45 protein-coding genes (2 of these 45 running past the window's edge) are annotated in these 57,671 nt (G+C 54.6%); 21 read left to right on the top strand and 24 right to left on the bottom strand.

Going from position 1 to position 57,671, the window contains the following annotated elements:
* The 4 genes from ACMHXI_RS13880 to ACMHXI_RS13865 form a co-directional block, all read left to right on the top strand.
* The coding region annotated (locus ACMHXI_RS13880; RefSeq protein ID WP_413735223.1) for a capsule assembly Wzi family protein crosses the window boundary (this coding region is incomplete at its 5' end): on the top strand, window positions 1-1,027 show 1,027 of its 1,182 nt. 155 nt of the annotated region lie to the left of the window's left edge.
* Window positions 1,028-1,283: 256 nt separating this feature from the next.
* On the top strand, window positions 1,284-2,015 hold the full coding sequence (locus tag ACMHXI_RS13875; protein WP_028780379.1) for a glycosyltransferase family 2 protein: 732 nt from the start codon (window positions 1,284-1,286) through the stop codon (window positions 2,013-2,015).
* Between the two features lies 1 nt (window position 2,016).
* Entirely contained in the window at window positions 2,017-2,691 is a 675-nt protein-coding gene (locus ACMHXI_RS13870; RefSeq protein WP_107111588.1) for a TVP38/TMEM64 family protein, read from the top strand.
* Window positions 2,691-4,412: an ArnT family glycosyltransferase gene (locus ACMHXI_RS13865; protein ID WP_218996772.1), complete on the top strand. Its 1,722-nt coding sequence runs from the start codon at window positions 2,691-2,693 to the stop codon at window positions 4,410-4,412. The genes ACMHXI_RS13870 and ACMHXI_RS13865 overlap by 1 nt, the downstream gene beginning before the upstream one ends.
* Before the next feature lie 7 nt (window positions 4,413-4,419).
* Here ACMHXI_RS13865 and mutM read toward each other — a convergent pair whose 3' ends face one another.
* The 8 genes from mutM to ACMHXI_RS13825 are packed head-to-tail and all read right to left on the bottom strand — an operon-like array spanning window position 4,420 to window position 11,383.
* Window positions 4,420-5,235, bottom strand: a complete 816-nt coding sequence (gene mutM / locus ACMHXI_RS13860) for a bifunctional DNA-formamidopyrimidine glycosylase/DNA-(apurinic or apyrimidinic site) lyase (RefSeq protein WP_044735569.1) — start codon at window positions 5,233-5,235, stop codon at window positions 4,420-4,422.
* Between the two features lie 16 nt (window positions 5,236-5,251).
* Window positions 5,252-5,710 (bottom strand): hypothetical protein, encoded by a 459-nt coding sequence (locus tag ACMHXI_RS13855; protein ID WP_025009083.1) that lies wholly within the window; start codon window positions 5,708-5,710, stop codon window positions 5,252-5,254.
* Window positions 5,711-5,763: 53 nt separating this feature from the next.
* A complete protein-coding gene (moaA, locus tag ACMHXI_RS13850; RefSeq protein ID WP_045283806.1) occupies window positions 5,764-6,750 on the bottom strand; it encodes a GTP 3',8-cyclase MoaA in 987 nt (328 codons plus the stop codon).
* 8 nt (window positions 6,751-6,758) lie between these two features.
* Window positions 6,759-8,564 carry a bifunctional molybdopterin-guanine dinucleotide biosynthesis adaptor protein MobB/molybdopterin molybdotransferase MoeA gene (locus tag ACMHXI_RS13845; protein ID WP_413735219.1) on the bottom strand — a complete coding sequence of 602 codons (1,806 nt, stop codon included), beginning with the start codon at window positions 8,562-8,564 and terminating at the stop codon, window positions 6,759-6,761.
* A gap of 9 nt (window positions 8,565-8,573) precedes the next feature.
* A complete protein-coding gene (gene mobA, locus ACMHXI_RS13840; protein ID WP_221051659.1) occupies window positions 8,574-9,167 on the bottom strand; it encodes a molybdenum cofactor guanylyltransferase MobA in 594 nt (197 codons plus the stop codon).
* On the bottom strand, window positions 9,151-9,858 hold the full coding sequence (locus tag ACMHXI_RS13835; protein ID WP_117200147.1) for an ATP-binding cassette domain-containing protein: 708 nt from the start codon (window positions 9,856-9,858) through the stop codon (window positions 9,151-9,153). The genes mobA and ACMHXI_RS13835 overlap by 17 nt, the downstream gene beginning before the upstream one ends.
* Before the next feature lie 8 nt (window positions 9,859-9,866).
* Complete coding sequence (locus ACMHXI_RS13830; protein ID WP_101053233.1) at window positions 9,867-10,574, bottom strand: ABC transporter permease; 708 nt, start codon at window positions 10,572-10,574, stop codon at window positions 9,867-9,869.
* Window positions 10,571-11,383, bottom strand: coding sequence for a substrate-binding domain-containing protein (locus ACMHXI_RS13825; RefSeq protein WP_045283803.1), 813 nt, complete (start codon window positions 11,381-11,383; stop codon window positions 10,571-10,573). Before ACMHXI_RS13825 ends, ACMHXI_RS13830 begins: the two co-directional genes overlap by 4 nt.
* Window positions 11,384-11,664: 281 nt before the next feature.
* On the opposite strand from ACMHXI_RS13825, the gene ACMHXI_RS13820 reads away from it, so the two are divergent.
* Together ACMHXI_RS13820 and ACMHXI_RS13815 are read left to right on the top strand one after the other, a co-directional pair.
* Window positions 11,665-13,047: a sigma-54-dependent transcriptional regulator gene (locus tag ACMHXI_RS13820; protein ID WP_025009087.1), complete on the top strand. Its 1,383-nt coding sequence runs from the start codon at window positions 11,665-11,667 to the stop codon at window positions 13,045-13,047.
* A gap of 2 nt (window positions 13,048-13,049) precedes the next feature.
* On the top strand, window positions 13,050-15,158 hold the full coding sequence (locus tag ACMHXI_RS13815) for an ATP-binding protein (protein ID WP_117200148.1): 2,109 nt from the start codon (window positions 13,050-13,052) through the stop codon (window positions 15,156-15,158).
* Between the two features lie 700 nt (window positions 15,159-15,858).
* Here ACMHXI_RS13815 and ACMHXI_RS13810 read toward each other — a convergent pair.
* A complete protein-coding gene (locus tag ACMHXI_RS13810) occupies window positions 15,859-16,548 on the bottom strand; it encodes a DNA-3-methyladenine glycosylase I (protein WP_025889011.1) in 690 nt (229 codons plus the stop codon).
* Between the two features lie 140 nt (window positions 16,549-16,688).
* Window positions 16,689-17,558: an NAD(P)H-binding protein gene (locus ACMHXI_RS13805; protein ID WP_109247434.1), complete on the bottom strand. Its 870-nt coding sequence runs from the start codon at window positions 17,556-17,558 to the stop codon at window positions 16,689-16,691.
* Between the two features lie 119 nt (window positions 17,559-17,677).
* On the opposite strand from ACMHXI_RS13805, the gene ACMHXI_RS13800 reads away from it, so the two are divergent.
* Entirely contained in the window at window positions 17,678-18,583 is a 906-nt protein-coding gene (locus ACMHXI_RS13800; protein WP_109247435.1) for a LysR family transcriptional regulator, read from the top strand.
* A 92-nt stretch (window positions 18,584-18,675) separates the two neighbouring features.
* The gene (locus ACMHXI_RS13795; RefSeq protein ID WP_025009091.1) at window positions 18,676-19,329 is read left to right on the top strand and encodes a glutathione S-transferase family protein; all 654 of its coding nucleotides are present in this window, start codon (window positions 18,676-18,678) and stop codon (window positions 19,327-19,329) included.
* An 8-nt stretch (window positions 19,330-19,337) separates the two neighbouring features.
* Here ACMHXI_RS13795 and ACMHXI_RS13790 read toward each other — a convergent pair whose 3' ends face one another.
* Both ACMHXI_RS13790 and prlC read right to left on the bottom strand, forming a co-directional pair.
* Complete coding sequence (locus ACMHXI_RS13790; RefSeq protein ID WP_071237359.1) at window positions 19,338-19,868, bottom strand: thioesterase family protein; 531 nt, start codon at window positions 19,866-19,868, stop codon at window positions 19,338-19,340.
* A 114-nt stretch (window positions 19,869-19,982) separates the two neighbouring features.
* Window positions 19,983-22,022, bottom strand: coding sequence for an oligopeptidase A (gene prlC / locus ACMHXI_RS13785; protein ID WP_413735212.1), 2,040 nt, complete (start codon window positions 22,020-22,022; stop codon window positions 19,983-19,985).
* Window positions 22,023-22,373: 351 nt separating this feature from the next.
* On the opposite strand from prlC, the gene ACMHXI_RS13780 reads away from it, so the two are divergent.
* From ACMHXI_RS13780 to gorA, 3 genes are all read left to right on the top strand, one after another.
* Window positions 22,374-23,081: a hypothetical protein gene (locus ACMHXI_RS13780; RefSeq protein ID WP_219031529.1), complete on the top strand. Its 708-nt coding sequence runs from the start codon at window positions 22,374-22,376 to the stop codon at window positions 23,079-23,081.
* Between the two features lie 80 nt (window positions 23,082-23,161).
* A complete protein-coding gene (locus tag ACMHXI_RS13775; RefSeq protein ID WP_145839494.1) occupies window positions 23,162-23,686 on the top strand; it encodes a hypothetical protein in 525 nt (174 codons plus the stop codon).
* A gap of 128 nt (window positions 23,687-23,814) precedes the next feature.
* Window positions 23,815-25,170: a glutathione-disulfide reductase gene (gene gorA / locus ACMHXI_RS13770; RefSeq protein ID WP_187575089.1), complete on the top strand. Its 1,356-nt coding sequence runs from the start codon at window positions 23,815-23,817 to the stop codon at window positions 25,168-25,170.
* 103 nt (window positions 25,171-25,273) lie between these two features.
* Here the strand turns inward: gorA and ACMHXI_RS13765 are convergent, their stop codons facing one another.
* Window positions 25,274-26,041, bottom strand: coding sequence for a hypothetical protein (locus ACMHXI_RS13765; RefSeq protein WP_187575090.1), 768 nt, complete (start codon window positions 26,039-26,041; stop codon window positions 25,274-25,276).
* Between the two features lie 262 nt (window positions 26,042-26,303).
* Here ACMHXI_RS13765 and ACMHXI_RS13760 point away from each other — a divergent pair, with 262 nt between their 5' ends.
* A complete protein-coding gene (locus ACMHXI_RS13760; protein ID WP_208143347.1) occupies window positions 26,304-28,400 on the top strand; it encodes a M13 family metallopeptidase in 2,097 nt (698 codons plus the stop codon).
* Between the two features lie 71 nt (window positions 28,401-28,471).
* Here ACMHXI_RS13760 and ACMHXI_RS13755 read toward each other — a convergent pair whose 3' ends face one another.
* From ACMHXI_RS13755 to ACMHXI_RS13740, 4 genes are all read right to left on the bottom strand, one after another.
* A complete protein-coding gene (locus ACMHXI_RS13755) occupies window positions 28,472-35,947 on the bottom strand; it encodes a fibronectin type III domain-containing protein (protein ID WP_413735208.1) in 7,476 nt (2,491 codons plus the stop codon).
* A gap of 91 nt (window positions 35,948-36,038) precedes the next feature.
* Window positions 36,039-36,620: a phage tail protein gene (locus ACMHXI_RS13750; RefSeq protein WP_345851607.1), complete on the bottom strand. Its 582-nt coding sequence runs from the start codon at window positions 36,618-36,620 to the stop codon at window positions 36,039-36,041.
* 221 nt (window positions 36,621-36,841) lie between these two features.
* Window positions 36,842-37,333: a GNAT family N-acetyltransferase gene (locus tag ACMHXI_RS13745; protein ID WP_345851605.1), complete on the bottom strand. Its 492-nt coding sequence runs from the start codon at window positions 37,331-37,333 to the stop codon at window positions 36,842-36,844.
* A gap of 30 nt (window positions 37,334-37,363) precedes the next feature.
* Window positions 37,364-38,290 carry a pirin family protein gene (locus ACMHXI_RS13740; RefSeq protein ID WP_413735206.1) on the bottom strand — a complete coding sequence of 309 codons (927 nt, stop codon included), beginning with the start codon at window positions 38,288-38,290 and terminating at the stop codon, window positions 37,364-37,366.
* A 118-nt stretch (window positions 38,291-38,408) separates the two neighbouring features.
* On the opposite strand from ACMHXI_RS13740, the gene ACMHXI_RS13735 reads away from it, so the two are divergent.
* The 3 genes from ACMHXI_RS13735 (at window position 38,409) to mog (ending at window position 40,387) form a co-directional block, all read left to right on the top strand.
* Window positions 38,409-38,924 carry an NlpC/P60 family protein gene (locus ACMHXI_RS13735; RefSeq protein ID WP_107005872.1) on the top strand — a complete coding sequence of 172 codons (516 nt, stop codon included), beginning with the start codon at window positions 38,409-38,411 and terminating at the stop codon, window positions 38,922-38,924.
* A gap of 16 nt (window positions 38,925-38,940) precedes the next feature.
* On the top strand, window positions 38,941-39,780 hold the full coding sequence (locus ACMHXI_RS13730) for a hypothetical protein (protein WP_413735204.1): 840 nt from the start codon (window positions 38,941-38,943) through the stop codon (window positions 39,778-39,780).
* Window positions 39,781-39,853: 73 nt separating this feature from the next.
* Window positions 39,854-40,387 (top strand): molybdopterin adenylyltransferase, encoded by a 534-nt coding sequence (gene mog / locus ACMHXI_RS13725; RefSeq protein WP_208143344.1) that lies wholly within the window; start codon window positions 39,854-39,856, stop codon window positions 40,385-40,387.
* Between the two features lie 146 nt (window positions 40,388-40,533).
* Here the strand turns inward: mog and ACMHXI_RS13720 are convergent, their stop codons facing one another.
* From ACMHXI_RS13720 to ACMHXI_RS13710, 3 genes are read right to left on the bottom strand one after another with little or no spacing between them, the layout of a single operon-like run.
* Window positions 40,534-41,670, bottom strand: a complete 1,137-nt coding sequence (locus ACMHXI_RS13720; RefSeq protein WP_370628948.1) for an ABC transporter permease — start codon at window positions 41,668-41,670, stop codon at window positions 40,534-40,536.
* Complete coding sequence (locus ACMHXI_RS13715) at window positions 41,667-42,401, bottom strand: ATP-binding cassette domain-containing protein (RefSeq protein WP_028780402.1); 735 nt, start codon at window positions 42,399-42,401, stop codon at window positions 41,667-41,669. The genes ACMHXI_RS13720 and ACMHXI_RS13715 overlap by 4 nt, the downstream gene beginning before the upstream one ends.
* Entirely contained in the window at window positions 42,398-43,888 is a 1,491-nt protein-coding gene (locus ACMHXI_RS13710; protein WP_413735201.1) for an alpha/beta hydrolase, read from the bottom strand. Before ACMHXI_RS13710 ends, ACMHXI_RS13715 begins: the two co-directional genes overlap by 4 nt.
* Before the next feature lie 83 nt (window positions 43,889-43,971).
* Between ACMHXI_RS13710 and ACMHXI_RS13705 the strand changes: the two genes are divergently transcribed.
* The 4 genes from ACMHXI_RS13705 to ACMHXI_RS13690 all read left to right on the top strand — a co-directional run bounded on the left by ACMHXI_RS13705 (window position 43,972) and on the right by ACMHXI_RS13690 (window position 49,206).
* Window positions 43,972-44,355, top strand: coding sequence for a GntR family transcriptional regulator (locus tag ACMHXI_RS13705; RefSeq protein ID WP_413735199.1), 384 nt, complete (start codon window positions 43,972-43,974; stop codon window positions 44,353-44,355).
* A 299-nt stretch (window positions 44,356-44,654) separates the two neighbouring features.
* The gene (locus ACMHXI_RS13700; protein WP_044735542.1) at window positions 44,655-46,448 is read left to right on the top strand and encodes an AMP-dependent synthetase/ligase; all 1,794 of its coding nucleotides are present in this window, start codon (window positions 44,655-44,657) and stop codon (window positions 46,446-46,448) included.
* A gap of 127 nt (window positions 46,449-46,575) precedes the next feature.
* Window positions 46,576-48,780 carry a toxin-antitoxin system YwqK family antitoxin gene (locus ACMHXI_RS13695; protein WP_413735197.1) on the top strand — a complete coding sequence of 735 codons (2,205 nt, stop codon included), beginning with the start codon at window positions 46,576-46,578 and terminating at the stop codon, window positions 48,778-48,780.
* A gap of 27 nt (window positions 48,781-48,807) precedes the next feature.
* Complete coding sequence (locus ACMHXI_RS13690) at window positions 48,808-49,206, top strand: acyl-CoA thioesterase (protein ID WP_025888469.1); 399 nt, start codon at window positions 48,808-48,810, stop codon at window positions 49,204-49,206.
* A 37-nt stretch (window positions 49,207-49,243) separates the two neighbouring features.
* Here ACMHXI_RS13690 and ACMHXI_RS13685 read toward each other — a convergent pair whose 3' ends face one another.
* On the bottom strand, window positions 49,244-50,071 hold the full coding sequence (locus ACMHXI_RS13685) for an AraC family transcriptional regulator (RefSeq protein ID WP_232786054.1): 828 nt from the start codon (window positions 50,069-50,071) through the stop codon (window positions 49,244-49,246).
* A gap of 86 nt (window positions 50,072-50,157) precedes the next feature.
* Here ACMHXI_RS13685 and ACMHXI_RS13680 point away from each other — a divergent pair, with 86 nt between their 5' ends.
* Window positions 50,158-50,856 carry a glutamine amidotransferase-related protein gene (locus ACMHXI_RS13680; protein ID WP_109247450.1) on the top strand — a complete coding sequence of 233 codons (699 nt, stop codon included), beginning with the start codon at window positions 50,158-50,160 and terminating at the stop codon, window positions 50,854-50,856.
* A gap of 96 nt (window positions 50,857-50,952) precedes the next feature.
* Here the strand turns inward: ACMHXI_RS13680 and ACMHXI_RS13675 are convergent, their stop codons facing one another.
* The 3 genes from ACMHXI_RS13675 to ACMHXI_RS13665 all read right to left on the bottom strand — a co-directional run bounded on the left by ACMHXI_RS13675 (window position 50,953) and on the right by ACMHXI_RS13665 (window position 57,444).
* Window positions 50,953-54,447, bottom strand: coding sequence for a hypothetical protein (locus ACMHXI_RS13675; RefSeq protein ID WP_413735194.1), 3,495 nt, complete (start codon window positions 54,445-54,447; stop codon window positions 50,953-50,955).
* 125 nt (window positions 54,448-54,572) lie between these two features.
* Window positions 54,573-55,478, bottom strand: a complete 906-nt coding sequence (gene pbpG / locus ACMHXI_RS13670; RefSeq protein WP_082050271.1) for a D-alanyl-D-alanine endopeptidase — start codon at window positions 55,476-55,478, stop codon at window positions 54,573-54,575.
* Window positions 55,479-55,569: 91 nt separating this feature from the next.
* The gene (locus ACMHXI_RS13665; protein WP_309076554.1) at window positions 55,570-57,444 is read right to left on the bottom strand and encodes a flagellar biosynthesis protein FlhA; all 1,875 of its coding nucleotides are present in this window, start codon (window positions 57,442-57,444) and stop codon (window positions 55,570-55,572) included.
* 7 nt (window positions 57,445-57,451) lie between these two features.
* On the opposite strand from ACMHXI_RS13665, the gene ACMHXI_RS13660 reads away from it, so the two are divergent.
* A protein-coding gene (locus tag ACMHXI_RS13660) for a hypothetical protein (protein WP_109247453.1) crosses the window boundary here: on the top strand, window positions 57,452-57,671 show its 5' portion. The gene runs 20 nt beyond the window's last position; the window shows 220 of its 240 coding nt (coding positions 1-220); the start codon lies at window positions 57,452-57,454; its stop codon lies off the right edge, out of view.

Raw genomic sequence — 57,671 nt, 5'->3', positions numbered from 1 at the left:
TGACTCCTACATGGCTCTGATGCTGGGCAACTGGATAGTGACTGCGGGTGCCGTGCAGCAGTGGTGGGGGCCGGGGTTTGATTCGGCTTTGCACAAGTCAAACAATGCCCGCCCCATGCCATCTGTCATGCTCAGTCGCAACAATGCTGCGGGTTTTGAAACTCCCTGGTTATCTTGGATTGGCCCCTGGACTCTGACTACGGGGTTCAGTTGGATGAATGACGACAGAGCCGTTGAAGACACCCTGCTGTGGAACATGCGCGGCAGTGTCAGGCCCTTCAAACAGTTGGAAATAGGCCTTTCCTGGACCACACAATTCTGTGGAGAGGGGCAGGATTGCGGCTTTGGTTCATTCTGGGATGCTATTTCCGGTGGAACCGAGTGTGCTGATGGTGACCCGAACTGCGACCCTTCAATGAATACCAAGATAGGTAACCAGATGGCAGGTTTCGACGTTCGTTATGCCGATACCCTGTTTAATGTGCCTTTTGGTCTCTATCTGGAGCGCACCTGTGAAGACTCCAGCGGTTCGGCGCCATGGCAGATTGCCGACTGCGCCGTGCTGGTGGGGGCTGATACCCGCTTCAACCTGGCGCAGCAGCAATATAAGCTGTTCTTTGAGTATACGGATACTCTGGTTGCCTGTGGTGGTGATCCCAATGTGTTCAACTGTTTCTATGAGCATACTACTTATTTGAGTGGTTCCCGTTATTACAAACGTTCCTTGGGTTCTACCTATGACAGCGATGCCAAGGTCTACGTTCTGGGCTTGGTAGGGCAATTTGCCGACAGCCATGGTATTAACGCCTACCTGCGCTATGCTCAGCTCAACAAAGACGGTAAAAACCGAAATAATGGTTGGGCCCCAAAACCCGCCAAGGAAGATTTGCTGATGTTGGAACTCAGCTATCGTATGCCCTTGCTGAAGGGGATGATGACTTTTGGTGGCACAGCTTCCCGTTCAGAGTTTGCAACTTATAACGATAACGATGCCAGTTTGTTTGGTAGTTATGAGTACAGGTTCTGAGTGACAACTGCTTAACTAAGCCTGTATAGCCGGCTTTTTTAATCCCAGCCACAAGAATGTTACCAAGTTTAGCCGGCCTAGCCGGCTTTTTTATGCTCATAAAGAAAATGTTACCAAGTTTAAACGGAATGATTGCGTAAAAAACGGCATTAACGTAATTTGGCCTTAAGAAACTACAGCTATATTGCATCCAGACCTACTTCCTGTTTAGGTTGTTTTTTAATCAGTTCCAAGTTTGGAACCCGGGAGCTTATTTTTGATTTCAGTCGTAATACCCGCCAAAGACGAAGCCGGAAATATAGGCCCTCTCATTAATGAGATCTGTCAGGCCTTAGCAACGACAACCCCTTTTGAAATTCTGGTTGTAGATGATGGCAGCAGCGATAATACTGCCGACGAAGTGTTGCAAACTGCAAAGCAAAACAGCTGTGATGCCAGAGTTATTCGCCATAAACGCAGTACAGGCCAGAGCACGGCTATCTGCACAGGTGTGCGCGAGGCCAAAGGGGAATATATAGTGACCCTGGATGCCGATGGTCAAAATGATCCTGCCGACATTCCCGCCATGATCCGGCTGATCCCGGAAATGAACAGTGCTGATTTTTGCATCGCTGGTTATCGAAAGCACCGTAAAGATACGGCTTGGAAACGCTTTCAATCCCGTTTTGCCAACAGGGTACGCGATGCCTTATTGCACGATGGCGTCCCGGATACCGGCTGCGGTCTTAAGCTCTTTCCGCGAGCCAGTTTTCTGAAACTCCCCTATTTCAACCATATGCATAGGTATATTCCGGCGCTTATCCGACGTATGGGCGGTGATGTGCGGATTTCTGTGGTTAATCACAGAGACAGACAAGCCGGTATTTCCAAATATACCGCCTGGAATCGACTCTGGGTGGGAATCGTCGATATCCTCGGGGTGATGTGGTTGATTCGCCGGGCCAAAATTGCCGAGATAGACAGCATTGAATACAGCCGCCGGGACTAAACTGAAGCGCCTGCTAAAGACGCTGTTGTTGATATCCGTCTTGCTTGGGCTGATGTTGGCCGTTCAGGCCGGCTGGTTTGAGCATCTCACCGACAGTAACTGGGTCGCTAACTTTATTCACCGCCAAGGGCCTGCCGGAGTGGCGTTACTGTTTGCTGTCGGCGCTCTGTTTACCGCAGTGGGCGGCCCGAGGCAGATCATCGCATTTGTTTTCGGCTTCGCGCTTGGTGGTGCTGTGGGCGCCCTGTTTTCCACTTTTGCCGCCTTGGCGGGTTGTCTCCTCAGCTTTTATTGTGCCCGTTTGACGGTGCGCGAGTTTCTACAGAAGCGCTTTGGGTCGCGGCTGCAACGTTTTGAACGGCTGATCATTCATCGCACCTGGCTTAAAGTTTTAATGATCAGGCTGTTACCTGTTGGCAGTAACCTATTGACCAATCTCTTCGCCGGGGCAACCCGGGTGCCTGCCAGCGGTTTCTTAATCGGCAGTTTCATCGGCTACCTGCCGCAGATGCTGATCTTTGCCTATGCGGGAGCCGGCTTGGGCTTGTCTGATCAGTATCAACTCGGTATCAGCCTGGTGTTATTGCTGCTTTCCAGCGCCATAGGAACTTACCTTTACCGTAATCGTCTGAGCCGTCAGGTGGATGATTTGGTTACAGATAAACAGGGGCTTTGATGAATTGGCTGCGTAGCTACTTTGACAGTGATGATTACACAAAAGTGTTTTGGGCACTGTTCTGGCTGACTCTGTTTATTATGTTGTTGGGAATAGGATTCCGCTCTCCCTGGCCTGCCGACGAGCCTAGATTTGTCGAAGTCGCCAGAGAAATGGTCAGCAGCGGTCAGTGGTTGTTTCCCAGCCGTGGTGGCGAATTCTATCCGGACAAACCGCCGGTTTTCATGTGGGCCATAGCACTTTGTTACGCCTTGATTGGAGACCTCAAGCTGGCTTTCTTACTGCCCAATGCCCTGTGTGGTTTGCTGACCGTGATGCTGGTCTACGATTTGGGCGCAAGGCTGTGGAATGTTCGCACCGGGCGCAACGCCGCTCTGCTACTGATGTTGGTGCCGCAGTTTTTGATGCAGGCCAAGAATGCCCAGATAGATGCCATGGTGATGTGCTGGATAACTTTAGGGTGCTATGGCTTGCTGCGCCATTTCCTCAAGGGACCCAGTTGGGGCTGGTATTTTGCCGCCTGGGGCTTTATGGGGCTGGGAGTTATCACCAAGGGAGTTGGTTTTCTGCCCTTGCTGCTGTTGTTGCCGTTGGGGGTGTACAGTTGGCAAAAGGGCTTGTGGCGAGAGAGTTGGCGCTGGCGAATAGTATTGGGGCCGGTTGTTATGCTGGCCGTAATTGCGCTCTGGTTGGTTCCCATGGTGCTGACGGTTCAAGCATCGGCAAGCCCGGAACACCTGGCATATATGAACAATATTCTGTTTAAGCAGACGGGTGAGCGTTACGTCAACGCCTGGCATCATATCAAGCCCTGGTATTTCTTTGTTTTCAGTGTCATTCCCTGGCTCTGGTTTCCGCTGCCCCTATTGGCATTGGCTTACGGAAAGCGACTCTGGGCGGCTATCAAGGCCGACCCTGGCATTGCCGTTTTGCTGTTATGGGTCTTGCTGGTGGTGGTGTTTTTCAGCATCAGCCCAGGTAAGCGTAATGTCTATATTTTGCCGGCACTGCCGCTGGCCGCGCTGGCCATTGCAGCAGCACTGCAGGGAGCACAGTTGTGTCTATGGTTTGAGCGCCTGGTTTCCGCCTTGCTGTGGTTGTTGGGGGGCTTGCTGCTGACTCTGGGCGTGCTGGCATTGCTGCACCATCCCAAATTGCTTGAGAGACTGGCTGATTATACCGATGATCTCACAGGTATCGGTTATCTGTTTATGGTGCTCGGTTCCTCCTGGCTTATTTTGCTCTGGTGGTTAAGGAAACAACCTTCGCTGCTCCGCTCCGGCGTGGTGACTATTCTTGGTTGGGCCTTGGTCAGTAGCTGGGGCTATCTGTTGCTCGATGGGATACGTACTCCCAAAGCCTTGATGCAGCACACGGCCGAGGTAATAGGTGAAGATGCCGAGCTTGGGCTGATCCGCTTTAAGGAGCAGTTTATTCTGTTTTCTCCCATGAGTATTACCCACTTCAGTTATCTGGCTTCCACTGCCGAGCAGGAACGCAGGGCCTGGCAGTGGCTGCAACAAGGTAAACAGCGTTATCTCCTGGTTCCCGGTGGGATAACGCTTGATTGCTTTAATATGAGCAAGGGCCAGAACATGGGCACAGCCCACAGAGAGGAGTGGTATTTACTTGGGGCTTCGGCGAGTTTGCCCGAGTGTCAGGCCCCCAAGACCATGGTCAGTTACCACACGCCGCACCCGGGACAGTGGATGCGGGAGTGATTGTGCTTCAGCGCGTTTGGCACAGGCTGCAAAACACTGTAGTGCGCTGTCCCAGGCGTATTTCGGATAACATATGGCCACATTGGGTACAGGTTTCCCCACCGCGGCCATAGACATGCAGCTTCTGGGCAAAGTAACCCGGTTTACCTTCGGCATTGGTAAAGTCTTTCAGTGTGGTGCCCCCCTGCTTGATTGCCTGGGCCAGGATCAGCTTTATCTCGGCGACCAGCACTGTCAGCCGCTCTTTATCCACTTTACCGGCCTCGGCCTGCGGGTGGACCCCGGCGGCAAACAGGGCTTCGTTGGCATAGATATTACCGACACCCACCACAATGGCATTGTCCATCAGACAGAGTTTTATCGCCTTCTTCTTGCCTTTGAGCGCCGCGTGTAGTTGCTCGACATTGAAGGCATCCGTTAAAGGTTCGGGCCCCAGTTTGGCCAGCAGCGGATGAGCCGTTTCCGGCAACTCGCACCAGAGCCAGGCACCGAATCTGCGCGGATCGTTGAACCTCAGCACCCGGCCGTTTTCCAATTCCAAATCTATATGATCGTGCTTCTCAGCCGGTGTGCTACGGGGCAAAATCCGCAGGCTGCCGGACATCCCTAGATGCACTATGCAGGTACCGGCATCTGTATCCAGCAGCAGGTATTTGGCGCGGCGGCGCACGGCTCTGATGGTCTGTCCTATGATATTGCGGGCCGTTTCGGGTACCGGCCAACGCAGCGAAGGATTACGAACGATAAGGTTACTGACGGTCTGATCAACAAGATACGGCGCAACCCCGAGGCGGGTCACTTCCACTTCCGGCAATTCTGGCATAAGGCTCTCTGCTCTATCAGCTTGTGGATACACTCAGCAGAGGTACAACACCACTTCTGAGGCTGGGGGGAATAAGATACCAGTTCCCGGCGGCAGATTTAAGCAGTCCCTGATGGGGATAGAACAGCCAAAGTTGTGGCTCGGCAGCGCCGCTGACTTTCAGCAGCAACTCTCGTGGCCGCTCATCTTGGGTGAGTTCTGGTTTACTTGCCAATGGTGATACCCGAATACTGAGCCAGGCTTGACTCCAGTCGGCGCAATTGAGCACCTTGGGATCACACTGCCATTGGCCATTGGCGGCCTGTGCCAACCAGATCCCGCCCAGTTGCAGCTGCTGCAGTTCAGTATTGCTGTCAAACAGCTCGCGGGTATCGGGCACTGAGTTCATGCGTTTATCCAGCAAGGTCAGTACCGACACCATCAGAATGGAGGCCAGAATAATGATGTTATTCCACTGTTTGCGGGTCAGTGCCATGGGCAAGAATGTTTGGTTGAGGTCGAATCGCCAGTGTAGCACGGTGGCAAGTATCAGCCACCTGTGCTGTTCATAAACCTCAAGATCTGCACCTGATTGGGATCATCGAAGTGATGCTCTTTGGGCTTGCGCTGAATAGCCTCGAAGATAGCCTGCTTCAATACGTCTATATCACCAGGATGGCTGCGGATGATCTGCTTCAGATCCAGTGAGTGTTCATTTCCCAGGCAAAGCAGCAAGCGGCCTTCGGCCGTGACTCTGACCCGGTTGCACTCATGGCAAAAGTTATGGCTGTGGGGTGAAATAAAACCTATATGGATAGGGCTGTCGGCCATGCTGTAGTAACGTGCCGGGCCGCCGGTACGCTTGGATGACAGGCTCAAGGGCCAGCGTTGATTGATAATTTCCCTGACATCACTGCTGCTCATGTGTCTTGGCAGAGAACGCTCTTCCATAACACCCAGAGGCATCTCTTCGATAAAGGCGATATCCAGCTGCTTTTGACGGCAATATTCCAGCAGATCGATAATTTCGTTTTCGTTGCGGCCCTTGAGGATCACGGCGTTGATCTTGATCCTGTCAAAGCCGGCCGCCTTGGCAGCATCTATGCCCTTGAGCACCCGCTCCAGCTTGCCGTTACGGGTCAGGGTGGTGAAAAGATCACTCTTTAGGGTATCCAGGCTGATATTAAGGCGGTTCAAGCCGGCGGCTTTCAGCGCCGGAGCCAGCTTGGCCAGCCTGGAGCCGTTGCTGGTCATGGAAAGATCCTTGAGCCCGGGTAGTGCCGCCAGCTGCGCCACCAAGCGGTCACAGTCGCTGCGAACCAAGGGTTCGCCGCCGGTGAGGCGTATCTTGCTGACGCCAAGCTCGGTAAAGGCGCGGCCGATAAAGGCCAGCTCCTCCAGGCTCAATACCTGTTCCCGCTCCAGAAAACAGGGGTCTTCACTCATGCAATAGATGCAGCGAAAATCACACCTGTCGGTAATGGAGAGGCGCAGATACTCTATTTTGCGGCCAAAGCCGTCACTCAGGCTGTTCAAGGGCAGGCTCAGAGCAGGTCTGCAAACGGGTGTACATAGACGGTTTCACCCGCCTCTATGCGTTCATCTGCCTCGCCGATAATCACCAAACAGTTGGCCTTGACCATGGAGCTGAGCATGCCTGAGCCCTGGGCACCGGTCGTGCGTACGTGCAATTGGCCGTCATCTCCCAGGGTCATGATGCCGCGGCTGAATTCGGTGCGGCCGCTGCGGCTGCGCATGGTTTCATCGGCAATCGCCGGCAAAAGTCTTGGCTGCCAGCTTGGTTCACCGGCCAGTTTACGCAATGCCGGTTGAACAAACATCAGGAAAGAGACCATCACGGCCACAGGATTGCCGGGCAAGCCGAAGAACAATGTTTGGTCTATCTTACCGAACGCCAATGGGCGTCCCGGGCGCATATTGATACGCCAGAAGTTGATTTCCCCCAGCTGGGCCAGCACTGTCTTGATATAATCGGCATTGCCGACAGACACCCCGCCCGAGCTGATAATCACATCGGCCTGATTCGCCGCCTGGCTCAATGTTTGGCTCAGAACGGCTTCCGAGTCTTCGATGATCCCCAAGTCCAGCACTTCACAGCCAAGGCGTTTGGCCATCGCCTTGATGGTATAGCGGTTGGAGTCGTAGATGCAGTTGGCCCTGAGCTCAGTGCCGGGTTGGCTGACTTCATCGCCGGTGGAAAATACGGCAATTCTGGGGCGGCGTTTGAGGGGCATCTCAAACAGTCCCAGTGAAGCCAGCAGGCCTTGTTCGGCAGCGCCTAAACGTGTGCCACTGCCAAGGGCCACGGCACCTTGGGCGATATCTTCACCCGCCAGACGCACGTGCTGGCCGCGATAGATTTTGCCACTGAAGCTGACCTTGCCATCGGTTTCGGTGGCAAGCTCTCTGGGTTGAATGGTATCTGCGCCAAGAGGAACCGGCGCACCTGTCATAATTCGTACCGCTTCACCCGGCTGCAACTGGCCAGAATATTGATGACCGGCCAGCACTTCTCCTTTCAGTTCAAAGGATTGTGACATATTGTCTTGAAACGCGAAGGCGTAACCATCCATTGCCGAGTTGGTCTGCTGCGGTACGTTCACCGGTGATATGGCGTCCTGGGCCAGAATACGATTGTCGGCCTCATCGAGCGTCAACAGCTCTGTCTCTGTGACGGGTTTGACTTGCTCCAGGATATGGTCGATGCCCTGACGTACCGACAGATTTTGTTCGCTGCCGAGCTCACAGGCACTTAAGGGCAGGGCTCTTGCTGAAGAGGACTTGAATTCGGGGCGATACTCGCGAACATACTGCTGCACAAAATCAGCAATTTGCGCCACATTGTTGAGATCCAGGCGGCGGATCTCCCCCGGCAGCTTGGTTTCATCACAGCAGGCGATTGCGAGGATATTGGGATCCTCGGTATGGATAAAGGGTTTGCCATGGGCGGCTCTGTGTAATTCAATCTTGGGCAGCGCCAGTTTCTTGAAGCCTTCCACCAACACCAGGTCGGCCTTGTCCTGTTCCAACTGGCCGAGTAGATGCAGCAGGTCCGGATCTCTGTCCAGCGGATCTTCAGTCATCAAGGCCCAACGCACATGGGAGGCCACCAACATCTGTCTGGCGCCGGCCTTGCGCATCTCATAGCTGTCTTTACCCGGCTCATCAATATCAAAGTTGTGATGGGCGTGCTTGATCACTGCCAGTCTTAAACCACGACGATTCAGCTCAGGGATCAACTGCTTCAGCAGCGTGGTCTTGCCTGTGCCGCTGTAGGCGCAGAAGCCCAACACGGGAATGGACAGGGGATTGGTAAAGACAGTGCTCATAAAAACCTCTTAAGCTTGGGATATTTCCGCCGCGAGTTGTTGTTTTTGTTCGTTGGTGTTGACGTTAATAAAGGCGCTGGGTTGATCGGCGAATGATTCAACCACTACCGGGTGTTCACTGTACCAGAGATCGACACGGCGCCTGCCAGAATCGAGAAACGCCTGCATCGAATCCCTCACCGTCGGTTTGAGCAGCATAACCACTGGTTGCTCACGCTCGCCATCGGATGCCACGGCGAGATCCGCTTCTGACGCCTGCAGCTTTTGCGCCATACGCTCGACCAGGTCTTTGGGCAGCAAAGGGCAGTCGCAGGGCACCACCAACAGCAGATCGGCATCTGTCTTATCCAGGGCGCTGATCATTCCCGCCAACGGCCCGGGATAACCCTGTTCCAGGTCGGCAATGACAGGAAAACCGAACTCAGCATAACGTGTTTGATTGCGGTTGGCGTTGATCAGGATCTGATTCACTTGAGGTTTTACCCTGTCGATAACGTAGGCAATCATGGGGCGCCCCAGCAGATCTACCAGGCCTTTGTCTTCTCCGCCCATACGCCTGGCCATGCCTCCGGCGAGTATCACCGCATCAATGCGCTGCGACATAGTTCTCCTCCTGCAGTTCTTCCGTGGCCAGGGTCAAATTGGCTGAGGTTGTCAGTTGTTGTGATTCTATATGCCAATGTTGGTGACAAAGTGCTGTCAGTTCTGAATGCTGGTGGCTACTGATCAGCAGCCCTGTGCCTTGTTGCTTCAATTCGGCAATCATAGCAAAAACGGTTTGTTGCGATGCTCTGTCCATATTGGATATGGGTTCATCCAGCATAAGTAACTTGGGTTTCAACAGCCAGGCTCTGGCCAGTGCCAGCCGTTGCCGTTCACCGCCGGACAGCGTTGAGGCGTTGGTCTTGAGCAGTTGCCCCAACTGGGCATGTTCTATCGCGCTTTGCATCCTAGTGCGCTGCTCGGCTTTATTCAAGCCGCTGTATTTTTGCGCCAGTTGCAGATTGTAGCTGACACTGCCTTCAAACAAGTATGGGTGCTGATGCAGGTAAATAGCCTTACCGAGCAAGGTATCACCTCGCCACCAGGGCGTCGCTGGAAATCCTTGGGTATAGATGGTACCGGCGCTGGGTTTGAGTAAACCGGCCAGCAGTTTCATCAGAGTGGTTTTACCGCAGCCATTGTCACCTTGCAGATAGATGACTTCACCCTGACAAAACTCCAGTTGCCGGGCGCGAAATAACAGGCGTTCACCAAAACGCATCTCAAGATCTTGGGCTATCAGCTTTATCATCAAGCGTCCTAATGACTTCTGGGACTGGCCCTGCCGCGCAGAGTACCCAGAGCAAAATTCAGTATCAGTGCCAGCACCAGCAGTACCAAGCCAAGGGCTATGGCCTGGGCGAAGTCCCCTTTACTGGTTTCCAGCGAAATCGCGGTGGGTATGTTACGGGTAACATGGGCTATATTGCCACCAACCATCATGGAGCAGCCGACTTCGGTAATGATACGGGAAAACGCGGCGATAATCGCCAGTAACAGCGGTACTCTTAGTTCGCGGCAAACCACCCAGATAGCCGAGCTCCAGCTGGCACCCAGGGTGCGGCTGGTTTCCCAGGCGCGGCGGTCGACACTGGTGAAGGCGGCATGGCTCATGGCTATCAGTACCGGGGCGCAGATCATCATCTGTCCGAGGATCATCCCCTTTTGGGTAAAGAGCCAGCGCAGGTCGCCCAGGGCGCCGTTACGGGTCAGCAGTAGGTAAGCCAACAGGCCCACCACCACAGTGGGAATGGATTGCAGGGTTTGCACCAGATTAGTCACCAGCCAGCGGCCGGGAAACTGAACAAACGCCAAGGCGAACCCCAGTATCATGGACGGCAGCAAGGTGATCAGCAGTGCCGCGAAAGATACCGAGAAAGAGACGGAGATAATAGACCAGACTTCAGGGTCTCTGGAAAACAGCAGGCCTAGGGCCTGCTGTATAAGGGCTAACCAGCCTTCACTCATTTGCCGTAAGTTGCCTTGAACAGTTGTTCGCCTTGAACTTTATAGCTGTTGATCATGCTTTGTGCTTCTTTGCTAATCAACCAATCACTGAAGGCACGTGCACCTTTGTGATTCAGATCAGGGTATTTGGCAGGGTTGATCAGGATAACCTGGTAAGGGTTGGCCAAAGTGGCACCGCCGTCGAAGTCGATGCCCAGGTCCAGTTTGGCTTTGTAAGCCACGAAAGTACCACGGTCAGACAGGGTGTAACCTTGCAGTTCGTTGGCCATCAGCAGGGTTTTGCCCATACCTTGACCTACAGAAGTGTAGCCTTTGAAGTCTGGAGTCACGTTGGCGGCTTTCCAGATGATCAGCTCTTTCTTGTGAGTACCTGAGTCATCACCACGGGATACGAAAGGTACACCTGACTTGGCGATTTTGGCGAAGGCTTCTTCGGCATTTTTGCTGTCACGGGCCTTGGCTGGGTCGTTCTTGGGGCCAAGGATAACAAAGTCGTTTTCCATGATGCCGCGAGGCTCAACACCGAAACCGTCGGCGACGAACTTGGCTTCTGCGCCAGGAGCGTGAGTCATTACCAGATCCACATCACCCTGAGAACCCAGTTTCAGAGCCTTACCTGTACCAGTGGCAATCACTTGTACCTTATAGCCTGATTCAGATTCAAATTTTGGCAGCAGGTAACCCAGCAGACCTGAGTTTTCAGTACTGGTGGTAGTGGCCAGCTTGATGGTTTCCTGAGCGGAAGCCGGGGCAGAGATCATCAGGCCTGCCGCAATGGCAAGACCCAGCAGTTGTTTCAAGTTCAACATTATTGCTCCTTGGCGTGATTTTAATAAGTGGGCCTAACCCATAAGCCTGCGGGCCACGGCCTTGTACTCGCACCCATTAAAGCAATTTGGGTGCCAAAAACGAATGTTTGCTATAAACCGATATTGAGGGATCCAATATGTGAACTGGATCCCAAGCTTGGTAAATAAGTATCAGACAAATTGTCCCAACCGGCTTTTTCTCTGGTTCATAGTGACCAATTTTTACCGTATCAATGATAGAATCTATTTCAATTGAGTCAAAATGTCCTGAAGCCGACAATATGAGCCAGATAGAAAAGCCACTAAAGTCTAAGCCAATGCCTTCTGCCGTGTCCGTGTTGATCGTCGACGACGAGCCCGGTATGCGCAGTTTCCTCAACAAAGCGCTGGCAAAGAAATTTGCCCTGGTAGAAACCGCTGCCAGCATAGAAGAAGCCGAACAACTGCGCAGCCGTTGTCACTTCGATCTGCTGATTGTGGATATACGTCTGCCCGGCCGCTCAGGTATTGAGTGGCGTGAGGCGCTGGATGATCAGGAGCGGCGCTCCGACATCATCTTTATGACTGGCTATGCCGATATGGAAGTGGCGATTCAGGCACTCAGGGCCGGCGCTTCCGACTTCATCATGAAGCCTTTCCATCTGGAGCAGATGATGAAGGCGGTCGACCGCTGCATCGAGCGGCGCTTGCTGAAGCGGGAAAACCTGATGCTGCGCCGGGAAGTGTCCAGTGGCTATTCCTCCACCATCATAGGCAACAGTGATGCCATGATGGAGGTCAAGCGGGTGATAGAGCGGGTGGCACCGACCAATGCCGTAGTGCTTATCGAAGGTGAGTCCGGCACGGGTAAGGAGCTGGTGGCCAGGCAACTTCACCTGCTCAGTGGTCGTCAGGGCCCGTTTGTGCCTGTTAACTGCGGCGCCATCGCTCCCGAGTTGCTGGAGAGTGAACTCTTTGGTCATACCGCTGGCTCTTTTACCGGTGCCAAAGGCAATCGCGAAGGTCTATTCAGCTTTGCCTCCGGAGGCACCATCTTCCTCGATGAGATCGGGGAGATGCCGCTGAAAATGCAGACGGCCTTGCTGCGGGTGTTGGAGCAAAAGGCGATTCGTCCGGTTGGCAGTGAAAAAGAAGTTAATATTGATGTTCGGGTGATAGCGGCAACCAACCGTAAGCTGGCCGATGAAGTGGAAGCCGGGCATTTCCGCCGCGATCTCTTCTACCGTCTCAATGTGCTCGACATAGTGATCCCGCCATTACGGGAAAGGCCGGATGATGTGGTGGAATTGACCCATCACTTTACCCGCCAGTTGGCCGCAGAGCTCGGGGTGAAAGAGGTGGTCTGGAGCCATGAAGACCTGCTCAAACTGCAGCAACATCAGTGGCCTGGGAATATTCGCGAATTGCGTAACATGATAGAGCGCTGCATTCTGCTGGGTAAGCCACCGGCGGAATACTGGAAAGAACAGCCCAAGGCCGAACTGAATGCCCAGCCTGGCTATCCCCACGACTGGGCGCTCAAGGATGTGGAAAAAGACCATGTCACGGCCGTGGTTGACTCCCACGGCGGCAATAAGTCGGCGGCAGCCCGGGTGCTGGGAGTGTCTCGCAAAACACTGGATCGTAAATACAAAGAGTGGTTTGACTGCGAGTCGGAGGTCTGAGCTTGTCACTGTTTAAACGGCTCTTTGGCCTGAGCTGGCAGCAGCTGCAGGCAAAGGTGCGTTATCGCATTCTGATCCTGACTCTGTTGCCTATCTTGCTGATGCTGGTGAGCCTGGTGTTTATCACCATTTACTGGAATATCAGCTATACAGGCAAACAGCTGTTTATGAAGGTCAAGGCCGACCTGACAGTGGCCAACAACACGCTGGCCGCGGTGCAGGAGCGTCAGGAAAAGCAGCTCGAACATGTGATGCAGTCCTTCGATTTCCAGACCCATTTTCGTTCGATACTCGAAGGTGAACAGCAGAAGCAGAAAGATCTCAATGCTTTCCTGGATCAACAGCGCAAGGTGTTGGATCTCGATTTTCTGCGTCTGGTCAGAATTGCCGATGCTGCGGCCGATCCGGACTTGCGGCAGATGCTGCCCTTGGTTCAGGGGCAAAGGGCCTATTCAGGGCTGATGGTGCTCTCCTCCTCGCGGCTGGCACGAATCGATCCCGAGTTGGCCGAGCGTGCCAAGATCCCGGTGAAAATGACCTTAAGGGCACAAAATCCCGACAGAGAAGTGGAAGAGCGGGGCATGCTCAGCCGCAGCCTGCTGCCGGTAGCCGATGAAAACGGCAAGGTTGGCTGGTATCTGGATGGAGGGATTCTGTTTAATCGCAATACTCGCATCGTCGACCATATTCGCGATCTGGTCTATGACAAGGGCACACTGCCTGAGCGTTCCATAGGCACTGTGACTATCTTCCTCGACAATATCCGCATCAGCACCAATGTGCCTCTGCATTTCTTCCCCAAAGAGGATGAAAATCGCGGCCGGGCATTGGGCACCCTGGTGTCCGAGGAGGTGCGTCAGCAGGTGTTGGTCAAGGGCCAACTCTGGGTCGATAGAGCCTTTGTTTACAACGACTGGTTTATCTCGGCCTATGCGCCGCTGACCGATATTCGTGGCCAGCGGATAGGCATGATCTATTCCGGGTTTTCCGAGTCGCCTTTTATCCATAACTATCTGCTTAATATCATAGAGTTGGGCACCATTTTGATGTTGGTGTTGCTGGTTTCCGGGCTCTTGGTTTATCGCGGCGCCTACAGTTTGTTGCAGCCGATAGAGCGTATTCACCAAGTGGTTAAGGCGGTGCAGTCCGGGCGCAATCTGCGTATCGGCGAGCTGGGACTGGACAGAGACAATGAGCTGGCCAACTTGGCCGAGCAGTTCGACCGCATGCTCGATTTATTGCAGCGCCGCAATGCGCAAATTCAAGCGGCGGCCGAGCAACTGGAGATGAAGGTCGAGGAACGTACCCGTAGCCTGCAGGAAAAAACCGAAGAGCTGCAGCGCAACGTGCAATTACTGAACGAAACCCGTCAGCAGTTGGTGACCAATGAAAAGCTGACAGCCCTTGGGGAGTTGACCGCTGGGATTGCCCACGAGATCAACAATCCTACCGCCGTAATCCTCGGCAATATGGAACTGCTGCGGGTGGAGCTTGGGGATAACGCCGAGCTGGTCGAAGAGGAGATAGATCTCATCATCCAGCAGGTGGGGCGTATCAGCACTATTATCCGCAGCTTGCTGCAGTACAGCCGTCCCGGCGAGTTCAATGCGCCGCTGGAGATGCATCAAATCACACCTATTATCGAAGAGATGCAGCTGTTGGTACGTCACTCACTGGGTAAGCAGGAAGTGGTGTTGTTGCCTGAGCTGAACGCCAGTTATCCGGTGCAGGTAAATCGTCCGCAACTGCTGCAGGTGCTGATCAATCTGGTGGTCAACGCTGCTCATGCTATGGATGGCAAGGGGCGGATCTGGATCCGTACCTATGACTGGGTGGAACAGGACGAACCTGTGGGGATCAAGATAGAGATTGAAGATGAAGGTTCTGGGATCCCGCAAGAGCAGTTGAGTCGGATATTCGATCCCTTCTATACCACCCGTAAGGATGGTACCGGGCTGGGCTTGTCGCTGAGCTACGGTATTATCAAACGCATAGGTGGCACCATAGAGGTCAGTTCGACAGTAGGTAAGGGGACGCTGTTTACTGTCAGTATTTACCATATGGCCAAAGAGGATCAGTCAGGCCCCTATGATGGTTTGCTGTTCGGGTAGGCTCTTGGCTTGGCGTGAAAAAACAAAAAAAGAGCCGGGTAATTAACCCGGCCACAAAGAGTGTGTGAGCAATGTCGTGCTTTGCAAACTCAGGAACACCATAACTCTCAGCGGGTACTGCGGGCCTAAAGCTAAGGATGAGTTTTGGAACGCAAGTTAACGATAATCGTTCTCATTTATGTTTGCAACTATTTTTTGACCTTTGGCGATAAAGTTTTCCAGTGCTATTCCTCCTTTCTTGGATGTCCGACCCAAAAATCTACCTAACTTATTAATTTTAAATTAGTTTAAATCTAAGGTGCAGGCCGGTAGTCATTGGTAGTTTTGGGGCTAAATCCAGATGGCTGCACCTTCCTTAGCGCCTGACTCCCTCTATATTGGTTTGTTAGAGAGGGGCATCAAAATTTAAAAACAGCGGCGAGGGATGAAAATAGTTGGCGGAGAGGAGGAGCATAAAGCTCTGACAATAAGAATCAGCCAAAAAAAGGGCCGGGTAATTAACCCGGCCTAAAAGAGTGTGTGAGCAATGTCGTGCTTTGCAAACTCAGGAACACCATAACTTCAAGCAAATCTCAGTCGACTAGCGGTTAACTGACTCTCAGTTAAGGATGAGTTTTGGAACGCAGAACAAATGATAATGGTTCTCATTTTCGATTGCAACTGTTTTTTGTCTGTATTCAAGACAAATTTATCTCAGGCCTCAGATACGATTGTCCCCGGTGCTACAAGCCAGGATGCGGCTGATGGCGGCCATGCTCCTGCCGCTGCTCTGCTGCCAATGATTGAATACAGCTTGTACCTGGGCCAAGCCGCTCTTTGAGCTGAAGCCTGCGTCCACCAGTTTGTGACTCTTGAGATAGTTTTGAACATCAGCGGTCAACAGGAAGCTGTCTTTACCTATGCCACGAAGAAAATAGGGGCCGGTATTGCCACCCAAGCGTGCACCACGGCGTTTGAGTTCCTGCCACAGTGAGGTGATCTCCTCCACCGGCCAGAGGGCGATATATCGGGCCAGGCTGCCGTGTTCTCTGGCAATATCCTGCACCATGAGCGCGTTATCATAAATGGCCTGGGTCTTTTTCTGGTGGCGAATGAGGCGACTGTCCTCACCTCTGGCCTGCAACTGCTCGGGGGAGAGCATCAACACTTTCATGGGTTCAAAGCCAAAGAAGGCCTCTTCATAGGCCGGCCATTTGTGTTCCACTACTTTCCAGACAAAGCCGCTCTGAAATACCTGTTTGCTGAGAGCTGAAAGCAACTCGGCATCTGTATATTCCAGCAATTCTTCCGTGGAACAGACTCTGGGTAACAGGCTCTCCAGTCGCTCGGCGCCGCCTTTGCGCTCGCACGCTCTGGCATAGATGGTGGCAAAATCTTCCGGCTTGCTCATGTGCTTTCCCTTTTGATTGGCTCAATTACTGCCGCACCAGTGTAATACCAATCGGGATAAAGATGGGAGTGATCAATGATGATTAACAATCACAGTCCCTCCCAGGCAAAGGGAGGAACTGTGGCACGCGATATCGGGTATCAGGATTGAATGAGGCTCTGTTCAAACAGGGCCTTAAGTGAATGCCCTGGGCGCCCCAGCAGACGTTCCAGATCTGCGCTTTGCTGCTGATATTCACCATCGGCTATCGCCTTGGAGTTGTTGGCAAACGCCTTGGCCATAAAACCGGGGAGGCCGATCCCGAGGAAAATCTGCTCCAGCTCTGCGACTGAAATGTTTTGCAGCCGAATGTTTTTGCCACTCACCTGCGACAGGTATTGTGCCACCTGGGCCTGGTTCAACAGTTCCGGGCCTGTCAGGGTATAGGTTTGCCCAAGATGGCTGCTTACAGGCGATTCCGATGAGAGAATGCCGGCGATGGCCTCTGCCAGATCGGCCTTCCACACAGGGGCAAACAAACCATTTTCACCGGCATTGAGCATGGTTTCTGTTGCCAGAGTGTGCTCCAACCCGGCCAACTGCAATTCGGCATAGGGACCGTTACGTACCAAGGTGTAAGGCACACCAGAGTGAACTATTGCAGCTTCTGTTGCCGCATGGGTGCGGGCAAAGTCGAATGCCGAGTCCAGGGTCGCCAATTGGAAACTGGTATAAACTAATTGTTCGACAGCGGCGGCCTTGGCGGCGCTGAGCACATTCATGTGCTGCTGCAGTCTCTGATCATTGGGTGCATCACCCGAGATCAATAACAGGCGTTTGACGCCCTGCATGGCTTTCGAGAGTGAAGCCGGGTCACTGTAATCGGCAAAGACCTTCTCTACATCAGCAAACTCGTTCAATTGTTCAGGGTGGCGACTTGCCAATCTCAACTGTTTGGCAGGAACCTTTGCCAATAAGGCTTGGCTGACCAGACGGCCCAATTGGCCGGATGCACCTAAGATAAGGATCATGTTTTTTACTCCGTTTTTTACTCCAGTAGGTTTATGGCATCAGTGTATCCCCGTGGCAAAAATTGATAATGAGTGCTTTACTTATCACTTTGGTTATTGAAATTAAACAAAGGTGAGAGATGGATGCGGCACAACTCTATCGTATGTTGGTATTCGCCACTGTAGTGGAACAGGGATCGTTAACGGCGGCCGCAGAAGTGCTGGGGATCAGCCGCTCCATGGTGAGTCAACATTTGAAGAAACTGGAACAGCGTCTTGGCTGCCGTTTATTGCACAGAACCACGCGCAAGATAGGCTTGAGTGAAGATGGTCAGAGTTTCTATCACTATTGTGCCGAGTTGTTGCAGCTGGCCAAGCAAGCCGAAGCCGTGACTCGTCCCAGTGATCAACAGCTACATGGCAGCTTGAGGATCACGGCACCTGTGGGGGTAGGTGAACTGTCACTGCTGCCCTTGATGGGGGCGTTTCACCAGCGTTTCCCCCATATCCGGCTGACACTGTTGCTGGAGGACAATAAGCTCAATCTGCTGGAGCATAAGATAGATATCGCCATTCAGGCCGGCTGGCCGGAAGACTCTGAATTCAAGGCGATAAAATTGGGCGACTTCGAAGAGTATCTGGTGGCTTCGCCCGAGTATCTCAGTCGCCACGGCAAGCCGCTGCATCCGGATAACCTGCATCATCACCAATGGCTGATGCATGCATCGAGTCATTTGCCTCGCAGCTGTACTTTGCACAATAGTCAGGGCGAACAGTTTCGTATTCGGGTTACCCCCTTTATCAGCTGCAACAGTACCAATGCCATCGCGGCTCTGGCTGCTCAGGGGCTTGGCATAGCCACCTTGCCGGATCATCTGTTGCAAAGGCAATTGGACTCGGGAGCGCTGGAACGTCTGTTACCGGATTATCATCTGCGTGAGGGCGGTATCTATGCCATTCACCCTTACCGTGAGGGGATGCCACCCAGAGTCCGGGTCATGTTGGACTTTCTCAAACAGAAGTTGGGTCAAACAGAGGGTGGATAATTCCTCGCAGCACTCATGGTAACTGTTCACGCCTTCCCTAAGCGGTAGCCAGCAACTAAAGTTAAAGTTGGTAACCATGGGGATCCCTGTCTATGGAGCTTTACTACCATCCATTGTCGCGTTATTCGCAAAAGGTGCTGCTGGCACTTTATGAAAAGCAGGCAAACTTCTTTCCCCGGGTAACGGATCTGCAGGATCCATTGGAGCGCCAACACTATCTGCATTTCTATCCATCCGGTAAGCTGCCACTCTTGGTGTGTCAGGACGGCAGCCTGTTGCCTGAATCCAGCATTATCATAGAGTATCTGGACAATAAAATGGACGCCGGCACCCGGCTGTTGCCCAAGGAGCCCGAGCTCAATCTGCAAGTGCGTCTCTATGACAGAATTGCCGATAACGACCTCAACAACAGTCTCTATCAGCTGGAGCAGCAATATAGCTTACCGGAAGAACAGCAACTTCCTCTGGTGCAACGTCAAATTGAAAACCGTCTCAGACTTTGCCTGCGGGCGTTGGACTTACGCCTGGTTGAGCATCATTGGCTTTGCGGAGATGGGTTCACTTTGGCCGATTGTGCCTTAATCCCTTGTCTTGGTTACCTGCAGCGCAGTTTCAACTTACTGGACTACCAGCATTTGGGGCGCTACTGGCTGCAGGCGCAATTGCGGGGTTCCTGGATGTTGGTGCAAGATGAAGTGACTCTGGCTCAGGAGGAGGCCAGCAGTGGGCTCAGGCCCATCCCCTGAACAAGAATTCAGCTGTTACGGGCCTTTTTGAGATCCAGGAACGACTTCCACTTGATGATCTCTGCCGGTAACTCGGGCGTGATCTCATCGAAACCGGCTTCCGTCAACAGGTTTTCCGTGGGTACCGGCTTGCGTTTGCAGACGAACAAACCTCTGACATGCACTATGGCATGCAGGCCTCTGTCCGACAGGAAACGCTGCTCTATGTAGAAATACTTTTCATCCCAGCCAACCACGCGAGAGGCAATTTCAAACTGCTGTAATGGCCTGATATCCCTTACATAGGTGAACTCGGCAGCATTGACTATCGGCATCCATTTCAGTTTTAGAAAGCGCTTCAGCAAGCCCATTTCGGCCATCATATAAGTGCGGGCCAGATCCATAAATGCCGGGTAGCGGGAGTTGGTCAGGTGTAGGTTGATGTCACAGTCACTCGGTAAAGCCCGATAACGGATGCGGCTGGTGCCGAGAAAACCGATATCGTTTGCCCGGCGCACTCGCCAGAGCAGCAGCCAAAACAGGCGAAAGTAGAGGTTCATCAAAGGGTCCAAGAGTTGAGAGGAATTAAAGGCTATCAAAGGTCATACCAGACGGCAAGCGAGAACTGGCTCACAAAAAAGGCGCCCGCAGGCGCCTAATCAATTGCTTCTGCCTCAGGCTTGGATCCCTGAGTGACGCAGCAGTGCGTCTATGCTGGGCTCGCGGCCACGGAAGCGGGTAAATAGCACCATAGGCTCTTCACTGCCGCCCATCTCAAGTATGTTGTGCAGGAAGTCGCGTCCTGTGCTCTCGTTGAAAATACCTTCCTCCTCGAAGCGTGAGAAGGCATCGGCAGACAACACTTCGGCCCACTTGTAGCTGTAGTAGCCGGCGGCATAACCTCCGGCAAAGATATGGGCGAAGCCATTCTGGAAGCGGTTGAATTCTGGCGGTGTGACCACTGCCACCTGGCGTCGAACCTCATCCAACATCTGCTGAATATGGGCGCCCTTGGCCGGATCAAACTCCTGATGCAGGCGGAAGTCGAACAGAGAAAACTCCAGTTGCCGCAGCATCATCATGCCGGACTGGAAGTTCTTGGCGGCCAGCATCTTGTCCAGCATCGCCTTGGGCAGTGGCTCCCCGGTCTGATAATGGCCGGAGATCTCCGCCAGCGCCTCTTCGGCCCAACACCAGTTCTCCATAAACTGGCTTGGCAGCTCCACGGCATCCCAAGGTACGCCATTGATGCCGGAAACCCCACCGACATCAATACGGGTCAGCATATGGTGAATACCATGACCAAATTCGTGGAACAGGGTAGTGACTTCGTCATGGGTAAACAGCGCAGGCTTGTCACCCACGGGGCGATTGAAGTTACAGGTGAGGTAGGCTACCGGCTTTTGCAGGCCTGTGGCCGTCATCCGCCGGGTTCGGCAATCATTCATCCAGGCGCCGCCACGCTTGCCTTCACGGGCATAGAGGTCCAGATAGAAGCTGCCTCTGTGTTCGCCCTCGGCATCCAGGATGTGGAAAAAGCGCACATCTTTATGCCACTTGTCGAAATCCTGCTGCTCTTTGACATCCATGCCGAACAAGCGCTTGATGGTGTAGAACAGGCCGTTGAGCACCTTGTCTTCGGGGAAGAAGGGACGTAGCTCTTCCTGAGATATCTCATACTTGTGCTGCTTGAGCTTTTCGCCGTAGTAACTCAGATCCCAGGCCGCCAACTCGGTTACACCATAATGCTCCTTGGCAAACTCCTTGAGTTCGGCCAACTCGGCCTTGGCTTGAGACTTGGAGCGCAGTGCCAGCTCATTGAGGAAGGCGATAACCTGCTCGGGCGATTGCGCCATCTTGGTGGCCAGGGACTTATCGGCATAGGTATCAAAGCCCAGTAACTGTGCCAATTCATGGCGCAGGCTCAGGATCTCGTCCATCAGCGGGCCATTGTCGAACTCACCGGCATTAGGGCCTTGATCCGAAGCGCGGGTAACAAAGGCGCGGTAACACTCTTCACGCAGACTGCGGTTGTCGCTGTAGGTCATGACTGGCAGATAGGATGGAAAATCCAGGGTGAATAGCCAACCTTGCTGCTCTTTGGCCTCGGCCATCGCCTTGGCGGCGGCAATGGCAGACTCTGGCAGACCGGCCAATTCGGCTTCATCGGTAACCAGCTTGCTCCAGGCATGTGTGGCATCCAGCAGTTGGTTGGAATAGGTGCTGCTGAGTTCGGACAGGCGCTTTACAATCTCTCCATAGCGGGCTTTTTGTTCATCATTGAGGCCTATTCCCGACAGTTCGAAGTCTCTCAGGCTATGTTCTATCACAGTCTGTTGTGCCTGGCTGAGCAGGGCAAATTCCGCTGATGCCTTGAGCTCTTTATAGGCCTGATACAGGCCCTGATGTTGGCCGACAAAGGTGCTGTACTCAGACAACAATGGCAGACAGGCATCGTGCGCGGCGCGCCACTCTTCATTGCTGAGTACAGAATTCATATGGGAAATCGGCGACCAGATCTGGCTCAACTCATCGTCCACCTGCTCCAGAGGGGCCACCAGGTTTTCCCAAGTGTAGGGGCCTCCGGCGGCCAGCACGGCTTCTATCTTATCGCGGCATTTGGCTATGGCCTGTTCGACCGCCGGTTGAATGTGCTCGGCCTTGATACTGGAAAAGGGCGGCAGCTCCTGTGCTGTCAGCAGCGGATTGGTCATTGTCTGTCCTCTCTTTGGGCGTGGGCCATAGGGCCTGCATTGGATGCCTGGTCTTGCCGCCATGGCGGCGAATATTCAGGGGCGTGGCTAATAGATAAGGGTTCTGCTGTGATTTATCAAGGTGATAAAAGCGATTGGTGCCATAGCTGTGGCACAGATGTGAAACATAGCCGCCAAACTCGGCAGTGAAATACCCGTGGGTCACGAGTCACTGCTGCCGAGGAAGAGAGCCTACCGTCAATGCACAAAAAAATCATAAATGATAACTGGATCTAAAACACGATTCGTTATCATTTACATAATGGGGTGGTGGAATAAAATAAACTTTACTTTGTAAGTTTGGTACGTTTTATGCGCTATCCGCTCTTGTTGCTGACACTCCTGTGCTGCAATCCATTATTGGCCGATGAGGCCACTGAAACCCAACTCATGCTGGGGTGGGACAGCCGCTATATTTCCGAGGGGCGTGACAACTTGTCTGCGGGCGGGATTGCCTGGAGTGGCATTCACCATAGCCGTGATGGCCTGGGGGCCTTCGTGTTGTTTGGCCGAGCCGACAGTGTGAACTACGCCGAGCTCAATGCCGGGGTGGAATACTGTTTCAACCCACTCGAATCAGTGGAAGCCGGTGTCGGCATGCAGCGACTGGAGTTTTACGGTGATGAGCGCGCCCATGACAATGAGGCGTACGCCTATCTCGCCTATCAGGGGCTGAGCTGGCTGACACCATCGATTAACTATACCTATGCTACTGAAGCCTCTGGTTATTTTGTTGAGTTGAGCCTGCACAGCCATTGGCAAGTGAACGAGCAACTGACTCTTACCCCCTATGTGACCCAGGGATTCGACTTTGGCTATGCCAGCCAGACCCATGATGGCCCCAATCATCTGCAGCTTGGTGTAGAGGCATGCTACTCATTAACCCCTTCTTTGGTGGCTTCCTTGCATTTGAGTCACAGCATAGCGGAGGATGATATCAAGCAGCAGGCGCAAGAGGAGGATTGGCATGGCGACCTGGATCAGTCTTATGCCGGCTTGCATCTGGAGTGGCAGTTTTAAACTGGCTAACATTCACCGCAGCTTCTAGACTCTGATGTGAAGACAAACAGCGTCGAAGGATCGATGCGGGAGTACAGGGAATGTTAACCTACAGAATCGGCGGGCTTTGCTGCCTGCTCCTTTGGTTGGGAGTCGCCCCATTGGCTGAATCCCAGGCCGAATCAAGCTCAGACCTGAATCTAGTGTCGAGTTCAGAGCCCTCAATAGATAAGCAACTCAGCAACCCGGACAAAGAGCCTGGTTCGCTCCCTCTGGGGTTGGTGCTCGACAGCGAGGGCAATCCTATCGCCATTCCACAGCAGTTTGAAGCCGCACTTGAATATGAGTCTGCTCCCTTGCCCAAGGCCTCGCGCGACAGTAAACCAACGAAATCCCGAAAAAAGAAGGCATCCAAGCCTCGCCGCCAAGTCGCCGATGATCCCAGTTGTCGCTGGTTGGATAAGCGAATGACAGAGCTGGAGCGGCGCCTCAGGCAGAAAGATTCCCACACTGCCAGATTTTTGCAGGCTGAACTCGGCGAGCATCAACAGCAGTTTCGTTGCCTCAAGTGCTCGGGTTCAGGGCCTGAGACCCAGGATTATTCGCGCTGCACCTTGTATCACTGAAATTTTTACCGGCAGACTCTGGTCTGGTCACTTGATCTGAATCCCCCTACAATGGCTCACAAGAATCCCGCCAGACGGGAGGTCGCCCTGTTGGGCGAAAGAATCTGTATCAATCGACGGAGATAAACATGGCACAACATTTTGACTATATCTGCCTGGGTGCGGGCAGCGGTGGTATTGCGTCAGCCAACAGGGCCGCCATGCGTGGCGCCAAGGTGTTGCTGATTGAAGCCAAACACCTGGGTGGTACCTGCGTCAACGTCGGCTGTGTGCCCAAGAAGGTCATGTGGTATGGCGCCCAAGTGGCCGAAGCCATGCATCTCTATGCCAAAGATTATGGTTTTGATGTCAGCGTCAACCAGTTTGACTGGAACACTTTGGTGGCCAGTCGTGAAGCCTATATCGAACGGATCCATGGCTCCTATGAACGCGGTCTGGCCAACAACAAGGTCACTGTGGTTAACGGCTATGGCCGCTTTGTTGATAACCACACCATTGAGGTCGACGGTGAACACTACAGTGCCGAGCATATTCTGATCGCGACCGGTGGCGCGCCCAGCATCCCCGACATTCCCGGGGCAGAACATGGCATAGACTCGGACGGTTTCTTTGCCCTGCGTGAACAGCCCAAGCGGGTAGCCGTAGTGGGTGCCGGTTATATCGCGGTGGAAATTGCCGGTGTATTGCATGCCTTGGGCAGTGAAACCCATCTGTTTGTACGCAAACATGCGCCGCTGCGTAACTTCGACCCCATGCTCTATGAAACACTGATGGAGTCCATGGCCAGCGAAGGGCCTTCGCTGCATACCCAGAGTATTCCCAAGGAAGTGCGTAAAAATGCCGACGGCAGCCTGACTCTGGTGCTGGAAAACGCTGAAGAGTACACAGTGGACTGCCTGATCTGGGCCATAGGTCGGGCACCGGCCACAGGCAATATCGGCCTTGAAAATACCGATGTGCAGTTGGATCCCAAGGGATATGTGATAACTGATGCCCAGCAAAACACCAGCGCCAAAGGGGTTTACTGTGTCGGTGACATCATGGCGGGCGGAGTAGAGCTGACACCGGTTGCCGTCAAGGCGGGTCGCTTGCTGTCAGAGCGTCTCTTTGGCGCCATGCCGGATGCCAAGATGGACTATGACTGCATCCCGACTGTGGTCTTCAGCCACCCGCCAATTGGCACCATGGGGCTGACAGAGCCCGAGGCCAAAGAGCGCTTCGGTGAGGATCAGGTGAAGGTCTACACTTCTTCCTTTACCTCCATGTACACTGCGGTTACTGCGCACCGTCAGGCTTGTAAGATGAAGCTGGTTTGTGCTGGCGCCGATGAAAAAGTCGTCGGGATCCATGGTATCGGCTTTGGCATGGATGAAATCCTTCAGGGCTTTGGCGTTGCCATCAAGATGGGCGCCACCAAGGCTGACTTCGATGCCGTAGTCGCTATCCATCCAACGGGCGCAGAAGAGTTTGTTACTATGCGTTAAGCTGTGACTCGTTGAGTCAAGCTTGTAAAAAAGCGCCCAAGGGCGCTTTTTTGTTGTCTGCGGCGGCTGTAATGTCATTGCCGAGGCGCCATTTTACTCAAGGCTAAAGGCTTTCCGCTTGTGTCGGTGCTTTCGAGTCCTGAGGTTCCAGGCAAGCCAGTAATTGCTGTTGGGCTTCATCGCGCTGCGATTTATCTATCATGCCATAAAGAATTCTCAGTTCATGACTGACCCCTTGCTCGTCTCTAACCTTGAGCGTCAACTTGCTGCTATCCTGATAACCCAGAGTGATTTTATCTAAGGGTAACAAGTAAAACTGTTTGCCACTGGAGTCAGGTGAGAAGGAGATCCCTTCATTGACGATGGCAAACAGGTAGCCGGATTTTTTGATCTGGTATTTGATCATGGCGAATAAAGCGGCGAAAGCCATAAAGCCCCCTACCGCCGACCCGAAGCCCATCATGAGTACGCCTATAGCCATCATGATTGCTGTGCCCCCGGTAATATCGGCATATTTAAACACTGTATGATGCTGCTTCACCTTCTCAGGGTCGCTCTTTTGCAGGTTACGGAAGCGATAACGCTTCATATCGTTCCCCAGGCCATCGAGGAAAAATATACTCCAGGGAATAAAGGGAAGGCTGGCAATGATTGCCATGGTCAGCGTCAGTTTTTGATAACGACGGAAAGTAAACAAACAGAGGCACAGTACGATAAAGGCACTCAGGAAGAGTAGCTGCAGCTTTTCAGCGCCGCTTTGGCTCATTCCCATTTCTCGAATAAGCACTTCATCTATTATCACGGGAGTTAGGCAGAGAAAGAGTAGCGTGACAGCTAACCCGATCCAGGTTGTGGTTGAAATCCATTTCATGGTTATTTCCTTTGTTAAGCCATCTTGGCTTGAGGTTTCTGCAATAGGTTGAACAGCTTCTCCACAATAAGCCAGAAATCCGCCTTTGCCTATCGCCTTTTGGGTGGGAATTACCTCAGACACTTTTGAAGTTAAGGGATGCGCAGGGGGCAATCTGCCTCATATCTTGTGACAGTTTTCTGCTTGGCCGCCAAGCGGTGAAATGAGATAGACTCGAAGATTAAACGCCTGAAACCCCATAAATAAGATCAAGGAAATTTGCATGTTCAAGCCCAATGCAATCGCGCTGTTTACCGCTGCGGCCCTGCTCGGCGGCCTAGCCGCTTGCCAGTCTCAAGAGACAGCTTCAACCAAGGTGCCGTCTGTGGCTTCCCGTCAGGGAGAGGCCAATATAGGCATCAGTCTGGCGGCCATGGATACCAGTATTAAGCCTGGAGATGACTTCTACAATTACGCCAATGGTCAATGGATGCGGGATACCAAGATACCTGCCGACCGAGCCTCCACTGGGTCTTTTCTGGTGGCTTTTGAATCGACCGAGCAGCACAAGGCCGAATTGATTGCTGAGCTGGTGGCCAAGCCCCATGCTGTCGGTAGTGATGAAGCGCGAATTGCCGATTTTTATCTGGCCTATACCAATACTGATGCCATCGAAAAAGCCGGCCTGCAGCCATTGGCGAATTACCAAAAGCAGATAGCAGCCCTGAAAACCAAACAGGCGCTATCGGCGGCCTTGGGAGCCAGTTTACGGGCCGATGTTGACCCGCTCAATGCCACCGACTATCACACTGAGAATCTGCTGGGGGTATTTGTCACCCAAGGGCTGGCGACTCCGGGAGAGGTATTGCCCTATTTGTTGCAGGGCGGGCTGGGATTGCCAGAGCGGGAATATTATCTGTCGAGCGATCCCAAGATGCAGCAACTGCGGCAGGCTTATCGCCACTATGTCGAGACCTTGTTGCAAACCGCCGGCATAGACAATGCCGGTGAACGGGCCGAGCGAATATTCGCGCTGGAGCTGAAAATAGCTGCCGCCCACGTCAGCCGTGAAGACAGTGAAGACTTTGCCAAATCATCCGCAGTTTGGAGCCGGGCTGACTTTGACACCAAGGCCCCGGGTATCGACTGGCAGGCATTCTTTGAGGCCGCGCAACTTGGCCAGCAGCCACGCTTTGCCGCTTATCATGGCCCCGCCATCCGCGCACTCTCGGCCTTGGTAGCTTCCGAGCCGCTGGCGAGTTGGCAAGATTGGTTGCTGTTCCACCAGATCAATAGCCACACAGATGTCTTGCCTTCGGCGCTGGATCAGGCGCACTTTGCCTTCTATGGCACGACCTTGTCAGGCACGCCTATGCAACGCAGCCGCGATAAGCGCGCCTTGGAGGCGTTGGATAATTATCTGGGAGATGCTGTTGGCCGCGCCTATGTGAGCCGTTATTTCCCTGCGTCGGCCAAGGCCAAGGTCAGCGAGTTGGTGGATAACATAGTCGATGCCTTCCATGGCCGGGTTGAGGCGATTGATTGGCTGGCACCGGCCACCAAACAGGAAGCTCTGGCCAAGGTTGATACTCTGGTGGTGAGTGTGGGCTATCCGGATAATTGGCGTGATTACAGCCATTATCAGGTGGGGCAGAGTGCTTATGCCAATGCCGTGGCCGGTGAACAGGCCGAATACGCTCATCAATTGGCCAAAATAGGCAAGCCCCAAGATAAAGGGGAATGGTGGATGAACGCCCAGATAGTCAATGCGGTAAACCTGCCGGTGCAAAATGCGCTCAACTTCCCGGCCGGGATACTGCAACCGCCGTTTTTTGATGCCACGGCCGACGATGCCTATAACTATGGTGCCATAGGGGCGGTCATCGGCCATGAGATCAGCCACAGCTTTGATAATAATGGTGCGGCTTTCGATTCCAGCGGCGCTATGCGCAATTGGTGGACTCAGGCGGACTTTGAGCATTTCGCCGCCCAAGGGGATGCCCTGGCCAAGCAGTTCGACAAATATGCGCCTTTCCCCGACTTGCATGTCAACGGCAAACTGACTCTGGGGGAGAATATCGCTGATGTAGCCGGATTGGCTGCCGCTTACGATGCTTACCGGGCGTCACTCAAGGGCAAAGAAGCACCTGTTATTGCCGGTTTTAGCGGTGATCAACGTTTCTTTATCGGTTATGCCCAAACTTGGGCAACCAAGATGCGAGATCAGGCCATGCGCCAACGTATTGCCACCGATGGTCATGCTCCCGGCAACTACCGGGCCCTGACTGTGCGCAATCTGGATGCCTGGTACCGCGCCTTCGATGTCAAACCCACAGATGCTCTCTATCTGGCGCCAGAGGACAGAGTCAAGATCTGGTAAGCCTACCGATAAGAAGACCACCATCAGGCGGTCTTCTTACATCCTGGCGGATCGCTTAAGCTAATCCAAGCTCAGAAAAAGAACTCCAGACCGATAAAGACACCGTCTACCTGATTTCTGTCCAGCATATAACGGCGGTAATCGGCTCTGATCGCCCACTGTTCTGAGAGTTGATATTGGCTACCCAGGCCCCAGTAAAAGTCGACGCCGGAGTCGTCATAACGCAACTCTTGCTGTAGCCACTGGCTGCTGAAGTCGCTCTCCCAGATAAATATCCCGCCGTTGAGGCTGAAAGACCAGTCGTGATATCGCCAAAAGCGGTATTCGGCTCCGGCAGTTACCCCGGAGGCCAGTTGCGGCCCAAGGTTGGCAAGTGATTGCTGCAAGGCCTGTGGGTCGAGTGTGCTATCGGCCAGCATGAGTGAGGTTTCGCCCAAATCAAGATAGCCAAACTGCAGCGCCCAGGCATCACTAGCCTGGTAGTTCAGCGCCACAGACCAGGCGAAATCATCTTTGTCCAACTCCGTCAGTTTGACCTCTGCCGGTAGGGCTTTGTTGATATCCGACTCCGAGAGGCGGGCATGGCTGTAACCCAAGTTGAGGTTCACAGACCAGCGTGCCTGGGCATTGAAACTGACCCCAATTGCCAGTAGTAGCAACAGCGGCAGGCTTGCCAAACGCAGGCTTAAGCGCCTGAATCCCGCCATCACCAGCATTAGTGCCAAGGCCCAGGGGGCGACGGCCCCGCCGGAAGAGCGGTTTTCCACCACAACCTCTTGATAGGCCGTGACCGTCACCACTACCTGAGCGGTTGCCGAGGCGCCGTTGCCATCACTGACACTAAAGCTGATGATATCTGTGCCCGCAAAGCCGGTCTTAGGTTGATAGCTCAGCGTCTGTGATGTGGTGATGCTGACGCTACCGGATTGAGCCACAGCGCTTTCCAGCGTCAGGCTGTCGCCATCCGGGTCACTGGCAGTGCTCAATACATCCAGCTCTATCGCCGTCCTGTCGTCCGTGCCGGCGCTGCTGTCATTCACCACGGGTGCCCTGTTGTAAAAGACAACCAGCTCTGCATGGCTCATTGCCGTACCGCCCATGCCATCGCTGACGGTATAACTCAGCTGCGCGTTGCCGATAAAGTCTTCCGGCGGCGTGTACATCAGGCTGAGCTTGTCTTCACTGACACTGATCTCACCGATAGAGACACTGGCCTGCACCAGATAGAGGCTGTCGTTATCGGCATCATTATCGTTGGCCAGTACGTCCAGCAGATGTTGCTGATTCCATGGCAAACTAAAGCTGTCAGCCTGGGCTATAGGGGCTTGGTTGGCTAACAGCTTCACGGCAACGCCGCCCGGGTCGACTATGGTGCCATTAGCTTGGCCGTCACCGTCGTTGGGGCCACCATCCTGAATAAGCAGTTGCACACACCAATGACCTTCAGTAAGGCCACTCTGCCAGCTGGCATCACCCATTGGTGGACAATATCCGGGTTCTCCCGCGCTGCTAAATATCTGGTTGTTGGCATCTGTTACAAACTCCTGCCAGCCGGAAGCGACGTATTTACGGTATTGAGCTTGTGCCGGTATCGCCTGAACTTGCGGGATCACTATGCTGACACTGCCGCCATACTCACTGCCCTCGAGTTCGAAGTCGAATAAACCTCCGACAATTTTCCCTTCACTGTCATCTGGCAACATTGAGCCATCTTCCAGCTCAATACCGTTATCCAGCCGCTGTAGACTTAGCAGTCCCTTTCGGGAGCAGATGCCGGGTTGCGCCTCGGCCAGGTAGCTATTGGGGCGGCTGAGCTGTTCGGGGATTACATTACAAGGGTGATCGCCCTGCAGATAGGCCGGAATACCGTTGCCGTCCGGATCGCCATAGCCTTCGGCACTATCCGGTAAACGGTTGTTGTTGGCGTCTGTTTCCCCAAGAGCCGGTAGCTGTGCCAGCAGCAATAGCTTGAGACTCTTGCTGCTTCCCAGTTGGGGGGAACCATCGTCCATGGCGTTCAATGTCAGAGTCACAATCCCTGGAGCCAGCGTTGCGGGGTCAAAGGTGAACTCGTTTGCTGAGGTCGAGAGGTTTGTCATAGCAGGCTCGCTGGACCAACTGAGGCTGATGTTGTCTGCCGGGTTGGGGTCAGCGACTTCTGCCGTTACCGTCACCAAGCCATCCGAGCTGCTGACACTGGAGCGCATTTCACCCTGTTGACTGGCGCTCAAGCTGAGGTTGGGCGCCAGATTATTGTTACTGATGCGTATTTCAGTAGCGGCGTTGTGTCCGGGGTTTTGGCTGTCCTCCAGAGTGATTGTCAGCGATTTTTGTTGCCCGGCGGTCAAGTCGGCAAAAACATTGAACTCCAGGCTGGTGGACATTCCCTGACTCAAGAGCAGGCTTCCGCTTGCGAGATCATGGTCTTGACCTGCAATCGCATCGCCGCTGACACTGTAGCGGATTTCCATCGGATACTCGGGGGCCGAGCCGTTGAGTAAAACCGGCACCTGCACTTGAGTGAAGTTGGCGACAGTTTTCGAGGCTCCCAGGTTAATCCTGGGGTACACGGTAACCAACTGCGACGCTGTGGCACTTACCCCCTTACCATCTGTGGTTTTCCAGTAAGCCAAATGTTGGCCGGGAGCAAAAAACGGGAAGCCGTTCAACAAGGATACCGGAATGGGGTTGTCATCGCTGTCGATGGCGCCGACCCGACCCAAGTTTACCCGGGTAAACAGACCTGTGGCGTTGGCTGTGACATCGGCCGGGATATTGATGACGGGGGCTTCTGGATTACTGCCTTCTATGCTGAAGCTCACCTTGGCACTGTCATAAAACTCTCCGTCCGTGATGCTGTAGCTGAGTCGCACCTGACCATTGAAGTTTTCCGGCACTGTCAGTTGCAGCTTATCTCCCAGTACAGTAGCAGTGCCCAGGCTGGTGCTGATATCCACAATCGTCAGTGGATCGTCATCTGGGTCACTGTCGTTGGCCAGTACATCGAGCAAATAACTATTTTCTTGGCTGAAGGCCTGGGTTATCCGGTCGTGGTTGGCCTGTGGCGCTTGATTGACAGCCTTGACTTCCACACTAAAGGGCGCCAAATCTGTACTGAGCGCACCATCCGAGACTCGAATAATGATGTTGTCACTAACGCCTACATGTTCTCGCAGTGGAGTACCGCTGAGCTCGCCGCTTGCCGTGTTGAAACTGGCCCAGGCCGGTTTGTTGCTGATGCTGAACGTCAGAGGATCCTGATCCGGATCTGTGGCCGTGGGGATAAAGCTGTAATAGCTATCCTGATCTACGCTGCCGGCTGGAGTACCTGAAATACTGGGGGCCTTGTTATCCGGCTCCGGGGTTACAGTATTGGAGGGGCTTGAGGCCGGGCCTGTGCCTGCGATGTTGCTGGCGCTGACGATAAAGCTGTAGTCGGTGCCGTTGCTCAGGCCGCTAACTGTCAGCGGCGATCCGGTGCCGCTGGCGGTGAAACCACCCGGGCTTGAGGTGACTGTGTAACTGCTGATCGCCGCGCCGCCGGTACTTGCCGGGGCGCTGAAACTGACTGTGGCGCTGGCGTCAGAGGCAACGGCGCTGACGGACGTGGGCGCTCCGGGCACCACGGCATTGACCGTAAAGCTCTGGGTCACGGTTGGCGCCGCATTGTAGCTGCTATCCCCGGCTTGGTCGGCGTTAATGCTGCAACTGCCCGCGCTGATAAAGTTGAGAGTGCCGGTAGTTGTGATGGTACAGACTCCAGTGCTGTTGGAGCTGAACACAGGCGCCAGCCCTGAACTGGCGGTGGCCGTAAGGGTTGGCGTGGTACCAAAACTCTGCGCCCCCGGGTTGTTGAAGCTAATGCTCTGGCTTGCCTTGGGGGTCACAGTATTGGAGGGGCTTGAAGTCGGGCCCGTGCCTGCTGTGTTGCTGGCGCTAACCGTAAAGCTATAGTCGGTGCCATTGCTCAGACCGCTAACTGTCAGTGGCGAACCAGTGCCGCTAGCGGTGAAACCACCCGGGCTTGAGGTGACTGTGTAACTGCTGATAGCCGCGCCGCCGGTACTTGCCGGGGCGCTGAAGCTGACCGTGGCGCTGGCGTCGGCAGCGACAGCGCTGACAGACATCGGCGCGCCGGGCACCACAGCATTAACTGTAAAGCTCTGGGTCACGGTTGGCGCCGCATTGTAGCTGCTATCCCCGGCTTGGTCGGCGTTAATGCTGCAACTGCCGGCGCTGATAAAGTTGAGAGTGCCGGTAGTTGTGATGGTACAGACGCCAGTGCTGTTGGAGCTGAACACTGGCGTTAGCCCTGAGCTGGCGGTGGCCGTAAGGGTTGGCGTGGTGCCAAAGCTCTGCGCCCCTGGGTTGCTGAAGCTGATGCTCTGGCTTGCCTTGGGGGTCACAGTATTGGAGGGGCTTGAGGCCGGGCCCGTACCCGCTGTGTTGTTGGCGCTGACGATAAAGCTATAGTCGGTGCCGTTGCTCAGGCCGCTAACTGTCAGTGGCGAACCGGCGCCGCTGGCGGTGAGGCCGCCCGGGCTTGAGGTGACTGTGTAACTGCTGATCGCCGCGCCGCCGGTACTTGCCGGGGCGCTGAAACTGACCGTGGCGCTGGCGTCAGAGGCAACGGCGTTGACGGACGTGGGCGCTCCGGGCACCACGGCATTGACCGTAAAGCTCTGGGTCACTGTGGGCGCCGCATTGTAGCTGCTGTCTCCGGGCTGATCAGCATCGATACTGCAATTACCCGTGGTGACAAAGGTTAAGGTGCCGGAGGCCGTGATGGTACAGACACCAGTGGTACTGGAGCTGAACACAGGCGTTAGCCCTGAGCTGGCGGTGGCGGTAAGGGTTGGCGTGGTGCCAAAACTCTGCGCCCCCGGGTTGCTGAAGCTGATGGTCTGGTTTGCCTTGGGGGTCACAGTATTGGAGGGGCTCGAGGCCGGGCCCGTACCCGCTGTGTTGTTGGCGCTGACAGTAAAGCTATAGTCGGTACCATTGCTCAGGCCGCTAACTGTCAGTGGCGAACCGGCGCCGCTGGCGGTAAGGCCACCCGGGCTTGAGGTGACGGTATAGCCGCTGATCGCCGCGCCGCCGGTACTTGCCGGGGCACTGAAACTGACTGTGGCGCTGGCATCAGAGGCAACGGCGTTGACGGACGTGGGTGCTCCGGGCACCACGGCATTAACTGTAAAGCTCTGGGTCACGGTTGGCGCCGCATTGTAGCTGCTGTCTCCTGGCTGATCGGCATCGATACTGCAATTACCCGTGGTGACAAAGGTTAAGGTGCCGGAGGCCGTGATGGTACAGACCCCAGTGGTACTGGAGCTGAACACAGGCGTCAGCCCTGAGCTGGCGGTGGCCGCAAGGGTTGGTGTGGTACCAAAGTCCTGCGCCCCCGGGTTGTTGAAGCTGATGGTCTGGTTTGCCTTTGGGACTACCGAGTTGGATGGTGCGGATGGCGAGCTTGTACCCACGGCATTGATGGCCTGCACAGTAAAGGTATAACTCGTGCCGTTGGTCAGGCCTGCAACCCCTATCGGCGAGTTGGCTCCACTGGCGGTGATCCCGCCTGGAGATGAAGTCACTTGGTATGAGGTAATCGCAGAACCACCATCACTTGCCGGCGCCGAGAAGTTGACCACGGCTTGGCCATCCAAGGCAGATGCCGTGCCTATGATGGGGGCGTCGGGAACAGTAGGGACGGCAACAGTATGAACATCGCCAGAGGTGTAGGCTGCCGGCCCACTGTTGGCCTGAGCATCGCTGATGTTGGTTGCTGCTTTCAGATCCAGGCGCAGCGAACCGTTACCGCTGATATTGTTGATAGTTACAGTAACGCTGGTGCCTGAGCTGGCGGATACCGACGCAATATTGCCTGCGGCAGAACCCGCGTTGGTCAGGTTAAAGTCGTCGGTCGAGATATTATTGGCCAATTCATTGAAACTAACTGTGTAACTGATGCTGGTTGCGGTATCTGCGGGTGAGCCATCGATAGTCATGCTGGTCACTTCCGGAGCAAGGTCATCCACCACTGTGATGCTAAAGGCTTTTTCAAATGTGGCATTGCCTGAATCTGTCGTCTGCACCCGGATGCTATAACTACCGCCAACCAAGGTGGAGGCATTGTTGGCTCTGAGGGAATCACCACTGAGATTGAAGCTGCCATTGTTGGTGTCACCACTACCGGCAATCAAGGCATAACTGAAACTGTCACCAACATCGGCATCCGTGGTTGTCAGGGTGCCCACCACAGCATTACTGCCGCCGCTTTGGCTGACGGAGTTGTTGGAAAGCGAGATATCTGTTGGGCTTTGATTACCGCTGAAGGCGCCAGTGACACCCAACGTAACACCACTGCTGCTTCCCTGGAGTATGGAACCATTGGTTTGGCTGTCATTGACAACTGTGCCGCTGGTTTCGTTGAGTTTCCAGTAGCCAATCAAGCCGGTTTCATTGCCCGCCAGCTCGAGCTGGCGGTTATTTTGAATTTCGGTTTGAGTCCGCGCCGTGCTCCAAAGGCGGATGTCATCTATTTTGCCGGTAAAGTTGTTTACCGAACCATGATTTTGAAGACCGGCGACCAGGTTGTTGACGTTTGCCGCTTGATAATCCGGCACTGTGTTGTTGCCACCCATGTCGGCAACACCAATACCTGTGGCTTGGCCATCCAGATAAAAATCCCACTGGCCGTTGTTGAAGACAAAAGCAAAGTGATACCAGACATTGGTTGAAATAGTGATTGGATTACTTTGGGTCAAAGAGCTGAAGTCGCCGCTCAGATCAACCGTCATTGTATTGTTATATATGATAAAACCACCGGCATCGAGTGAGCCGGTAATATCCATCAGATTGATGATGCCTGAGGTGCTGGAAAAATTGGCCCACATTTCCAGGGTAAAGGTGCTGTCATTGGCGAGTGCTGAGGCGGCATTGGTGAGGGTAACCGCATCACCGTCGGAGAATTCGTAAGCTGTGTTGGACAATAGCGTATTAAACCCTCTCACTTCATCGGAAAACAATGTCTTGGCAGCCATGGTCGAGGAGGTGGAGTATTCGAGTTGCCAATCACCGCCAAGACGCTGGTTGCCTGTGGCGTTGGTCGATGCCAATACGGGCCGGGCTAAAATCGATGCCAGATTATCGACAAAGGCTTTACCCTTTGCGTCTTGGGCCAAGTTACAGGCGTACAGATAGAGGGGGGCACCCGGTAGTAGCAGTTGATCCAGTTGATTTGCCAGTTCCCGTGGCGCCAGCTTGTGGCCTGCCAACAGTATTTCGCTGCTTTGGCCGTGAGTGATCAAGTGTAAACCCGAGTACTTCTTGTCTTGGGCCATCAAGGCGTTGAGTTCGGTCAGTTCGGTAATGGGTCTAGAGGTGAGGGCCGTGGTAGATGCCTGTTCCAGCAAGGTTTGATATTGAGAGATTGTGGCATCGACCAAGATGAGCTCAGCCTTTGTCCCTGGTTCTGTGACACTCTTTGCTTGTACAAATGGCAACAGCAACAATGTCACCAGGCTTAATATCCGTATTAAAGAGTTCATGGTTTTGGCAGCCCTGAATAGTCCGGTGTTAGCTTGAGCAATTCAACGGCAGCAGGAAAGCACACTTCCAACTGCCGTTGATTGTGATGTTTTATGTTCTGGGAGGGTAAATGCCTTGTAAGGCAATGATGAAGTTCACCACGGTTAACGGCTGGCGCAAGTCGACAGTGTCACTGTTGCCCGTTGTGTTTGTGTTGCCATCCAAGCTGACTGGTGACGGTTGCATACTGGTGTTCGCCGTGGTGCTGTATGCTTCCAGCGCATTGAGACCGCTGGCAATCTTTGCCGGTACCGTATTGGGACCAGGCTCATCAGTGGTGCCGCTGCCGGTGGATGCCAGTGGGCTGACACTGGCATTGATCTGGTTTGAGTCAATGGCGTGGTTATGGGCGGGCAACTGGGCTGTTGTCAGATTGGTCCCCTCAGTTCCAAGCATCTGCCCTTGGTTGTATAAACTGGTGCCTGGACTCTGGCCAAAGCTGACGGGTACCCGGCCGCGAAGATCCGGCAGCTTAAAGGTGCTTACTCCATCACCGCCATACATAGTGCCTAATAAAGAGAATAAAGCCGTATTACTGGCAATGCTCATTGTCTGTCCGTCGCACAGTGCCCAACCTGGCGGAGCATAGTTGAAGCCCACCATACGAATTTCGCCGATAAAGTTGTCTGCCATGATATTCACTCCTTGAAAATGAAGGCTTGGCTTGAGCAAGCCCTCTTGATGATGTCCATTTACCTAGAGGTGTCGCTGCGAGGCAGTGACAGGTCTCCATAAACACTGGTACACAAGTCTGGAAATAACAAGTTGGTTACTGGATTTTAACTTTGATTGGGTGGTTGGCAGAGAATTGCGGAGGGAGGTAAGTTGTATCTTTGCAGGCCAGCAGCTGGTACTTAGTGGCAGTGCCAGTACATCAATTCGTGAGTCTCGGTAACATCCTGGGTAACAAAGCCTTTGTTCAAGTACAGTTTTTTCGCTTGCGGATTGTCCCTGGCGACCATCAGGGATACCGCCAGTTGTTTTAGCTGGGCCAGAGATTGAATGGCGTTCAGCAATTCGCTGCCCAGGCCTTGTCCCCGATACTCAGGTAACAAAGCCATATCCAGAATATGCAGTGCTTCAGTACCTGTGTTTAGGGTGAGTATTCCTGCCGCTTGCTCTTGCACCCGGAGTATTTGGGTAATGGCATTGGGATAGTGATTCTGGAACCAGGCTTGTTGCAGCTGAAACTGTTGTAACAACAGCACCTGAGCCATCTCCTCGGGTAGGCCCAGATGCAGAAAATAACTGCGGCAGGAGTTGAAGACTTTTTGGATAAAAGCTGTGTCTGCGGCCGTAGCCATTGAGGCCGACAATTGGGACTGAGATGTGAATTCAAGCTTCATAGTGTGCCCATCCTTGAGTCAAAAGATTGATTACCAGAGGATCGCCGGGGGTAACAGGCGTTTACCCCGGTAGCCTGGCACGGCTGCGAAGCGGGGATCTTCGGCCAGCCATTGCGCTTGAGCTGCGGTAATTTCAGCCTTGCAGTGACCAACAAAATTCCACCAGATGGTGATGGCTTCTCCCAGCGGCGTACCGCCAAGCAGCAAAATCCGACTTTCGGGCGCCAATTCCAGACTAACCTCGGTGCGATTCAATCCAAGATAGGCCAAAGAGTCTTGGGCAAAGGGCTCACCATCAACTTGCATGCAGCCTTCGAGTGGCATCAGGCCATACTCGAAATTGGGATCCAAAGGCAGATTCAATAAGGCGGAATCATGGCTCAAGAGATCCAAACCTATGATGGGAGAGAAATGTACTGCCGGAGACTTGCGCTGTAACCACTGACCTATCAGCAGGGTGAAGTCGACCCCGGCTTCGGTCCAACGAGGCAAGTCGGCATAGTGATCGAATCTGGGCTGGGTATCTTTGTGGGCTTCGGGAAGGGCAATCCAGAGCTGGGCCGCATGTAACTCAGCATGCCCCGGCTGCGCTTCTTCGGTATGGGCAATGCCGTGGCCAGCGGTCATCAGGTTGACTTGTCCAGGGCGGATAAGGTGCTGACTTCCCAAGCTGTCGCGGTGCAGTATTTCGCCGGCCAGCATCCAGGTGAAGGTTTGTAAACCTATGTGCGGATGGGGACCTACATCCATCAAGGGGCCTGAAGATGCCGGGCCAATATGGTCGAGAAAGCACCAAGGGCCTATCAGGCGCCTGGCTTTCTGGGGAATGGCCCTGGCAACCGGAATACCGCCGACATCATCGAAACGCGGTTCCAGCTTCTGGATCTGTTGTCGGCCATCCTTACTGGAATATTCCCTCGAGCCGGCGTAAAACGGCGGTATTTGCCTGTCACCCATATAGCCTCCTTTGCGATAACCCGCTTCAGTTAGACTCGGGCATTTACCCGATTTTTGCAAATAGCGGCGGCTTATTGCACATTAGGGGTTCTTCAATGGCATCTGAGTTGGAACGAGCATGCAGCTGTGGCAGATATTGGCGACATTCCTGTTGTTGGGCGCCCTGAGTGGCTGTTCCGGTCGTCCCGATCCTGTTTCCGCTCCGGCTACTGTGGCTAAGCCCCAAGACGGCAACGAGTCCGAAGCCAAGCGCTCTGAGCAAGCGCCCCTGTCACAGCAGCGGCTGCTGACGATGCAGCGAGAATGGCATGGGGTTCCCTATCGTTTGGGAGGCATGAGCAAGCGAGGTGTCGACTGTTCGGGCTTTGTCAGCCTGACTTACCGGCGTTTGACCGAAATCATGCTGCCGCGCACAGTGGATGAACAGCGCAAGCTGGGGTTTGCGGTCAAGAAAAGTCAGCTCAAGGTTGGCGATCTCCTGTTCTTCAAGACTGGCTGGAGTAGCCGCCATGTGGGGATCTACATAGGTAACAATGAGTTTATGCACGCCTCTACCAGTCAGGGGGTGATGATCTCATCGCTGGATAACAGCTACTGGAAGCAAAAATATTGGCAGGCCAGGCGCTTGCTCTAGTGTCGGGAGAAGGGAGATGGATAGCCTGTTGCTCGCCAAAATAGCGACCGCTATCATAGCCGTGGTGGGCCTGTCGCTGGTGGCTGAGCGGGTCAGCCCCAGAGTGGCGGGTATTTTGTCCGGCTATCCACTGGGTACGGCTATCGCGCTGTTTTTTATCGGCATTGAATTGGGTGAGCCCTTTGCCGCCGCCAGTGCCACCGCGGCCTTGTCCGGTTTTATCGCTTCGTTGCTGCTGATTTGTGGTTATGCCCTGGGTATTCGTCTCGGCGGCGAGCGGCCACTGCCTTGGGTGGCACTGCTGGGTTCAGGACTGGGATTGCTGGCCTTTGGCCTCAGTGGCTATCTTCTGAGTCTGTTGAATCTTAATCTCCTCGGCGGAAGCCTGGCGCTGCTGCTGGCGATAGTGCTTGTGGGCTTGGTGCTTGCCAAAATACCGGATGCCACAGTAGCCAAGCCCGTTCGACTCAGCCCGCTGGTATTGCTGCTTAGGGCTGCGGCGGCCGCCATGATAGTGCTGTTGGTCACGGCGGCGGCCAAACTGCTGACGCCGGCTCAGGCCGGTATTCTGGCCGCCTTCCCCATTACGCTTTATCCGTTTTTGTTGATCATTCATCTGGCCTATGGCTCGCCGCAGGCGCAAACCATTATCAAGCACTATCCCAGAGGCCTGGGGTCGCTCATGTGTTATGTGATTGCGGTGAGCTGGCTCTATCCGCTGCTCGGCATTGTCTGGGGAACTGTGCTGGCGTTTGTGGTGGCGACCCTGTATCTGTTGGCGTTGAGCGCCTGGCACCGCTTGAGAACCAAGCCACTTGAGACTCCCGCCCCCGAGACGACAAAATGCTCCCGCTGATGGGGGCAGGAAAGCCTAATTGTGGTATGTTAGGCGCCACTGCAACACAAGCATTTTTGCCAAGGGGAACAGCATGGCCAAAGCCAAAATCGGGATAGTAACCGTTAGTGACCGTGCCAGCGCCGGAGTCTATGAAGACATTTCCGGTAAGGCGATCATAGAGACTCTCAATGCTTATCTCACCAGTGATTGGGAAAGTGTTTATGAAGTGATCCCGGACGAGAGGGAGGTGATTGAAGCCACCCTCAAGCGGATGGCCGATGAAGACGGCTGTTGTCTGGTGGTGACCACAGGGGGCACAGGGCCGGCCAAGCGCGATGTTACGCCCGAGGCGACCGAAGCCGTGTGCGACCGTATGATGCCTGGCTTTGGCGAGCTGATGCGCGCCGAGTCGCTCAAGTTTGTTCCGACGGCGATTCTGTCACGACAAACCGCCGGGCTGAGAGACGACACCCTGATAGTCAACTTGCCGGGTAAGCCCAAGTCGATTCGTGAGTGCCTGGATGCGGTATTCCCGGCGATTCCTTACTGCATCGATTTGATGGAAGGCCCCTTCCTCGAATGCGATGAGACAGTGATCAAGCCGTTTCGTCCCAAGGCGAAATAAGCCAACCCGGTTTTTATCCTGCCGATACCCTTGGGTTTCGGGGTTTCGGGGTTTCGGGGTTTCGGGGTTTCGGGGTTTCGGCAATCGAAAGGCAAGCCAACATTGAATCTCGGCTTGCCTTTTCTTTTGCGGACTTGGGGTTTGGATCAGAGGCCAAACACCACCTTTTCGCTCTTGAGGGAGCGCTCCAGCCCCAGCACCAGGGCGGCGGCTATGGCCAACGTCAGCAAGCTGGATACCAACAGCTGCAGCAGCGGCAACTCCTTACCCTTGATAAAAGCCATCAGCGCCTGTTGCTGCCCCGAGACCGGCAACCACTGCAAGGTGTCCGGCGCTATGTCGTAACTGGCGGTCATCGCCAGGGCCAAGGGCACGAACAGCACTATGGTCAGATAGGATTGGGCTTCCTTAAAGGTCTTGGCCAGGAAGGACACAAACAGTTGCATGCTGGCGGCCAGCAGGGCGACCGGCAAGCCTATCAACAGCATCAGGGCAATAAACTCGGCGCTGATGCTGATGCTGAAGCCGAGCTCCTGCCAAGGCACCATGGGATAGGCAAACTTGGAGATCAGCAAAATCAGCATCAAGCCCAACATGGCAAACACAGTTACCGCCAGCAGCTTGGAGATCACCAATTGCCTCGGGGTGACAGGGTGACTCAGCAACAGCGCCAATGAGTTGCGTTCACGTTCGCCGGCACTGGTATCTATCGCCAGATTCATCCCGGAAATAAATACCGAGTAGATCATGGTGAAGATGGCGATTCCGAGGATCATTCCGCCCTTGGAGTCTGGCGTGGCCTGATCCTGCAGTTGCACCTTAATCGGCTGCATTATCCTGGGGTCTATACCGCGGGCCAGTAGGCGCAGGCTGCCCATTTCGGAGGAATAACCCTGCAGCGCCCGCTCCAGACGGCGAATCGATTTCTGCAGCTTTTCATCCGAGTTGTCGGCTATCAGGATCACCTCGGCCCTTTCGCCCTTGGCCATCTGCGTCCGATATTGCTCGCTTATCTGCAGTATCAGAGCGTCAGCCTGCTCGCCGCTGTCCTGATTGATCCCCTTCTGGCCGAGATAGCGCACCAGATCCGGTGCCTGTTCGGCGTTGTCTATGCGAATTTGCAGATCATCCGGGCTGGAGAGCTGACCAATCAGCACCACAAACAGACCGCACATGATCAACGGTGTGCCTATGGCATAGTAGAGACCGGCCATTACAGAACGCTTGTCGCGGGCGGCATCCAGCAGTTCCTTGCGAACCAGTGTCAAGAGTCGATTCATCATGCGGCTATCCCCTCATCCGTGCCTATCAGTTGTATAAAGGCATCTTCCAATGACTCCTTACCGGTTTGACGACATAGATCGGCCGGGCTGCCAACGGCCACCACGCGACCCTGGGTCATGACAATCACCTTGTCACAGAGGGCGGCGACCTCCTGCATCACATGGCTGGAGAACAACACACAGTGGCCCTGGCGTTTGAGATCCAACAGCAGCTCCCGCAGTACCCGGGTGCTCATTACATCCAGCCCGCGGGTGGGTTCGTCGAGAATAATATTGGTCGGTTGATGCACTATGGCCTGAGCCAGTGCCGTCTTCATCCGTTGCCCCTGGGAAAAGCCCTTGCAGTGGCGGTCGGCAATATCGTCCATCTTGAGTTTGCCGAGCACATCGGCAGTCGCCTGCTTGGCGGCCTTGCTCGGCATGCCGCTGAGTTCAGCGAAGAAACGAATATATTCTCTCGGGCTCAGGCGTTCATAGAGGCCGAAGGGATCCGGAAACAACCCCAGTTGCTGCTTGGCCGCCAGCGGATTGCGACCGACATCTATACCGTCGACTTCGGCTATGCCTTCGTCCGGTTTCAGCAGGCCAAACACAGTGCGCAGGCAGGTAGTCTTGCCGGCGCCATTGGGGCCGAGCAGGCCGGTAATCATGCCATCTTCGGCGCTGAAACTCAGGCCATCCAGGGCTTGAACCTTGCCAATACGCTTACTCAGATTGGTCACCTTGATCATTTTGTTCCTCCTGGAATGGCTTCCACTGTGCTGGCGTTGAGATAGAAACTGCGACGCACATCTTTGTTGAGACACTCGCTATCCAACTTGTCCGGCGCCGTGCCCTTGACCAGCTCGGCGATCAGCTCATTGGCGCAGGACTGGGCGGCAACACCATGGGTGGCATAGGGGGAGATCAAGTGTCTGGCGTTGCTCAACTCAGCCATGGCCAGGTCACCCCAGGAAGGCGGCGTGGCGGGGTCCTTGGCTCCGGAAAGCAGCAGGGTGGGGATATCGCTGGCTATCGGCTCGGCAAAGGTGGCCGCCGCGGCCGGGACATTCCAGATAGGGCAGCTTCTGTCCAGGCTACTGAGCATCTCTTTGCCTATGACGCTGGCCTCGGCCTGTTGGCGCTCGACGGCGGTCAATCTGGGCCAATCTTCACCGCAAACCACGGCGGCGTGCATGCCCATGGCGATACCTGTGCTATCGACACTGAGAGCCATCAGCCCCAGCAGAGGTTGATATTCCTCCATGGCCGCCCGGTGGATGGCGTAGGGCAGCAGAGCTCTGACCGAGGGGCTGTAGAGCGCCATTCTCAGGCTGCCAAGCAGCTTGCTACGGGTCAGGGTCAGCATGGCGATATCACCGGTTACCGGATGAGGCACCTTCTTCATCACCGCATGCTGCCCCAGGCGCTCGGCCAGCTGGTTCAGTTCCTGACGCAGCTGTGGGTAGGTTTGAGCGCACAAAGCGTCCTGCTCACAATCGCTCAGCAGCAGATCCTGGGCCCGCCCAATGGCGGCACCTATGGCCAGCACACTCTGCTGCATAGGCGCGACGCCATCCAGGGTCACTGTCTTGAGTGCCTCGGGATAGTGGCGCATATAGAGCTGAGCCATGCGGCTGCCGTAGGAGATGCCATAAAGGTGCAGCTTCTGATAACCTAAATGCCGGCGAACCGCTTCGAAGTCGTGCAATGCCTGCTCGCTGCCGTATTGGCTGATGTCGGCATCCAACTTACTCAGGCAGTTACGGGTTTCCTGTCCGACATCGAGCGCTTCGTCGTTATAGGCCAGGGTTTGTTCCAGATCCAACGCCGCACACTCAAGGGCGTTGGACTGGCCGGTGCCGCGCTGATCTATCAGCAATATGTCCCGGTTTTGACGCACTTTGCTTAAGATCAGGTCGAAGGTGGCGGCATTTTCGATGGCCGACTGTCCCGGCCCGCCGGCGATGGCCAGTACGGCTTCATTAGGGGCGGTATTCTTGATTGCCGGCAAGACGGCATAGTGGATTGCCAACTGGCGGCCTTCGGGCTTTTGCGGATCCTCCGCGACTCGAATCGTGCCGCAACGCAGACGTTCAGACAGACCATCGACATAACAGCCCGTGCTTTCGGAAGCTGTCTGTGCCTGACTCAGCGGCGTCCAACAAAGCCCCAGAGCCAACAGCAGCATGCTGGTTACGGCAAGCCTGTGGTGCCGGCCAAAGTTCCTTTGCTTCATGCTTGTGTTCCTTTTTGGCATTCCTGCCGGAGTGTGTTAGTTTTATTGGTGTATCAATGCATTAATACAGTGTTTCAAGGCTAATGTTAGCACTATTGCATGTCAACCCCGGCAGCGGCGAACCCATCTACCGTCAATTGAGCGAGCAGATTATCCATCTGATCGTCGGCGGCCAGCTGCCCGAGGAAACCGTATTGCCCTCGGTGCGGCAGATGGCTGAGCATCTGGCTGTAAACCCCATGACAGTTTCCAGGGCGGTGAAACAGTTGGTGGAGCAGGGGTGGCTGGAGCGGCGACGCGGCCAGGCAACCCGGGTAGCCCAGCGCCGGGCCCATCAGAATTTGTCGGCCGAGGCCATTATAATGCCGCAGCTTGAAGACTTGTTGGCAACGGCGCAGCAATTGGGGTTGTCGCAACAGGGGCTGCAACAGTTGATAGTCAAACATTGGCCCCGAAGCAAGGAATAACAGGGAACAAGTATGAAGCAGCCGGCCGGGCGATTATTGCATTTCGCCAAGATTGGACTGTGAGTCTTAGCTGAGGTGGCGTTGGTCAGGCTGCTCTTTACCAAGGGCGTTGTTTCATCTTGGCCGCAATAGATTATGGCGTACAGCAGTACTGGAACCCTGATATAACAACTGGTCTGATCTCTATGAGTGGAGCGTGATACTGTACGGAATTAGAGCAAAAGCTCTTATGTTTGCCTGAGCCTTGGGGTAGAATCTCAAAAGCGGAACAGCTGTAAGCTAAAAAGGTAAACCGAGTTATGTCTCTAGAGCAGTACAGAATCACCCATCTCTTGCGTCAGCAGCTTAAAGCGCGCGCAGAGCATATCGCCCTGGAAGGCTTCGAAATGGCTGCGCCTTGGGATAAGGTCAGCTGGAATGAATTTAACCGTATCAGTGCTGCCATTGCCGGAACTCTGATTGCCAACGGCTTTGAGGTTCAGGATCGCGCCGTGATCTTGTCCCACAACTGCCCGCAATGGACCTGTGTCGATGTCGGTGTGATCCGCGCCCGAGGTGTTGTGGTGCCGGTTTACCCTACCTCCACCCTGGAGCAAGCTGCTTATATCATCAATGATGCCGGTGCCAAGCTATTGTTTGTGGACAACAAAGCTCAGTATGAACTGGCTTGTGAGTTGGAGTCCTTGTGCCCGACACTGAATTGCGTGGTGGTGTTTGACAAGCAAGTCACCCTCAAGCAGCCCCATCATCAACACCTGGACACCCTGCTAGAGCAGACAGTGCCCGAAGAAGCACGCACTGAGCTGGCCTCCAGGGAACAGAGCGCCACGCTGGACGATCTGCTGACTCTTATCTATACCTCAGGTACGACCGGTGATCCCAAGGGGGTGATGCTGGATCAGCGTAACTTCGCCTCGGCCATGCGCCAGCATCAACAGAAGATCCCTTTCAGCAGTGACCAGGTGTCACTGGTTTTCCTGCCCCTGAGCCATGTTTACGAGCGGGGTTGGAGCTTCTATGTGCTCAGTCGTGGTGGCCGTAACGTTTACCTTGCGGACACTCAAAGAGTCAAAGAAGCCATCGCCACCGTGCGTCCTCACACCCTGTGTGTGGTACCCAGATTCCTGGAGAAGGTATACAGCGCGGTGCAGGACAAAGTTGCCCGAGCCGGAAATGGTCGCCGCAAGTTATTTGCCTGGGCATTGTCAGTGGGCGAGCGCCAGTTTGAGGTGATGCAGGGCCGGGCCAAACCCAGTGCCTGGTTGTCGTTGCAATGGCGCCTGGCCGACAAGTTGGTTTACGGCAAACTCAGAGCCGCTCTCGGTGGTCGCCTGCAGCTGATGCCCTGTGGCGGCGCGGCTTTGGATGCCAAAGTGAGTGCGTTCTTTGCGGCCATTAACCTGCCGGTACTCTGTGGTTACGGTATGACAGAAACCACGGCAACCGTTACCTGCAATACATTGGACAACAGGGTTACAGGTTCCAACGGCCGCTGTATGCCTGAGGTGGAAGTTCGTCTCGGGGCCGAGAATGAGATTTTGGTTCGCGGTGATACCGTGATGCGCGGTTACTTTAATCGTCCCGAGGACACAGCCGAGGCCTTCGAAGATGGCTGGCTCAGGACTGGTGATGCCGGCTACCTGGATGAACAGGGTAATCTGTTTATCACCGACAGGATCAAAGAGCTGATGAAGACCTCCAACGGCAAGTACATTGCGCCGCAGCGGGTTGAAGGCAAGGTGGGTTGCTGTCCCTTTATCGAACAGGTGGCGGTGGTTGCCGATGCCCGTAACTATGTGACTGCGCTAATCGTTCCGGCCTTTGAAGCCCTGGAAGCCTGGGCCAAACAAAAGGGACTCAGTTATGAATCCCCGCTGGAACTGATACGTCACAGCCATGTGGTGGAGCATTTTGAAGAAAGGCTCAAACACCTGCAACAGGAGCTGGCGGGTTTTGAACAGATCAAGAAGTTTACCCTGCTGCCGGAAGCCTTCTCTATGGAGGCGGGTTTGATTACCCCGACTCTCAAGCTCAGACGCAAGATGATCTATCACAAATATTCCCGCGAAATTAACGCCATGTATGGTGGTTAATTCTGAAAAAGGCTGCCTGGGCAGCCTTTTTTAATAGCATGATTCCTTTAGATTTAATACCGGCTGTTGTAGTATTGGCCCCCAATCTTGGCCGGGTTGCCAAGGTCATTTCTCAAGGAAGCAGTATATGGAACGACTATTCCAACCAGGCTTGCTCACAGGCTTATTTCTCCTTATTTTTTCCCCGCTTTCTTCAGCCTCTGAATTGGCTCACGGCCCTTTGACACTGCCCGGCGGTGACGGCGAGCAGTTGTCTTTCTACCGTGATTCCGAGCAGGTATTGGCCCAGGTTCAGGATGATAAGGGCAGTAAAACGCTGGATAGCTTCCCGTCAGCAACTCAGGTCGTCGCCGTCTTTTATCAGGATCTCGATGGTGATGAGCAGCGCGAAGTCCTGGTGATGCTAAAGACCGGCTCAGAACTTTCCATCAGGGGATATGGTCGGGACTACAGCAATTGGCAGTGGCTGCAGCGCCTGCAGCCCAGGCTGGACCGGCTGGCTCCTTCCCTCAAACACTTCACCGTGGCCGAAGTGCGTAAACAGTTGAAGCGCTGGCCGCCGCAACAATATTTGATGACTTACGATATTGACGCCACTGATGACGCCAACATCAGGGCCTTGCTGCAAGGGAGCCTGGAGAGTGACGGGCAACTCTTGGGTTACCGGGATGAAGAGGGGCGGGCAGTGAAGCGCGCCGAACAGGCGTACTCCTATCGGCTCAAGTATCCTGTCAGAATCAAAGAGGGACAGACAGCATTCTTCCTGACCGCCAGCTTCGAGCGGCTCAGCTTTGGTATTGGTGAAGCTGAAGGATTTATGGTGACCGAAGTGGCTTACCAGCGCGATGATATCGAGGGGGAGGCTGGTCGCAGTGGCCCGCTGCTGGGGTTTACTCCTACCGGTGGCACCTGGGGCGGTGTGACACTGAGTGCCTCTTACCAGGGCGGTAAGTTGCATGGTAGTTGGGCCAGCTATAGCCCACGTAATGGCCGTATCAACGCCGCCGGTGACTATCGAAATGGCTTGCAGCAGGGCGAGTGGATAGAGGCTGACTTCGATGGTCGTTTTTGGCGGGGGCAGTACGTCGACGGCAAGCAACAGGGCCTGTGGAAGCTGGAATCCGACTATGACGAAACCTTGTCGCTGGGGTTTGCGAACTACAAAGATGGCTTATTGCATGGTGAATACGAGGAGCTTCTGGCCGATTTTGGCAGTGACGCCGAACCCACACCCACAAAAATCTGGCTCAAGGGTGCGTACCTTGACAACAAACGCCATGGCCCCTGGATTGAAGATGGCAACAGGGTGACTTATGACCATGGCTTGAAAGATGGACTCTGGGTTGAGATGGATGGCGAATCTGAGCTGCGGACCCATTACCATCAAGGTAAGAAACAGGGACTGCGGCAGCGACTGGATAGCAGCGGTAAACTACTGCTGGAAGAAAATTATCTTGCCGATCAGCTTGATGGCCAGAGCCGTTACTTCTATGCCAGTGGCCAGTTGAAAAAGCTGTCGCAGTTCAAGCAGGGTAAGCAAGATGGCCAGCAGCTGTATTTCCATGAAAATGGTCAACTGAGCAGTTTGTATGATTATCAGGCGTACCAAGATAAAGAGGGTCGTTGGTATGAGATCCTTCAGGGAAAGGTTCTTAGATACAGCGAGCAGGGGCAACTGCTGGAGGTGCAGCAGTATCGTGATGCTCGCGCCGAGGGGCGCTGGTATCGCTTTGATAAACAGGGGCAACTGGAGCGCCTGCAAAACTTCAGTCAAGGGCTGGGTCAGGGAATGCAGGCCAGCTTCAGCCCCCATGGGATCTCCTCTTTTCGGACCGTAGAAAAAGGGATATCCATAGGCGATGGCTATCGTTTTCACCGCAACGGCCAGTTGCAGGAGATCAACTTCTATTGCGATTATGACGGCGCGGCAACCAGCAATAACCTGTGCGGTTGGCAACACAGCTTCTATGAAGATGGTCAGGATGCTTGCTTCAGACGCTTCAGCTACGGTTATGAACAGGAATATATCTGCTATGACCGTGAGGGACGGCTGCTCAAGAGCCAGGAGCTAACGGCGGCCAACAAGATGGTTGAACGCCGTTACATCAATGGCAAGCTCCATAAGGAGGAGCCGAGGATCTCTGTATACAACCGGATGATCAATGGCGAACAGGTTTACAACTTCAACGGTGCCCGTTTCGATGGCGTGGTCATAGGCATCTATCACGATGGCCGCTATGAAACCCTGTATCGGGACGGCAAGAAAATTTGCGGCAAACAGTTTGACCCTCAAGGTAAGCTGAAGCCCGGCAAAGACAAGTGCGAGTTTTAATCAACAATAATAACAATAGGATACCCTATGGAAGCGTTAAGCCTGGATATTCAACCCAGATTCAATGAAACCGATGGCCTGGGCCATATCAATAACACTGTGCTGCCCGTGTGGTTTGAAGCCGCCAGAGAGCCTGTGTTCGAAATCTTCAACCCTGGTCTGGATCTGGCCAACTGGAACCTGATTGTGGCCGGATTCACCATCGCCTTTAAGGCGCCCACCTATTACGGTAAGACAGTCAGAGTATTGACCTCGGTCAGCCGCATAGGCAACAGCTCGTTCGAAGTATTGCAGCAGAGTTGGCAGGGAGAGCTGCTGACCGCCGAAGCCAAGACCACCCTGGTGCACTACGACTACAGCTGTGAGCAGAGTCGACCTATTCCTGATGAGATCCGTCAGCGTCTGCAGCCTTTGCTGCGGGAGTGAGTCGGCGTTTTCCAAGTACAGATTAAGCCAGCGTCTTCTACGTTGGCCTATTCTGGCTGCGGTATTGGTGTGGTGTCTGGTCAAAGAGACCTTTGAAGGCACAGATAAAGGCAGAATCGGACTGATAGCCCGCCTGAAATGCCACCTGTTGCACTGTTTCACCTTGTTCCAACTGCGTCAGCGAACTCAGCAAACGTAGGTGCTGGCGCCAGAGTGGATAGCTGCAACCCAGTTCCCGGGCAAACAGCCGGGAAAGAGTGCGCTCGGATGCGCCCACCCGCTCGGCCCATTGGGCCAGAGTCATTTCCAATGCCGGTCTGGCAACTTGTTCATCAAAAATCCGCAGCAGACGTTTGTCTTTTGGCAGCAGTAACCCCAAACGATAGGGCGCCGCCTGGATCACCTCATCCTTGAGAACCGCCAATAACCTCAACCTTGCGTCTGAGGCTTGCGGGCTGGGTGCTTGTGTCAGATGCAGCAGCAATTCCCTTAGAAAGGGAGATACCGCCAAGGGTTTGGCCTGAGTGGGAAAGCCCTGGCTATATGCGGGATCCAGGTAGAGACCGATGAACTGGGTATCCACCAGGACTCTGGACTCATGTTCCTGGGTTGCCGGAATAAACAGGGCGCCGTTATGGGGCAGTATAAAGCGGGTATCCCTGACCTGAGTCTGTAACAGGCCGCTTGCCGGAAACACCAACTGATGCCAGTTGTGGCTGTGCCAGCTATCGACATGCCCTCTGGGCATCCACAGCACTTTGCTGAGCACCCGGGCGTCGGGATAAGCCGCTATCAGCCCGTTGGCATCGAACCGTGCTTCTGAAGCTAGGGTATCTGTTGGGGAAATAGCTTGGCGGTTTGGCAATGTTATCTGTCTTTGTGTCGATATCTACCGGTCTGCTGTCAAGGCTAACATGACGGCCAACTGAACAACAAACGCGGGAGCGACAGGTGAAGGTACATTTTATTCAACATGAGTCTTTCGAAGGGCCGGGGGTTTTGGCGAACTGGTGTCGCGCGCGCGGCTATGAAGCCAGCTATACCCGCCTTTGGCTTGGTGAATCCTTGCCGCAGAGCCTCCAAGGCGTAGGTTTATTGGTTGTGCTCGGAGGCCCACAGTCACCGGCAACCGGCATTGCCGAGTGCCACTATTTTGATGCCCGGGCGGAACAGGCCTTGATAGCCAGAGCCATTGCCGGGCAGGTGGCTGTGTTGGGTATCTGTTTGGGAGCGCAGCTGATTGGCGAGGCGCTCGGTGCTCCTTTCGAACCCAGCCCAGAGGTTGAGATAGGCTTCTTTCCCGTGACCTTGACCGCGGCTGGCAGGGCGCATCCAGGCCTGGAGAGCTTCGGCGACAGTGTCACTCTGGGGCATTGGCACCATGATATGCCTGGGCTGACGGCCGATAGCAAGGTGTTGGCATTCAGTGAGGTATGTCCGAGGCAGATAGTGGAATATGGTGCCAGAGTGTACGGCTTTCAGTGCCATCTGGAATTTGACGCCAAGGCGATAGAGGCGCTTATCAGTCACAGTGCCGCCGAGTTTGGTCAGCCCAGTCCTTGGGTGCAGTCACCTGATGTACTGCGCCAGGCCGAGACTCAGGAGATGAATGTCTTGTTGTGGCAATTTCTGGACTGGCTGGTGCGCTGAAGCGGGCAGCATAGACAGCCTAAAAGGCGTGCCCATGCTGCCTGGCGGCTATGTGGCCAGCCCGCCAAACCCCTTGCCTTACCCAATCGGCGGCGGTTAGGCAAGCTCTGCCATGGCGTCTCTTACCCGGCGGGAGTCATCTTTGGCCAGCGCCGAGAGCAACTCGGCCGCGTCGGAATAGTCGCCTTCTAGGCAATCGATCAGCTCGATTTTCTCATTGACAGTCAACTGAGTAACAAGGGGCGTCAGCGTGCCGTTTCTCAGTTGAGCGACTAGCCAGTCACAGGGAGCTTCATATTCCCCCTTGCCGAGGCAAAAACGCAGCAGTTTCATCGGCTCAAGCCGCAGCGGCTCCAAGGTTTGCAGCAGCCAGCTCAGCGCGGCTTCTTGCAGCTCATCGCTGTCCTGGTATCTCCTGTCTATGTATCGCGCCGCTGGCCAGTCGCCGCGGCGCACCTTGTCGGCCATAAAGGCCCGCAATAGCTGCTTATCGAACAGTTCAAATCCCAATTGGTAGCCAAGCAGGAGCTGCAGCAGTCGCTGCCGGATTGGGGTGGGTAGTAGCCACAGGCACTGCTTGAGGTCATAACGCTCGAAGGATGAGTAGATACTCAGCTCATCAAGGGCGAACAGGCGTTGCAGGCAGGCTTGCATGGCTGCCAGCGGCAGTTCACCACTCAGGTATGCTTGCAGTCGACCGTTGACCAAGGCGACCCTGGCATCTGCTGAGTACAGGGCCTTGAATGCAGCCAAGATCTCCTCGGCGCTGACACTCTCGTCAAACAGCAGCACCTCGCCCGGAACACCTTGGGGCAAGCCCTCCGGCGGTATTGCTTGGGTCAGCAATAATGCCTGCAACTCTTCACCCTGACGCCGAAGCAGGCTGACGTTGAGCCAGTCATATCTGTCATCTTGGGCCTGCTCGCAAACCACAAGTTGCGGCGCGGCAACCACAGGCTGCTTTATGCCCCGCTCCAGCAACTGACAGCGGCCATCAAAGTCTTGAGCCAATACCCGCTGCCAACTCTTGAGGTTGTCGCGAATAAAATACTCGAGGCAGAGTGACCACTCCCGCTGCAGCTCAGGGTGTTGGATAAAGCCTTGTCCGGGGAATTGCAGCTCCAGCAGTTCGAAGGCATTGAGCTTCTCTCTATCCGGCAGTCGTCTCAGTGCCTGCAGCAGTGGATCTGCCTGGCTCGATGAGGCCTGGGCCAATGGGCTCAGCTGCGCTACTGCGCGCAGGGTGTTGTCGTCATCACCGCTGCTCAGCGACAGTTGGAAGTCAAACACTGTCAGCAGGGCTTCACTGACGCCGAGTGATTGCATGCTGCTGACAAAGCCCTGCCTCTGTGTATCAGAGTCAAACTCAGGGTCGAAATTATCGTCACTGTAAGGCATGGCGGCATAATGCAAGAGCTTGAGTGGCGCCAGTTCCAGCAGCCATTGCCACAGGCGCCGGGCCAGTATGAGTGCCGGTGCTTGCGGCTCATTTGGCTGAGCCGAGGAGTGAGTGAAAGCCTGCTGCGAGGCCAGCAGGAAATAGCACAGCATGGCACCGCGGCGAAAACCGTCTTGTTTGTCGAACAATAGGTATTTGGGCTGGAAGTCACTGATGGGCTCCAGGGTCAATTGGCGGCCAACACTATCACGCCCTCTTCGATAGAGCTGGTCTTGTGCCAGTTGCAGCGCCTCAAGCTCACAAAGAGAGGGCTCGGGCCGACAGATAAACGCCTTGAGCGGCTTGGCATCGTCTGCGGCCTGCTTGAGCACTTGCCCGGCAAGCAGTTCCCAAGGACTATTAGCGTTTAATCTCTCGCTCAGCGCCCGGCTGGTGGCGTCATGGCACCCGGCCAGACAGTCCTGTTGCCAAAGGAAGGCCAGCAACACATAGTGGCCGAGCTCCATTTGGCTCAGCGGCCAGTTATCCGGGTTGGCAAGCTGCCGGTGTTGCCGGAACAAGGCCAGGGTCTTGTTCAACAAGGGGCGGTTGTAGACCTGGCGCTTGTCGTTCCATTGCTGCAACAGTTTAGCCAGTTGCGCCTCGAGCAGCGCCTGCTCACTGGTGTCACTGAGGTTGCCGTAGCGCTGCAGGTATTGGCCGTCATCGAGCAGCCCTTCATCGTCGACCAGGTTTTCGCGGATCTCTTCCAACTCGGGTTTGCCAAGCCAAGCGAACCAGATATCCAGCAGGCGTAAATACTGTTGTTGCCTTTGCTGCAAACTCTTTGATGGCAAAATATCGGCAAAGGCTTCGACATCCTCTTGATCTCCATGGAGCAGTTCATAACGGCTATCGCTGAGAATACTGCTCAGCTCTTCGGCAATATGCCGATTGGAATCTGCCGTAACGCAGTAGTCGACTATGTAGTGATAGAGCCCCAGGGCTTTGGCCTTACAAGCGGGAATTAATGCTATTGGTTGCTGAGCCGCCAGCGCCTGGGATTGGCTGCCATCATGCAGATATTGCCACAATGCCGCGCCTTGGGGTTGCGCCAGTACCAATGGCTTTAACAGACGCAGCAGCCTGCCCGGCTGCTCATCGTCCTCATCCTGATAGCTGCCCTCTTGTTCATCTGCGTCGGTTTCGACGCTCCCGGTTATGCCGCATCTGTAACAGGCCAGGGCGCCACTGGCCTGGCTCTCTATGGTTGCGCGCAGGTCGCTTATCTCCTCCTCGAGACTGGCGCGGATAAACTGGCTTTCAAGCAGGGTATCCAGCCCCTCGCTCTGTTCAACTTCAAACCAGGCAAACTCAATCGGGTACATGCTGACAAAGAAATGCAGCACGGCATCGACTCTGCCGAGTGGGCGGTCTTCGGAGGCGAGCAGTTTCGGGCTATTGAGTAAACGCTCGCTCAACAGCTGTTTGAACAGAGGATATTGCTGTGGATTTTGCTTGAGGAAGTCGGCCAGTGGCTGATGACTCTGAATGCCGGTTTCGCCGCTGTAGAAGAAGCCCTGGCGCAAGTGGTCGCTGTCGCACCAGACAAAGGCCCGCAGCATATCCGGGCTCCAGCCATTGAGTTCGAGCAGCCGTGCCATATATTGCTCATAGCCATTGCTGTAGACATTGTCCCAGGCGGGGATAAGAAAGCGTGCCAATAGCCAGGCTAGTTCGGGCATGCGCCGGGCCAGCAGAAACAGGGCCTCGACCCCGAAAATGCGGCTGTCGTCCAGCCACATGCGCTGCAGATCATTATGCCTGCGGGCGAAGGCTATCATGGCCTCGGCGGTGGCCAGCAGTTCGGGTGCCAGGCGAGGGTGTTGCATGGCAATGGCGAACAGCAAGGGTTCAGAGAGGTAGAGGTCACATTCGTCACTGATGAGTGGCGGCAGCATGAACCCTTCGCCATCCGGCCCCAGGCTCAGGGCTTCCTGCAGCAGAGCGCGCAGTTCTGAATCTTGCAGGTCATCGATTTGCAAGCGGCGGTTGCCGCTGTCGGTCACGGCGACAAATTCGATATCGAACATGCCCTGGCGCAGAATAGTACCTTGCTGCAGTTGTTGCCGGTATTGCGCCAGTGCCAGGCTGATGGAGAGAGGATCCCGGGGATCCAGCGGGATAAGGGTGTGCTTTTTAAATGACTGCATCTTCCTGACTCAGTAACTGCGAAGGCCAAAGGCCTTTAAACGAGGCGGGATGATAACAAAACTTGTTGTGGATGCGGCTACGCAAGCGTGAAAACCTGCGCTGAGTCACCGCTGTTTGCCGAATATTAACGGGTGGCGGCCAAGGCCTGACGTTCTGTTTGCTTTTGCTGTTTATAGTCCAGTGCTTCTTGGGGAACCGGACTGACTTTGCCGGTTTCCAGCCACTTCTTCAGGCGGCCGGCATCGGCCAAATGGGTCAGCTTGCCGAAGGCATCCAGTACCACAAAGGCGACTTCGCGCTTGGCCATTTTGGTGAGCATAACCAGACAGTGACCGGCGTCATCGGTATAACCCGTCTTGGTGAGGTGGATCTGCCAGTTTTTCTTGTTCACCAGGCGATTGGTGTTGTAAAACGCCAGGTTATATCTGGGCTTACGAAACATGACGCTGCGGTTGGGGGCCGAACTCAGTTCGCCTATCAGAGGGTATTTCCTGGCCTCACGCAGCAGTTTGACCAGGTCTCTGGCGCTGGAGACATTCTGCTCCGACAGCCCTGTGGGTTCGACAAAGCGGCTGTCAGTCATCCCCAGTTCTGCCGCCTTGGCATTCATCGCCTTGATAAAGGCCTGGTAGCCGCCGGGATAGTGATGTGCCAGGGTCGCGGCGGCGCGATTTTCCGAAGACATCAATGCCAGCGCCAGTGCTTCTTTGCGTTTCAACTCACTGCCGATACGGATACGGGACACCACGTTTTGCATGATATCGGCCTGACTGACATCCACGGCAATCCGTTCGTTGAGCGGCAACTTGGCATCCAGTGTCACCAGCGCCGTCATCAACTTGGTTATCGAGGCTATGGGCTGTACCTGCTGTGGGTTGTCCTCATAGAGGACCTCGCCGGTTTCCAGATCCACTAGCATGGCGCTGGCCGAGGCCAGCTGTTGCAGCTCGGCCCTGGCCGGTAATTTTTGCGCCGCCCAAACCGGCAGACAGCAGCACAGCAATATTATTAAGCTGGTAAGTCTTCGCATTACCTTAATCTTCCCGCAATCATTTCTCGTAGGACTTTAGTATAAGTTTAAGGTGAATTACAACGATTTACTCCATGCCAATAATGCCCGTTTATCCCAACTGACCGGCGACCATAATGTCTTTGTTTTCAGAAATCTCATTGTAAGACAACACATTAAGACCTCTTGAAAAGGCCAGAGCATAACGGCCCAGCAGCGGGCGCAACTGAGGCGGCACCAGTAGGATAGGATGATGTCCGGCGGCCTTGGCCTCGGCCAACAGCTGGGGCATTTTTTGCTGTAGCTGCGCCAGCAACTGCGGATCCACAGGGAAACCATCCAGTGACACGCTGCCTTGCTGTTGGGCGGTGCTCAGGGCACTCATCAGTTGTCGCTCAAGCTCTGGGGTTAGGGTCATCACCTTGAGCTGAGGCACATCTCCACAGATGGCCTGTACTATCGCCTGCCTTAGCGCGCAGCGAACATCTGCCGCCAACAGCACGGGATCTTTGCTGTTTTCACTGCAATCCAGCAGTGTGGTGCCTATGGTCAAAATATCCCGCAAAGAAACCTGTTCCCTTAGCAGTAGCCGGTACACCTTGAGCTGTTGAATCGGCGACAGCGCCTGGCTCAGTGACTCGGCCAGCTTGGGGGCCTGGCGCGCCAGTCGTTCATTGAGTGAAATCACATCATCGTGCTGCAATAGCTCGGCCATTCGCTCCCGCAGCAACTTGGCGACATGGGTGGCGATCACTGTGGCGTTGTCCACGACGGAATAGCCCAGGTTCAGCGCATTGGCTTTCTTTTCCTGCTCTATCCAGACCGCCTCCATGTTATAGGCAGGATCCCGGGTGATGATGCCGTCCAGCTCACCAAAAACATTGCTGCTGCGAATCGCCAGCAGTCGCTCCGGATCCAACTCTGCCGTGGCCACCAAGGTACCCATTATGCTGATTTGGTAGTGAGTGGGGCTCAGCGCTAGGTTATCCCTGACCCTGACTTCCGGCAGCAGATAGCCCGCCTGTTCCGACAGAGTGCGGCGAATTCCGGTCAGGCGTTTCATCAGTTCGGCGCCGCGCTCTTTTTCCACCAGAGACACCAGGCGATAACCCAGCTTGACCTCTATCGCATCGACATAGGGCAGGCTGTCCCAGCTGGGGGCTTGAGGTTCGCTCAGGGCTTCGCCGGCCTGTTTGGCCTGTGGCGGTGGCATGATTACCGGCTTGGTGCGGTACTGTTTGTAGGCGACAAAACCCAACAACAACGCGGCACTGAGGAATACCCAAGTGGGCATGCCGGGTACCAGCCCCATGATCAACATCACCAGCGCCGCGGTCGCCAGGGTTTTGGGATTGGCCAGCAGTTGTTCGTTGAACTGGGCCGGCATCTCTTCGGCATCTGAAACCCGGGTGACCACAATCGCCGCAGCAGTTGCCAGCAGCAGTGATGGGATCTGGGCCACCAGACCGTCACCTATGGTCAAGAGTGCATAGGTCTTGAACGCCTCTGTGCCGCTGAGATCATGCATAAAGATGCCGATACAGATACCGCCTATGATGTTGATTGCCAGGATCAACAAGCCGGCAATGGCATCGCCGCGAACAAACTTGGAAGCACCGTCCATAGAGCCATAAAAGTCAGCTTCCGCGGCGACTTCTTTACGCCGCTCCCGCGCCTGATCCTGGGTCAGCAAACCGGCATTGAGATCGGCATCTATCGCCATCTGCTTGCCGGGAAGCGCATCCAGGGTAAAGCGGGCCGACACTTCGGAGATCCGCTCGCCCCCCTTGGTGATCACCACAAAGTTGATAATCATCAGGATCAGGAACACCACGGCGCCAACCACATAGTTGCCTCCGATCACCACTTCACCGAACGCCTGGATCACCTTACCGGCGGCATCGCCGCCTTCATGGCCGCGGATCAGCACCACCCGGGTCGATGCCACGTTCAGCGTGAGTCGCAGCAGGGTCGCATGCCGGGTCAACCGGCAGATGATCCAGTTGCTCAGGCAGCAGGGAAAGCCCCGTTCTCAGGCTGAGTTACAGGCGCGCAAACAGTTGGAGCTTTGTCACTCGCAAGTGATGCAACAGCTGCAAACCAAGAGCGAATCGCTACAGCGGCAGATGCAGCAACTACTGGCACAACAAGAGGGCATGTCCGCCTATCAACTGACCCAACTCAGCCAACCCGAGTTTCAAGAGGGAAACATGA

The organism is Shewanella sp. BJSY2023SW005, assembly GCF_047314585.1.
Classification (GTDB): Bacteria; Pseudomonadota; Gammaproteobacteria; order Enterobacterales; family Shewanellaceae; genus Shewanella; species Shewanella algae.
The sequence above is the reverse complement of the archived record's forward strand: the minus strand, read 5'-3'. Positions and strand labels throughout refer to the sequence as shown.

Bases quoted from the DNA above. Each gene is read 5' to 3' on its own strand.
- ACMHXI_RS13865 (WP_218996772.1), top strand. From the start codon at position 2,691: ATGAATTGGCTGCGTAGCTACTTTGACAGTGATGATTACACAAAAGTG.
- mutM (WP_044735569.1), bottom strand. From the start codon at position 5,235: ATGCCAGAATTGCCGGAAGTGGAAGTGACCCGCCTCGGGGTTGCGCCG.
- ACMHXI_RS13855 (WP_025009083.1), bottom strand. From the start codon at position 5,710: ATGGCACTGACCCGCAAACAGTGGAATAACATCATTATTCTGGCCTCC.
- ACMHXI_RS13845 (WP_413735219.1), bottom strand. From the start codon at position 8,564: ATGAGCACTGTCTTTACCAATCCCCTGTCCATTCCCGTGTTGGGCTTC.
- mobA (WP_221051659.1), bottom strand. From the start codon at position 9,167: ATGTCGCAGCGCATTGATGCGGTGATACTCGCCGGAGGCATGGCCAGG.
- ACMHXI_RS13835 (WP_117200147.1), bottom strand. From the start codon at position 9,858: ATGATAAAGCTGATAGCCCAAGATCTTGAGATGCGTTTTGGTGAACGC.
- ACMHXI_RS13830 (WP_101053233.1), bottom strand. From the start codon at position 10,574: ATGAGTGAAGGCTGGTTAGCCCTTATACAGCAGGCCCTAGGCCTGCTG.
- ACMHXI_RS13825 (WP_045283803.1), bottom strand. From the start codon at position 11,383: ATGTTGAACTTGAAACAACTGCTGGGTCTTGCCATTGCGGCAGGCCTG.
- ACMHXI_RS13820 (WP_025009087.1), top strand. From the start codon at position 11,665: ATGAGCCAGATAGAAAAGCCACTAAAGTCTAAGCCAATGCCTTCTGCC.
- ACMHXI_RS13810 (WP_025889011.1), bottom strand. From the start codon at position 16,548: ATGAGCAAGCCGGAAGATTTTGCCACCATCTATGCCAGAGCGTGCGAG.
- ACMHXI_RS13805 (WP_109247434.1), bottom strand. From the start codon at position 17,558: ATGATCCTTATCTTAGGTGCATCCGGCCAATTGGGCCGTCTGGTCAGC.
- ACMHXI_RS13800 (WP_109247435.1), top strand. From the start codon at position 17,678: ATGGATGCGGCACAACTCTATCGTATGTTGGTATTCGCCACTGTAGTG.
- ACMHXI_RS13795 (WP_025009091.1), top strand. From the start codon at position 18,676: ATGGAGCTTTACTACCATCCATTGTCGCGTTATTCGCAAAAGGTGCTG.
- ACMHXI_RS13790 (WP_071237359.1), bottom strand. From the start codon at position 19,868: ATGAACCTCTACTTTCGCCTGTTTTGGCTGCTGCTCTGGCGAGTGCGC.
- prlC (WP_413735212.1), bottom strand. From the start codon at position 22,022: ATGACCAATCCGCTGCTGACAGCACAGGAGCTGCCGCCCTTTTCCAGT.
- ACMHXI_RS13780 (WP_219031529.1), top strand. From the start codon at position 22,374: ATGCGCTATCCGCTCTTGTTGCTGACACTCCTGTGCTGCAATCCATTA.
- ACMHXI_RS13775 (WP_145839494.1), top strand. From the start codon at position 23,162: ATGTTAACCTACAGAATCGGCGGGCTTTGCTGCCTGCTCCTTTGGTTG.
- gorA (WP_187575089.1), top strand. From the start codon at position 23,815: ATGGCACAACATTTTGACTATATCTGCCTGGGTGCGGGCAGCGGTGGT.
- ACMHXI_RS13765 (WP_187575090.1), bottom strand. From the start codon at position 26,041: ATGAAATGGATTTCAACCACAACCTGGATCGGGTTAGCTGTCACGCTA.
- ACMHXI_RS13760 (WP_208143347.1), top strand. From the start codon at position 26,304: ATGTTCAAGCCCAATGCAATCGCGCTGTTTACCGCTGCGGCCCTGCTC.
- ACMHXI_RS13755 (WP_413735208.1), bottom strand. From the start codon at position 35,947: ATGAACTCTTTAATACGGATATTAAGCCTGGTGACATTGTTGCTGTTG.
- ACMHXI_RS13750 (WP_345851607.1), bottom strand. From the start codon at position 36,620: ATGGCAGACAACTTTATCGGCGAAATTCGTATGGTGGGCTTCAACTAT.
- ACMHXI_RS13745 (WP_345851605.1), bottom strand. From the start codon at position 37,333: ATGAAGCTTGAATTCACATCTCAGTCCCAATTGTCGGCCTCAATGGCT.
- ACMHXI_RS13740 (WP_413735206.1), bottom strand. From the start codon at position 38,290: ATGGGTGACAGGCAAATACCGCCGTTTTACGCCGGCTCGAGGGAATAT.
- ACMHXI_RS13735 (WP_107005872.1), top strand. From the start codon at position 38,409: ATGCAGCTGTGGCAGATATTGGCGACATTCCTGTTGTTGGGCGCCCTG.
- ACMHXI_RS13730 (WP_413735204.1), top strand. From the start codon at position 38,941: ATGGATAGCCTGTTGCTCGCCAAAATAGCGACCGCTATCATAGCCGTG.
- mog (WP_208143344.1), top strand. From the start codon at position 39,854: ATGGCCAAAGCCAAAATCGGGATAGTAACCGTTAGTGACCGTGCCAGC.
- ACMHXI_RS13720 (WP_370628948.1), bottom strand. From the start codon at position 41,670: ATGATGAATCGACTCTTGACACTGGTTCGCAAGGAACTGCTGGATGCC.
- ACMHXI_RS13715 (WP_028780402.1), bottom strand. From the start codon at position 42,401: ATGATCAAGGTGACCAATCTGAGTAAGCGTATTGGCAAGGTTCAAGCC.
- ACMHXI_RS13710 (WP_413735201.1), bottom strand. From the start codon at position 43,888: ATGAAGCAAAGGAACTTTGGCCGGCACCACAGGCTTGCCGTAACCAGC.
- ACMHXI_RS13705 (WP_413735199.1), top strand. From the start codon at position 43,972: ATGTTAGCACTATTGCATGTCAACCCCGGCAGCGGCGAACCCATCTAC.
- ACMHXI_RS13700 (WP_044735542.1), top strand. From the start codon at position 44,655: ATGTCTCTAGAGCAGTACAGAATCACCCATCTCTTGCGTCAGCAGCTT.
- ACMHXI_RS13695 (WP_413735197.1), top strand. From the start codon at position 46,576: ATGGAACGACTATTCCAACCAGGCTTGCTCACAGGCTTATTTCTCCTT.
- ACMHXI_RS13690 (WP_025888469.1), top strand. From the start codon at position 48,808: ATGGAAGCGTTAAGCCTGGATATTCAACCCAGATTCAATGAAACCGAT.
- ACMHXI_RS13675 (WP_413735194.1), bottom strand. From the start codon at position 54,447: ATGCAGTCATTTAAAAAGCACACCCTTATCCCGCTGGATCCCCGGGAT.
- pbpG (WP_082050271.1), bottom strand. From the start codon at position 55,478: ATGCGAAGACTTACCAGCTTAATAATATTGCTGTGCTGCTGTCTGCCG.